This is a genomic window from Parapedomonas caeni (genome assembly GCF_041060555.1).
Classification (GTDB): Bacteria; Pseudomonadota; Alphaproteobacteria; order Sphingomonadales; family Sphingomonadaceae; genus CAUJIW01.
This window is the reverse complement of the sequence record NZ_JBEUDS010000001.1, coordinates 1-57,671: the sequence shown is the minus strand read 5'-3', so window position 1 is coordinate 57,671 and position 57,671 is coordinate 1. Positions and strand designations below refer to the sequence as shown.

Genomic DNA, 57,671 nt, shown 5'->3' with positions numbered 1-57,671 from the left:
GGAGTCGCCACGCGGTCCCGGCGCGCCCTCGTCGGTGCCACCAGCGGCCAGCGCGGCATCATAGACCGCCTTCACCCCGTCCGGCGAGCCGGCCATCAGCGAAACCATCACGCCATTGCCCACCGTCGCCGGCTGACCGTCATAGGGCTTGCACACCGCCATCATCGGCGTGTTGGGCGCGCTCGCCCAGGTGATCAGACGGTCCATCTCCCAGGCCCGCTTGGCGCCCAGCGCACCCAGCACCTTGTCGTAGAAGGCCGCTGCCTTGTCGATGTTGTTGGTACCCACCGTGACATAACCGATCATGCGATAACTCCCTCTTGTCTGGTTGCACTGCACCGATGCCGATACAGGCCCGAGGCGCGGACAGTCGCCGCACGCCCACCATCCCGTCAAGCACCCGCGACAGGGGGGACGGACTGTTTCCCGCACGAGACCGACGGCGGCGCGCTGCCAGCGCCTGTTCTTTTGGCCATGCGCGAAAATGGCCGCGCGTTGCTACAGTGGCATGAACCCCTGAGGGGACGGGAGGCTGACCGATGGCGCTGCACCGCTTCGACCATGTGAACATCGCCACGCCGGCGGTGGACGCCACCGCCGACTGGTATGTCGAGGCCCTGGGCCTGCGCGTCGGCCCGCGCCCGGCGGTGGGCGTGCATGGCCACTGGCTTTATCTCGGCGACACCCCGGTCATTCACCTGATGGCGACCGACGATCCGCGCCACGCCGGCCCTACCGGCCCGATCGACCATGTGGCGTTCATCGCCCATGACGTCGAGGCGATGCGATCGTGGCTGACATCGCTTGGCATTCCCCACCGGCACAACCGGATCGGCGACTTCCAGCAACTGTTTCTCACCGACCCCAACGGGGTGGTCATCGAGCTGAACTTCCCCGGCTGAACCAGTCGGCCAGAACGCCGGCTCTAGCCCCGCCGCTTGCGCACCTTGCCGTAGCGGCTGGTGCGGGTGCCGGGCTTGCCGCCGCCGGAGTGGCCCTTGACCGGCGCTGTGTGCATCGCTTCCGGCAGGCCGAGTTCGGCGTTCTCCAGCCGGCGGATTTCGTCGCGCAGGCGGGCGGCTTCCTCGAACTCCAGATCGGCGGCGGCGGTTTTCATCCGCTCCTCCAGCTCGGCGATGTAGGCCTTGAGATTGTGGCCGACCAGATGCTCGGTCTCCTCGCTGTCGAGGTCGACCGTCACATAGTCGCCCTGGCTGGCGTCCTTCAGCACATCGGCGATCTGCTTCTTCACCGTGGTCGGCGTGATGCCGTGCGCCTCGTTGTAGGCCATCTGCTTGACGCGGCGACGCTCCGTCTCCTTCAGCGCGCGGTCCATCGAGCCGGTCATCTTGTCGGCATACAGGATCACCCGCCCGTCGGCGTTGCGCGCGGCGCGCCCGATGGTCTGCACCAGCGATGTCTCGGAGCGCAGGAAGCCCTCCTTGTCGGCGTCGAGAATGGCGACAAGGCCGCACTCGGGAATGTCGAGGCCCTCGCGCAGCAGGTTGATGCCCACCAGCACGTCGAACACGCCTAATCTCAGGTCGCGGATGATCTCGATGCGTTCCAGCGTCTCGACGTCGGCGTGCATGTAGCGCACCTTCAGCCCGGCCTCGTGGAGATATTCCGTCAGGTCCTCGGCCATGCGCTTGGTCAGCACCGTCACCAGCACCCGATAGCCCTGGCCGACGGTCGCCCTGGCCTCGGCGATCAGATCGTCGACCTGATGCTCGACCGGGCGGATCTCGCACGGCGGGTCGATCAGGCCGGTGGGGCGGATCACCTGCTCGACGAACACGCCGCCGGTCTGTTCCATTTCCCACGGCCCCGGCGTCGCCGAGACGAACAGGGTCTGCGGCCGCATGGCGTCCCACTCCTCGAACTTGAGCGGCCGGTTGTCGATGCACGACGGCAGGCGGAAGCCATATTCCGCCAGCGTCACCTTGCGCCGCTTGTCGCCGCGCTCCATGCCGCCGATCTGCGGCACGGTGACGTGGCTTTCATCGACGAACAGCAGGGCGTTGTCGGGCAGATATTCAAACAGCGTCGGCGGCGGCTCGCCGGGCAGCCGGCCGGTGAGGAAGCGGGAATAATTCTCGATGCCGGCGCAGGCGCCGGTGGCGGCGATCATTTCCAGATCAAAGGTGGTGCGCTGCTCCAGCCGCTGCGCCTCCAGCAGCATGTTGGCGGCTTTCAGCTCCTTCAGCCGCTCGGCCAGCTCCAGCTTGATGGCCTGGATCGCCTGCTGCATCGTCGGCCCCGGCGTCACATAGTGCGAGTTCGCATAGACCTTGATGGCGTCCAGGCTGGCGTTCTTGCGCCCGGTCAGCGGATCGAACTCGACGATCTCCTCCACCTCGTCGCCGAAGAAGCTGATGCGCCAGGCGGCGTCCTCATAGTGGGCGGGGAAAATCTCGACAGTGTCGCCGCGCACGCGGAAGGTGCCGCGGGTGAACGCCTGGTCGTTGCGCTTGTACTGCTGGGCCACCAGCTTGCGGATCAGCTCGCGGCTGTCGATGGTCTCGCCCTTGCGCACGGTCAGCGTCATCGCCGAATAGGTCTCGACCGAGCCGATACCGTAGAGGCAGGACACCGAGGCGACGATGATGACGTCGTCGCGTTCCAAGAGCGCCCGGGTGGCGGCGTGGCGCATCCGGTCGATCTGCTCGTTCACCGAACTCTCCTTCTCGATGTAGAGGTCGGTGCGCGGCACATAGGCTTCCGGCTGGTAGTAGTCGTAGTAGCTGACGAAATACTCCACCGCGTTGTCGGGGAAGAAGCCCTTGAACTCGCCGTAGAGCTGGGCGGCCAGCGTCTTGTTGTGGGCGATGATGATGGCCGGGCGCTGCGTCGCCTCGATCACCTTGGCCATGGTGAAGGTCTTGCCCGAGCCGGTGACGCCCAGCAGCACCTGGTCGCGCTCGCCGTTGCGCACCTGTTTCACCAGTTCGGCGATCGCCTGCGGCTGGTCGCCCGCCGGCTCATAGTCGGCCTTCATCACGAAGGGCTTGCCGCCTTCCGACTTCGGCGGCCGCACCACCTTGTGCGGCGTGAAGGCCAGCGGCATAGCGATGTCGGCCAGGGTGGTGCGGATGACGGGGCTGCTCATGCCGGCCACTATGGCGCGCCGCGCCCGCCGCGCCAAGTTGCCATTTTGTTCGGCGACCCGCGCCGCCTTGCGTCCCGCACGCCGTGCCGTGGCCCGGTCGCGGCGGGCAGCGCCCCGCCACCTTTACAACCCCGCGCGGCAGCGTCACGGTGACGACCGTTCAACACGATTATCCATAACGATATTCAAACCGGGGGCAGGATCGACACCATGAGTGACCAGGACATTCTCTATGCCGTCGCCGACCATGTGGCGACCATCACGCTGAACCGGCCGGAGCGGATGAACACCATTTCCGGGGCCATGCTCGACGCGCTGTCGGCGGCGCTGCTGGCCGCCAACGCCGACGACTCGGTGCGGGTGATCCTGCTCACCGGCTCGGGGCGCGCCTTCTGCGCCGGGCTGGACCTGTCGCGCGACCCCAACCAGACACTGGGCGGTGGCGCGGCGCTGCCGCCCAAGCTCGATCTGCGCAACACCCCGCCCACCGTGCTGTTCAACCTCGACAAGCCGACCATCGCCGTCGTCAACGGCGCGGCCGCCGGCTATGGCCTCGATCTGGCGCTGGGCTGCGACATCCGCGTCGCCGCACGCGACGCCAAGCTCGCCGCCTCCTACGTCAAGCGCGGCGTGCTGCCTGAATCCGGCGGCACCTGGTATCTGCCACGCCTGCTCGGCTGGGACCGGGCGGCCCAGCTGATCTTCACCGGCCGCACCCTCAGCGCCGAAGAGGCACTCGACCTGCGGCTGGTAACCGAGGTCCATGCCGATGCGGAGGCGGCGCTGGCCGCCGGCCAGGCGATGGCCGCCGAGATCGCCGCCAACGCGCCGCTCGCGGTGCAGGCGGCGCGGCGGATGATGCGCGCCGGTCTGGCCGAGCCGTTCGTCGAGCATGTCGACCATGTCTTCCTGCAACTGCTGCCGCTGCTGGCCAGCGCGGACATGCGGGAAGGCATGCAGGCGTTCATGGAAAAGCGCCCGCCTGTCTTCAAAGGCCGCTGACCCCACCAGCTTCATACCGCAAAAGGAACCCCCATGCTCACCCCCGCCCAGCGCGACGCCTACCTCGCCCGCCTTGGCCTGACAACGGCACCGGCCACCACGCCTGACGGCCTGGCCGACCTGCACGCGGCGCACATGATGGCGGTACCGTTCGAGAACTTCGACATCCACCTCGGCCAGGGCATCAGCCTCGACCCCGAAGCGGTCTACGACAAGGTGGTGGCGCGCCGGCGCGGCGGCTACTGCTTCGAACTCAACGGCCTGTTCCTGCGACTGCTGGCGGCGCTGGAGGTCGAGGCCCGGCCGCTGCTGGCCCGCGTCTGGCTGGCGCCGGGCGGCCCGCATCCGCGCACCCACAAGCTCTGCCTGGTGGAGCTGGGCGGCCGGCCGTGGATCTTCGACATCGGCTTCGGCGGCCCCGGCTTCCGGTTGCCGATGCCGCTGGAGACCGGGCGCGTCGACGATCAGCCCGACGGCCGCTTCCGCCTGCGCGAGGACGCCGACCATGGCTTCATGCTGGAGACGGGGCGCGACGACGGTTGGCTGGGGCTCTACAGCTTCACGCTGGAACGCTGCTGGCCGGCCGACTTCGAGCTGGGCAACCATTATACCGCCACCGCGCCGGACTCGCTGTTCACCCAGCGCCGGCTCGCGGCCCGCTTCACCGCCGACGGCCGTCTGACCCTGCTCGACCATCAGCTCACCACCCGCGCCGGCGGTATCGACACCACCGAGACGCTGGCGGATGACGCGACCTATCTGGACGTGTTGCGCACCCGGTTCGGCATCGATCTCGATGTGCCCTATCACACCCTCAAGGCGCCCTGCCCGGTCAGCGCCTGAGGTCTTTACAACTTCGGGTGTCCCGGGTGACAGTGACGTGATCACAACATGTCGCACACCAGGGGTCGGGGGCTCATCCATGCGTTGTTTTCTCACCACCAGCGCGCTGGCGCTGGCCACTGTCCTGTCCACCGGCTTTGGCCCGCCCGCGCGGGCGGGCGATCCCGCGCTCGCCACGGCGATCAGCCGGCACTATGACAGCCATCTGGGCGCGCTGTTCGTCCACTTCCACCAGAACCCCGAACTCTCCTACCGCGAGGTCAGGACCGCCGCCCGCATCGCCAGGGAGCTGAAGGCGCTGGGTGTCCAGGTCACCGAGGGTGTCGGCGGCACCGGCGTCGTCGGCGTCATCCGCAACGGCAGCGGCCCCACCGTGCTGCTGCGCGCCGACATGGACGGCCTGCCGGTGGTCGAGCAGTCCGGCCTGCCCTATGCGTCCACCGCCCGCCAGGTCGACATCAACGGCCTCGACATGCCGGTGATGCATGCCTGCGGCCACGATGTGCACATCACCGCGCTGGTGGGCACCGCCAAGCAGCTGATGGACCGGCGCGACCAGTGGGCGGGTACCGTCGTGCTGGTGGCCCAGCCGGCCGAGGAACGCATTGGCGGCGCCCGCAAGATGCTCGACGACGGGCTCTACGCCCGCTTTCCCAAGCCCGATTACGCGCTGGCGTTCCATGTCACCGCCGGGCTGCCGGCCGGCCAGCTGCTGGTGGAACCGGGCCTGATCGCCTCGTCGTCGGACAGTGTCGACATCACCGTCCATGGCATTGGCGCCCATGGCGCCTCGCCGCACATGGGTCGCGACCCCGTGGTGCTGGGCTCGCAGATCGTGGTGGCGCTGCAAACGCTGGTCAGCCGCGAGATTTCGCCGCTGGAGCCGGGCGTCGTGACTGTCGGCGCCTTTCATAGCGGCCTGAAGCACAACATCATTTCCGACCGCGCCGACCTGCAGATCACCGTACGCGCCGACTCGGAGAAGGTGCGCCAGACCCTGCTCGCCGGCATCAGGCGCATCGCCGAGAACGCCGGCCGCATGGCCGGCCTGCCGGAAGACAAGCTGCCCACCGTCACGGTGTCGACCGAATCGACGCCGGCGACCATCAACGACGACTCGCTGGCCCGCCGCATGCACCAGCGCTTCAGCGATCATTTCGGCGCCACCCGCCTTGCCCGCCAGCCGCGCCAGGGCATGGGGGCGGAGGACTTCGCCTATTTCGGCGCCGACCCGGCGGTCAAGTCACTGTATTTCTCGGTGGGCGGCACGCCCGAGGCCGAGATCACCGCCGCCGGCAAGGGCGGCCCGCCGGTGCCCTCGCACCATTCTCCGCTGTTCCGGATCGCGCCCCAGCCCTCGGTGACCACCGGGGTCGAGGCCATGACCGTGGCGACGCTGGAACTGCTGGCCAGGCCGTAACCGACCCGGCCCAGCCACGGGAAAACGCGCGGGCGGCACAGAATGTCGCTTTTCGCCAATGGACTGTCATGATTGTCGTCTATGGTCCGCGCACCGTTCAAGCGAGAGGGGGATGATCCATGATGGTACGCAATTTCCTCATCGCGCTGGTGCTTGGCCTGGGTAGCGGGCTGGTTGCCCTGCAGGCATTGGCGCACACCATATCTTGATCCGGAGCCTTGGTGTCCGGGCGGAACGATTCGCGCCTCCGCCCGCGGCACTGCTGGTCCGGGCGCGCCTTCCCCTCCTGACTCAAGTTGTCGACTGACATCAAAATTTAGCATTAACCTGCTTGAATTTCTCAATAATTCCAGTGCGGGCACTGGCGAACGTCCAACCCGGACAAGCCGCGATGCCGCCCGTCGGGCAATTTTCTGTCAAGCGCAAAATCTGTCTTGCGCATTACCAAATCTTGCGTTTGAGTTAAGGCCAACCCCAAGTGCTAGGGGGTCGTGGCCGTGGGGGCTGTGGATAACGAGGATATCGGGGATGGCCTGATTCAGGCCGGGACCCCTCGTCCCAAATCCCCTAACATGGTTACCTCGACACCGGCACGGCACGGGGCAACACATCGGCGCATCAGGCGTCGGTGTATCAGGCGGACGCGGGCGTCAGGAGGCAGTATCCATGGATTTTTCGAGCGGCAGCAGCAGTCAGACCGACGTCAGCGACAACGGCTCGACCAGTGTGGCGCCGTGGCGCTTTTCGGTCCAGATCGACCGCAGCCGCGACGACCTGCTGACAGACTTCGGCAAGGAGACGCTGAAGGACCGCTACCTGCTGCCGGGCGAATCCTATCAGGACCTGTTTGCCCGCGTCGCCACCGCCTATGCCGACAACGCCGAGCACGCCCAGCGTCTCTATGACTATATCTCGAAGCTGTGGTTCATGCCGGCGACGCCGGTGCTGTCGAACGGCGGCACCGGCCGCGGCCTGCCGATTTCCTGCTACCTGAACTCGGTCGACGACAGCCTGGACGGCATCGTCGCGACCTGGAACGAGAATGTCTGGCTCGCCTCGCGCGGCGGCGGCATCGGCACCTACTGGGGCAATGTGCGCGGCATCGGCGAGCCGGTCGGCCTCAACGGCAAGACCAGCGGCATCATCCCGTTCGTGCGGGTGATGGACAGCCTGACGCTGGCCATCTCGCAGGGTTCGCTGCGGCGCGGCTCGGCGGCGGTCTATCTCGACGTCAGCCACCCGGAAATCGAGGAGTTCCTTGAGGTCCGCAAGCCGTCGGGCGACTTCAACCGCAAGGCGCTCAACCTGCACCATGGCGTGCTGATCACCGACAAGTTCATGGAAGCGGTGCGCGACGGCACCAGCTTCGACCTCGTCAGCCCGAAGAACGGCGAGAAGCGCGGCGAGGTGGATGCCCGCGCGCTGTTCCAGAAGATCGTCGAGACCCGGCTGGCCACCGGCGAGCCTTACATCATCTACATCGACACGGTGAACCGGACGATGGCCGCCCACCAGCGGGAACTCGGCCTGAAGGTGACGACCTCGAACCTGTGCTCCGAAATCACGCTGGCCACCGGCCGCGACCACCTCGACAACCCCCGCACCGCGGTATGCTGCCTGTCGTCGCTCAACTTCGAGACCTGGGACGAATGGTCGAAGGACGAGCGCTTCATCGAGGACGTGATGCGCTGCCTCGACAACGTGCTGCAGGACTTCATTGACCGCGCGCCGGACTCGATGGCGCGCGCCAAATACGCCGCCAGCCGCGAGCGGTCGGTGGGTCTGGGCGTCATGGGCCTGCACAGCTTCCTGCAGGCGCGCGGCATCCCGTTCGAGAGCGCCATGGCCAAGTCGTGGAACCTCAAGATGTTCCGCCACATCAAGGAGCGCGTCGACGCCGCCTCGATGATGCTGGCGATGGAACGCGGCCCCTGCCCCGACGCCGCCGAGACCGGCGCCATGGAGCGCTTCTCGCACAAGCTGGCCATCGCGCCGACGGCCTCGATCTCGATCATCACCGGCGGCACCTCGGCCTGCATCGAGCCGGTGCCGGCCAACATCTACACCCACAAGACGCTGTCCGGCTCCTTCGTGGTGAAGAACCCCTATCTGGAAAAACTGCTGATCGAGAAGGCGAAGAACTCGGACGCGGTGTGGAACTCGATCCTTGAGAACGAAGGCTCGATCCAGCACCTCGATTTCCTGACGCCGGACGAGAAGGCGGTGTTCCGTACCGCCTTCGAGATCGACCAGCGCTGGCTGCTCGAACTGGCGGCCGACCGCACGCCCTATATCTGCCAGGCCACCAGCCTCAACCTGTTCCTGCCTGCCGACATCGAGAAATGGGACCTGCTGATGCTGCACTACCGGGCGTGGGAGATGGGCGTGAAGTCGCTCTACTACTGCCGCTCCAAGTCGATCCAGCGCGCCGCCTTCGCCGGTGGCGTGGAAGCCGACAATACCCTCGACCGTCCGGCGCTTGAGGTGGAGGTGAAGAACTACGACGAGTGCCTGGCCTGCCAGTAGGCCGGGCGCCCGACGCGCCACGGGGACTCCCCGGACGTGGCGAAAACTGATACAAAGAGAGAACAGACGAGTCGCCGGATTCCGGCCCTCGCGACCAGAACCCCAAGATCATAACCCCAGACCACAAGGGTGGGTGCCATGCCGCTGCAGCAAGCCTCCAAGAGCTACAAGCCGTTCGAATATCCCTGGGCCTTCGACTTCTGGAAGCGCCAGCAGCAGGTCCACTGGATGCCGGAAGAGGTGCCGCTGGGCGAGGACTGCCGCGACTGGGCGCAGAAGCTCACCGACCATGAGCGCAACCTGCTGACGCAGATCTTCCGCTTCTTCACCCAGGCCGACGTCGAGGTGCAGGACTGCTACCACGAGAAATACGGCCGGGTGTTCAAGCCGACCGAAATCAAGATGATGCTGGCCTCCTTCTCCAACATGGAGACCATCCACATCGCCGCCTACAGCCACCTGCTCGACACCATCGGCATGCCCGAGACCGAGTATGCGGCGTTCCTCAAATATGAGGAGATGAAGGCCAAGCACGACTATATGGGCAAGTTCGGCGTCGACAACGATGCCGACATCGCCCGCACGCTGGCCATGTTCGGCGGCTTCACCGAGGGCCTGCAGCTGTTCGCCAGCTTCGCCATGCTGATGAACTTCCCGCGCTTCAACAAGATGAAGGGCATGGGGCAGATCGTCAGTTGGTCGGTACGCGACGAAAGCCTGCACTGCGACGGCATCATCAAGCTGTTCCACACCTTCTGCGCCGAGACCGGCTGTCTCACCCAGGCGGTGAAGGACGACATCGCCGACTGCTGCCACACCGTGGTGCGGCTGGAGGACGCCTTCATCGACCTCGCCTTCGAGATGGGGCCGGTGCCGGGGATGACCCCGCGCGACATCAAGCGCTATGTCCGCTACATCGCCGACTGGCGGCTGAAGCAGCTAGGCATGAAGCCGATCTACATGATCGACGAACACCCGCTGCCGTGGCTGCAGCCGCTGTTGAACGGCGTCGAGCACGCCAACTTCTTCGAGACCCGCGCCACCGAATATTCCAAGGCGGCGACGCGCGGCAACTGGAACGAGGTGTGGGACGCCTTCGACAAGCGCCAGACCGCCAAGGCCCAGGTCGCCGTCGCGGCGGAGTAACCAGCGTCTGCGCGCGATGGCGAGGGCGTGGCGGTAACGCCCCCCTCGGGTCGGCGCGCACCCGCCGTCATTCCGTCATCCAGCCATCCCCCCCCCATCGGCGGGGCTTGCGTCCGCGCCGGCGCTCCGGGACGCTGAGGGCTTTACTGCCCTCTATCCTCGACGGAGCATTGCGATGGCTTTTCCACCCTTCAACCTGACGGGCAAGGTCGCCCTCATCACCGGCGGCAACTCGGGCATCGGCCTCGGCATGGCGACGGGCCTGGCCCAGGCCGGCGCCGACATCTGCATCTGGGGCACCAACCCCGCCAAGAACGAGGCCGCACTGGCGGCCCTCGCCGTACATGGCACCCGCGTGCATGGCCTGTTGTGCGATGTTGGCGACGAGGCGGCGGTGGAGCGCGCCTTCGCCGAATCCCTGGACGTGATGGGCCGGGTCGACGGCTGTTTCGCCAACGCCGCCACCGGTCATCGCGGCGTGCCGTTCGAGACGATCGAGACCGCCGACTGGCAGCACATCCTCAACGTCAACCTCAACGGCGCCTTCTATACCTTTCGCGCCGCCGCCCGCCACATGAAGGCCCGCGCCGCGGCCGGAGACCCCGGCGGCCGGCTGATCGGCACCGCCAGTCTGGCCGCGGTGTCCGGTCAGGCGCGCGGCGAGCACTACGCGGCAACCAAGGGCGCCATGGTGTCGATGATCAAGGCACTGGCGGTGGAATATGCCCGCCACGGCATCACCGCGCACGCGCTGCTGCCGGGCTGGATCGAAACACCGTTGACCGACGCGGCGCTGACCAACGACAAGTTCATCGCCGGCGTCATGCCGCGTATTCCCATGCGCCGCTGGGGCACCGGCGCCGATTTCGCCGGCATCGCCATCTACCTGATGAGCGACGCCAGCGCCTATCACACCGCCGACACCTTCATCATCGACGGTGGCTATTACGCCTTCTAGGCCGGTCCGGTCCTGGCCAGCCCCCGGGGAGGCGCCCGCGTCCCCGGCCGGCCGACCTTCCCTGGTGCTACCGCCGGACCGGCATCGCGCCCATGAAGTCGAGCTTGCCGATGGGCACGCCCTTCATGCGCAGGATGTCGTAGGCGGTGGTGACGTGGAAGTAGAAGTTGGGCTGCGAGAAACCGAGCAGGAAGTTCTCGGCGGTGAAGTCGAGGCGGAATTCGCCGATCTCGAAGCGCATGTCGCGGCCGACATATCCGTCGAGTTCCGCCGGGTCGAGCGCCGCCAACGCATCGCGACCGTCCTGCACCCGCTGCCTGAGCGCCGCGAAGGTCGCCGGCGGCGGCGTCATGTCGGGCGCGAACAGCCCCTGGCGCACACCCTCGATGGCGCCCAGCGAATGCACCACGGCCGACTTCACCTGATAGGCGAACGGCAGCATGTCATCGATCAGCCGGGCCTGGATCAGCTCGTCGGCCGGCACGCCCTTGTCGGCGGCGAAGGCCTCCGCCTTGTCGAGCAGGCCGGACAGCGCGCCCAGCATCTGGATGAACGACGGAACAATGGCGGTATGCAGGGAAATGCCCATGACGACTCTCATGATTGATCGATGACACACACTGGATAGCGCGTTCCCCGCCCGCCTCAAACCCCGGCCGGCACCACGCCGGGCGCGGCGTCCCCCGCATTCGCCATCCGGCATCACAGGGTGAGACGCCGCACGGGGCAAGGCCGCCAGCGCGGCCCACCGGGTCCGCGGCGCCGCGCGCGAACATGACGCCTTGGCGACAGGTGGTCGCGTCAGCGTGCAACACTGAGTTGTCGGGAATGCCGCCTGCGCGGGGTGCCGCCTTGCCCTAGACTGGCGTTCGGGCCGCCGTTGGCCCGGCTGGGTGGCGTCAGTCGCGGGAGGCAGGCTGTGACAACGGGAGCGGATGTGACATGGGGAGCAGATGTGCCTTGGCGGGCGCAAGCGCAGGACGGCCGGAGGCGCGCGGGTCTGCTGGCGCTGGCGCTGCTCGTCGCGCTCACCACCGCGCCATGCCCCGCCGCGGCGAATGCGTTGTCCGGAGACGCCGCCGCCTATCCCGACTGGCAGGTGGCGCTGGTGGCCCACCGCGGCCTGTCCGCCGGGCGACCGGAGAACACACTGGCGGCCTACCGCCAGGCGATCGCGCTGGGCGTCGACGCCATCGAGCTCGACCTGCGCGGCACCGCCGACGGCGAGGTGGTCGTGCTGCATGACGCCACCGTCGACCGCACCACCAACGGCACCGGCAACGTCAGCACCCTGACGCTGGCCCAGGTCAGGCAACTGGATGCCGGCGGCACGTTCAGCCCGCGGTTCGCCGGCGAACGCATCCCCACCTATGGCGAGGTGCTGAAGCTGGTGGCCGGCACCGGCGTCAAGCTGCTGCTGGACATCAAGCGCGGCGACACGCTGGACAAGGCCCGCATCGTCCGGCTGACCGAGGCCCACGGCGCCGAGCTGGACGTCATCGCCGGCGTACGCAGCCTCGACGACCTGCGGGAGTTGCGTCGGCTCAATCCCAACATCCGCACCCTGGCCTTCGTCTCCTCGCCGGCGGAGATCGAGGCCTTCGCGGCCGCCGGCGCCGACATCATCCGGCTGTGGTCCACCACCGCCACCGTGGTGCCCGCTCCCGGCAGTGGCGCCACCGCCGCCGCGCCGGAGACCATGGCGCCGTCGGCCTGGATCTACGACGAGCTGCAAACCCCCGCCTGCCAGGACAATCTGGCCCAGCGCCGGCGCGCCGTGCTCGCCGGGCTGCGCCGCGATGCCGGCTCGCGGTCCTGCCTGGTGCAGCGGGTGCATGATCTTGGCCTGCCGGTGTGGGTCTCCGCCATCGCCGACCCTTACGAGGATCTCGACCAACTCGTCCAGCTCGGGGTCAACGGCGTGCTCACCGACCATCCCGAAGTGATGGCGCGCCTGCGTCATGACATCAACGCGCTGAAGGGCACTCATCCGGTCAAGGCCGGCAGGCCCGGCAAACCCGCCGCACGCGGCCGCTGAGCAGCCACAGTAGCCGCTGGCGGGCTTTGGCACGATCAGAATGCCGTTGAACCGCGGCGGTACCGGCCATCGACCCGTCCATCTGAGGACGGGCGAGGATCAGCCACCAAGGCAGCGATGTACATTAATCAGTATATTGTCCCTAGAATTTCTAGAATTTCCGGGAATTTCCGGGAATTTCCGGGGACAGTAGAATTTCAGGGAACAATATATATTGCCGCCCACCTCCCCTTCCGCCCCTCAGGGCAGCAGCGACAGGCGCAGGTCGCGCTTGAGGATCTTGCCGCTGGCGTTGCGCGGCAGGCTGTCCTGGAAAATCACCTTCTTGGGCACCTTGAAGCCCGACAGATGCACGCTGCAATGGGCGATGATCTCCTCGACGCTGGCGTCCTTGCCGTCCCGCAGCACGATCACCGCCGAGACCGCCTCGATCCAGCGCGGATCGGGCAGGCCAACCACCGCCACCTCGCTGACCGCCGGGTGGAGGTAGAGCGCCTCCTCCACCTCGCGCGAGGCGACGTTCTCGCCGCCGGTCTTGATCATGTCCTTCTTGCGGTCGATCACCGTCAGGTAGCCCTCGTCGTCGAGCACGCCGAGGTCGCCGCTGTGGAACCAGCCGCCGGCGAAAGCCTCCGCCGTCTTCTCGGGATCGTTCCAGTAGCCGGTGAGCAGCTGCGGCGAGCGATGGACGATCTCGCCGATCTCGCCCGGCGCCACGTCGGCCATCGCCTCGTCGACGACGCGGGTTTCCACGTGCAGGGTCGGCCGGCCGGCCGAGCCCAGCTTGGCGGCGTGTTCCTCGGGGAACAGGATCGTCGCCACCGGCGCGATTTCCGTCTGGCCGTAGAGGTTCCACAGCCGCAGCCCCGGCAGCCGCTCGCGCAGCTCGCGCAGCACTTCCACCGGCATGATCGAGGCGCCGTAATAGCCCTTGGCGAGCCGGCCGAGGTCGTGCTGGTCGAACGCCGGCGACCGCAGCAGCGAAATCCACACCGTCGGCGGCGCGAAGAACGACGTCACCCGGTGGCGGGCCAGCAGGTCGATGATGTTTTCCGCCACCGGCCGGCCGGTGACGATGTTGGTGGCGCCCACCTGCAGCGCCGGGCCGATCATGCAATCAAGCTGGGCGCAGTGGAACAGCGGCATCGCGTGCAGCGCCACGGTGTCGGCGGTCCACTCGCAGTCGACGATGCAGCTGAGATATTCCCACAGCACGCTGTCGTGCGAGAGCATGGCGCCCTTGGGGCGGGATTCCGTACCGCTGGTATAGACGATCTGCAGCAGATCCTCGCCACCGCGCGTCTCCGGCGGCGGCGCGGCGTCACGCGGCAGTTCCTCCCACGACGGCACGCCCGCCGGCGGCCCGTCGAGTTCGCCCGGGATGCCGAACAGCGCCTCGACGGTCGGCGGCGCCGCGGCGCGGGCGACCTCGATGGTCGTCACGTCGGCGAACAGCAACCGGGCGCCGGAGTGGGTGAGAATATAGCCGACATCCTCGGCATTGAGCATGAAATTGATCGGCACCAGCACGGCGTCGGCCCGGGCGACGGCGAAGCGCAGCGCGACGAAAGCGTGGCTGTTGCGCGCCAGCAGCGCGATCCGGTCGCCGGGCTGGATGCCAAGATCGACGAGACCAGCGGCGAGACGATCGACGATACCGTCAAGCTCGGCATAGCTCCAGCAGGTGTCGCCACACAGGATCGCCGTGCGCTCCCCGTGCCGCCGCGCCGAGCGCCGCAGCATGGTCGACAGTGACTGGCGCCGTGCCGCCCTGATCGCCTGTTCCGTTCGCATCCGTCTCCCCTCACCCCGTCTTGTTCCACAAGGCAATCATGATCGCGCGACCCGTCTGGCCACCCCGGCCGCCCTGTGCCGGCCCGCATCATGCGCGATGCGGGGGCGTGCCCCAAGACCCCGGCGCACCCCCCCCCTATCGACCCCTCTGTACCCCCCCCTAGTTCCAGCGGATCTTCAGGGCGACACCGTAGGTCGCCGGCTGGCCGACCGCCTGGGTGATGATGTCGTTGTAGGAAATCACGTTCTGGACGTGATATTTGTTGAAGATGTTGCGCCCCCACACCGAAACCGTGACCTTGTCACCGGGAAACTCATAGCCCAGCCGGGCATCGACCAGGGCATAGCCGTCGATCTTGAACGGGATGCGGGAACGCCAGCGATTGACGCCGTTGTCGGGGATCGCCAGCGTACTGCCGCCGACATAGGTATCGACGCTCGTGCGGTAATTGACCCCGGCGCCGACAAATAGCGTGCCGCCCGACTCCATCGGCAGGCGGTAGTCGATGTCACCCACCAGCGTCCATTTTGGTGCGAACGGCAGTCGGCTGCCGGCGAAGTCCACCGGATCGCCGAACACACTGATGCCCGAATAGCGGTCGACCTCGGTCTTGAGGTAGCTGGCCGAGCCGGTCAGCGTCAGCCCCTCGACCGGGCGCACGACGACGTCCGCCTCGACACCGAAGATGTGCGATTTCGGCAGGTTGTCGAGGCGCTGCAGCAAACCGAACAGGCCGGTGGCGACGGTGCCCTGCACCTGCTTGTCGCGGTAGTCCTGATAGAAAATCGCGCCGCTGAGCTGCACCATGTTGTCGGCCAGCCGGGTCTTGAATCCGGCCTCGTAGGCGGTCACCGATTCCTGTTTGGCCGGCAGCAGCTGGGACTGCAACGAGGCGGTGATCACCGGGAAGCTGCCCGCCTTGTAGCCGCGGGAAATATTGGCATAGAGCAGCGTGGTGGCCGAGGCCTTGAAGTCGACGCCGACCCGCCACGACACATTGTCTTCCTTCAGGTTGTTGCGGAAGACGTCGCCCGGCAGATTGTCGGCGTTGAGCGTGTAGCAGTCGCCGGGCAGCAGCGTCACGCTCTGCCCGCCAACCAGTTCGCCCAGCAGCATGAACAGCTCGGCGACATTCTGGTCCGCCACCGGATCGAGATTGCACATCGAGTTCTTGTTCGACGACTTGGTGTAGCGGGCGGCCGCCTTCAGCGTGATCTGCTCGGTGACGTCATATTCCCCATTGGCGAACGCCGCGTAGGAATTCATCCGGCCGCGGTTGTCGACGCCGCTGATGTGAATGTAGTTGGTGCCGGCGTTGCTCAGTGAATTGTGACCATAGGTGATGTCCTGATATTCCTCGACCTTGCTGTGGTTGTAATTTCCACCGACGGTCCAGCGGAACGTGGCGCCCGGCGTCGAGGCATTCGACAGTCGCAGCTCCTGGCTGAAATCGGAGATTTTGCCGTCGTCACGCGGGTTGTCGACAAGCTGATAGGCCGAGCCGTCGAGATCGAACGACATCTCCTGTTTCAGATGATTGTAGGTGGAGATCGAGGTCAGCGTGATCTCGTCCGATACATCATAATCAGCGCGCAGGAAGGCCTGGAAAAGCTTGCGATTGCCATCCGGCTCGGCCGCGTCGGTGGCCGACTGCAACTCGTTTTCCGACCGCCCGACAATGGACCAGTCAGCGGCGCGGATTTTCTTCGGCGACAGGGGGACGTTCAGCTCCTCGAACGTCGGCGCGGCCGGGGTCGAGGGCATCGAGGCGATGATCTGCAGCGCCTGAGGCTCGGAGCGGTCGACCGAGCCGTTGATATTGAGTTCGAAGCGGGTGCGCTCGTTGGGCGCCCACACGGTGACCAGGCGCGCGGCGACGTAGTTCTGCTCGCCATTCTTGTCATTGCGGCTGGTGCTGTATTGCCAGCCGTCGCGATGGGCGGCGTCCACGGCCAGGCGGACGCCCAGCGTATCGGTGACCGGACCGCTGAGATACGCAGTGCCACGAACCTCGTTGAAGCGGCCATATTCGAGGTTGAACCCCGCCTCCAGCGCCTCCGTCGGCTTGGCGGCGATATAGTTGATGGCGCCACCGGTGGAGTTCTGACCGAACAGGGTACCCTGCGGGCCTTTCAGCACCTCCACCCGCTCCAGATCGTACATGGAATGTCCCGCCAGCACCGGAAACGGCATCGGCGCCTGATCCATGGACACGCTGACCGCCGGATAGACGCCCAGCGCGTCGGCATTGTAGCCGATGCCGCGCAGGGTGAATACCGGCGTGCCGTGCGTCGACGGCGCCAGCGCCATGCCGGGGATCGTCTGGGCGAGTTCCTCCGCGTTGCCGATGTTGCGATTTTCGAGCATCTGGGTGTCGAACGCGCTGATGCTGGCGCCAACCTTGCTGATGCTCTCGCTGCGCTTGTTGGCAGTGACGATGATCTCGCCGATGACTGAATCCGCCGCGCCTTCGGCGTTCGCCCAGGCTGGCGCCGCAACGCCCGCCATCATCATGGCCGTCGATGTGGCCAGAGCGATCCTCGTAGTCGTGTTCATTTTTCTCTCCCCCAAGATCCGAAACATGATCGCGCGGACGGCCGTCAGCGCCCGCGAACTCCATTATCGCGGCCGGCATACGGGCACTTGCGATTTTTCAGGTGCAATATCCCCCCGTCCGCGACTCTGGTTATTTCCAGAGATTCAACGACGCCAAATATCTCCACGGCGCCTCCAGATGCTTTATTTTCCCGATACCGCCACAAACAACTTGAGCGATACCGGCATCTATGGCGCGAATGACTTGCCGTCTTCTATGAAAGATTCTCCCTTTTATTACATGACAATGCATGAAACAGCAGCGGCACGCCATGACGGAGCCCGCCAACTTCTTGACGCAAATTGCCATGGGGGGTTAAGCTGACGGCAACAAACGCATAAAATGCGCGAACGGGGGAGGCTATCAACACCATGCACTCCAATGCACTTTACGCGGCATTGCCTGACCTCAGCGCCCGCATCATGCGTCATGCGCTGGCGGCGGAACTCAACGTCAACTGGGATACTTTCTGCCGGGACAATCGCCTGAAGCCGGTGCGCCTCGACGACGGCGCCAGCGAACTGCTGGCCCAGGAGGAACTGCTGCTTCAACAGGGGTTCGCCGAGTCCACCACCAATCACCCCAATCTCTGGCTCGACGTCGGCCTGCGTTATCGCTCGATCAAATACGGCGCACTCGGACTGGCGATGATGACGGCGCGCACACTGGGCGAAGCCCTGGAAATCGCCTGTCGCTATCAGGAGCTGACATTTTCACTGATCAACTATCGCTACGCATCGGCGCCCAACGGCGCCTGCGCCCTGCTCAGCAACGACGACAAGCTGCCCAGTCATCTCGAAAAATTCACCCAGCATCGCGATCTCGGCGCCATCCGGACGCTGATCGCCGACCTGATGGCGGGCGAACAGGTGCTGGAGCGCATTACCGTGGCGGCGCCACCGCCGGCCAACTGGAACGAAATCCGCAAGAGTTTTCCCTGCCCGGTCGAATTCGATGCCGCCCGCACCCAGTGGATCTTCCTGCCTGGCATGGCGAGCAAGCCGCTGCCGCTGGCCGACGGCGAGCTGTCCGCGCTCTACAGCGCGCGCTGTGACGGTCTGCTCAGCCGCGCCCGCGCCGACACCCCGGTGACGCACCGGCTGACCGTGCTTCTCAATGCCGGGGGCGAACAGATGCCCGGCGCCGCCGAGGCCGCGCGCCAGTTGGCGCTGTCGGAGCGCACGCTGCATCGCCGCCTCGCCGAGGAAGGCACACGCTTTTCCACCATTGTCGACGAAGCGCGTTATCGCCGCACCCGCGCGCTGCTGGCGGACCGGCACATGAGCATCGAGGCCATCGCCTTTGCCGTCGGCTTCGCCGAGCCCTCCAGCTTCTCGCGCGCCTTCAAGCGCTGGGCCGGCATCGGCGCCTTCGAGTATCGCCGCCAGCTGCTGCAGTCGGGCAAGCTGCGCTAGACCGCGCGTACCGCCACAGACGACAACGACAAACCGCGCGCCGACCAGCACCGGCGCGCGGCTCCCGTTACTGCCCGTTGTGCTCAGGCGGCGTTGTAGCCAAGCACGGCCTTCACTTCCATGAACTCGTGGAAGGCATGCTCACCCCATTCCCGGCCATTGCCCGACTGCTTGTAGCCGCCAAACGGCGCCGCCAGATCGAGCGGCGCATAGTTGAGCGCCACCTGCCCGGCCCGGATGCGCGCGGCAACCGCGCGGCCGCGCTCCAGATCGCCGGACTGCACGTAACCCGCCAGACCGTAGGGCGTGTCGTTGGCGATCTCGATCGCCTGCTCCTCGTCATCATAGCCGATCATCACCAACACCGGGCCGAAAATCTCCTCCCGCGCGATGGTCATCTGGTTGTCGACATCGGCGAACACCGTCGGGCGCACATAATAGCCCTGGTTCAGCCCCTCCGGCTTGCCCGGGCCACCCGCCACCAGCGTCGCGCCCTCGGCGATGCCCTTCTCGATCAGCGCCTGAATGCGGTTCCACTGCACGTCGGACACCACCGGCCCCAGATGCACGTCCTCGGTCGGCGCGCCGACCTTCTGCGCCGCGATCGCCGCACGGGCAATGTCCCTGGCTTCCGCCATGCGGCGGGCCGGCAGCAACATGCGTGACGGCGCGTTGCAGCTCTGGCCGCTGTTGACCATCATCGCCTCGACGCCCTTGCGCACCGAAGCGGCGAAGTCGGCATCCTCAAGGATGATGTTGGCGGATTTGCCGCCCAGCTCCTGGTGCACCCGCTTCACCGTCGAGGCGGCGTTGCGCGCCACTTCCACCCCTGCCCGCGTCGAGCCGGTAAACGACACCATGTCGACATGGGGGTGCGACGACAGCGCCGCGCCGACGGTCGGTCCGTCGCCGTGCACCAGGTTGAACACACCCGCCGGCACGCCGGCCGCGTGCATCACCTCGGCGAAAATATGACCACTGAACGGCGCCACCTCGGAGGGCTTGAGCACCATGGTGCAGCCCACCGCCAGCGCCGGCGCCACCTTGCAGGCGATCTGGTTGAGCGGCCAGTTCCACGGCGTGATCATCGCCACGACGCCGATCGGCTCCTTGGTCAGCCGGGTGGTGCCCATCGCCACGTCAGGGTCGAAGTCGACCAGCAGCTGGCGCGCGGTCAGAAAGTGCGCCAGCGCGAACGGCACATGGGCGCCCACCGCCAGCGCGGTCGGCGCGCCCATTTCCTCCCGCACCGCGTCCGCCATGTCCTGCTGACGCGCCTGGAAGGCCGCGATCACCGCGTCCAGCAGGTCGAGCCGTTCCGCCTTGCTGCTGCGGCCGAAGCGGATGAAGGCCCGCCGCGCCGCCTCGACCGCCCGGTCGACATCGGCGGCCTGCCCGAGGCTGATCCGGCCGGCCACCTGTTCGGTCGCCGGATTGATGACGTCGAGCGGGCGCGGCTGAACCGGTGCCACCCAGGCGCCATTGATGTAGAAATCGAGATAGTTTCGCACGTTCAGGGCTCCTCTCACTTGTTCCTGTTGGCGCCGATCATGGCGGCGAAAATGCCCACCGCCTGGCGGATCACCGTGTCACCCGTCGGCAAGGCCTGACGCATCGTCGCCAGGCCATGAATCAGACCTTCCGCCTCCACGAAGTGCACCTCGCCGCCCCGCCCCACGATCCCGTCCGCCAGCGCGCGGCCCTGGTCGCGCAGCATGTCGAGGCCGGCGGTCAGGATCACCGCCGGCGGCACCCGTGCCGGCAGTGGATGCAGCACCGGCGACAGCGCCGGTCGCGCGCGCGACGCCGGGTCGGGCAGATAGTCGGCGATGAATCGGTCCATCAGCCGGCGGTCGAGCAGATAGCCTTCGGCGAACTGCCGGTAGGAGCCGGTCTCCGGGCTGGTGCAGTCCCCCACCGGGTAGATCAGCAGCTGGCCGAGCACGGGCGCGGTTGTCAGCTGCGTCGCCACATGGAAGGCGAGGTTGCCGCCGGCGCTGTCGCCGGCCACCGCGATGCCCGTCACCGGCGCCTCCAGCACCGCCGGGCCGGCGGCGACGAAGGTCGCGGCCGCCAGGCAATCCTCGTGGGCTGCCGGAAATGGATGCTCCGGCGCCAGCCGGTAGTCCACCGCCACCACGCGCAGGCCGGTGACACGCGCGATCAGGGCGCACAGGCCGTGGTGGGTTTCGAGATCGCCGATCACCCAGCCGCCGCCGTGCATGTAGACGATCACCGGTCCCGGTACCGGGGCGCCGGGGAAATAGGCGCGCAGGGCACAGCCGCCGCCGCTGAAATCGACGGTGCGGACGGCGGGGTCGGCGGGCGCGTCGAACAGCGTCCCCATCTGGCGGTAAGCCTCGCGGGCGACGTCCGCCGGCATGTCGGCCAGATGCGGCCCCGGCTGGGCCGCCAGCAAGGCCAGCAGGGCGGCGGTTTCAGGCAGAACCACGGGATCGCTCATCGGCCGGCCTTCTCTTGCTCTTGCAACAGCCGTGCCCGTTCGGCGACATAGGCGCGCAAATCCTCGGCCTCGGCGTTGGAGAGGTAGGGCGCGAAGCCGATCATGCCGCGGTCCTGCAGCGCGCCCTCCATGACGATGCCATGCCAGGCCTCGGCGCTGGTGAGCGCGGCCGAGCGGCGCAGGTCCGGCACCACGCCGCTGGAGATGGCGCCGGGGCCGTGACAGCTCCAGCATTCCCGTTCGAACACCGCCTGACCGCGCGCCACCTGGTCGGCCGGGAACCGTTCGGTGGGCGGGTTGGCCGGCCCCGCCTCGATCCGGTCGATGACCGGCAGCGGCGTCGCAGCGCCCAGGCGGAACACGAACAGCCGGCCATTGGGACGCGGGCCGGGATTGTCGTTGAACGGCGAGGTCAGCGCATAGGCGCCGCCATAGCCGCCGGCCACCGCGACATACTGGGCGCCGGCGACCTCGAACGTCACCGGGGCGGCCATGATCGGCATGCCGAGCTGGACCGTCCACAGCACCTTGCCGCTGTCGGCGGCGAAGGCACGTAGATGGCCCTTGGTGTCGCCCTGGAACACCAGATTGCCGGCGGTGGTGAGAATGCCGCCATTCCATGGCTCGGGGTAATCGAATCCCCATTTTTCCCGCTGGTTGACCGGGTCCCAGGCGATCAGGCGGCCGCTCAGCATGTCGCGCATCGCCTTCAGCGCCGCCGGATCGTCGGGCGGCGACGTGCCCTCGGTTTTCAGGCCGAGGTTCCAGCGCCCCGGCACCACCTTGAAACTGGCCGGGTCCTCATAGCCGAACACCGCGTGATTGGCGGGAATATAGGCCAGCCCGGTCTGCGGGCTGAACGCCATCGGCTGCCAGTTGTGCGCCCCCAGCGCGCCGGGCACGGCGGCGTAAGGGCCCTGGGTATAGCGGGCGGCGGGGTCCTCGACCGGGCGGCCGGTGGCGAGGTCATAGTGGCTGGCCCAGTTCACCTTGACGAAATTGCGCGCCGACAGCAGCTTGCCGCTGGTGCGGTCGATGACGAAGAAGAAACCGTTTTTCGGCGCCTGCATCAGCACCTTGCGCGGCTTGCCATCGAGGGTCAGCGTCGCCAGCGTGATGGTCTGGGTGTGGGTGTAATCCCAGCTGTCGCCCGGCGTGCCCTGATAGTGCCAGCGATAGGCGCCGCTGTCGGGGTCGAGCGCGACGATCGACGACAGGAACAGGTTGTCGCCCTTGCCGGCGCTGCGCACCTTGTGGTTCCACGGGCTGCCGTTGCCGACGCCGATATAGAGCTGGTCCAGCTCCTGGTCGTAGACGATGGAATCCCACACGGTGCCGCCGCCGCCGGTGCGCCAGTATTCGCCAAACCAGGTGCCGGCGGCCTTTTGTGCCAGCACCTTGTCGGAGGCCGCGTGGTCCGGCCCGTCGGCGGGATTGCCGGGCACGGTGTAGAAGCGCCACACCTGCCGGCCGGTCTGGGCGTCATAAGCGGTGACATAGCCGCGCGCGCCCAGTTCCGCGCCGCCGTTGCCGATCACCACCTTGCCCTTGACGATGCGCGGCGCGCCGGTGATCGTGTAGGTCCGGCGCTGGTCGACCGTCACCACCGACCACACCGGCTTGCCGGTCTTGATGTCCAGCGCGATCAGCCGGCCGTCGAAGGCGCCGAAATAGAGCTTGCCGTCGTAGAGCGCCGCGCCGCGATTGCCGACGTCGCAGCATCCCTTGGCGCCGTAGGCACCGGGGACTTCCGGGTCGTAGTGCCACAGCAGCTTGCCGCTCGCCGCCTCGAAGGCATAGACCTTCGACCAGGCGGTGGTGACATAGAGCACCCCGTCATGTTCCAGCGGCGTGCTTTCCTGGGCACGGTTGGTATCGAACTCGTAGGACCAGGCGAGCCCCAGCCCGCCGACGTTGCTGTCGTTGATCCGGGTCAGCCGGCTGAACCGCTGCTCGTCGAACGTGCCGCCGTAGGTCACCCAGTCGCCCGGGTTTTTCGTGGCGGCCAGCAGCTTGTCCCACGGCGATGGCCCGGTAGCGGATTCCGCGCCTCCCCGCGTCCACCCGGTGGCGCCAACGGCAATCACGACGGCGGCAAGCGCCGCCCAGCGCATGGTTCTGCTCACAGCTCTCTCCCCATGATGATTTTCCGGCACGGTCGCGCCACCAGGCCGGGCGCGCCTGTCCGGAGACACCCCGCCAGGGCATGGCGGCTACCGCTCAGCGATAGGTGAATTCCGGCCCGTCGAGATCGGCCGCCGGAATGTCCACGGCCTCCCGCCAATAGTCCTGGGTGTGGCGCCACTCGGGGCGATCACCCAGCCGCTTGGGCAGCTTGTCGATGTCGCGCATGAGATACCCGGGATTGAAATTGTCGTCCTCGATCCACGGCAGCAGCGCCTCGCCCGAGGCCCCCGCCGGCGGCGCCACCTCGACCTGATGGACGCCCTTTTCATCCATGTGGCGCAGCAGCCGGCAGACGAAATCGCCCAGCAGATCGACCCGCAACGTCCACGCCGCGCGAAAATAGCCGAACACCCAGACCAGATTGGGCACACCGGAGAACATCATGCCCCGATAGGTGGCGGTCTGCGACCAGTCGACCGGCCTGCCGTCCACCTTGAAGTCGATGCCGCCCATCACCAGCAGGTTGAACCCGGTGGCTGCCACCACCAGGTCGGCCTTGAGATCGGCGCCCGACTTGAGGTGGATGCCCTCCGGCGTGAACCGCTCGATCTGGTCGGTGACCGCCGAGACCTTGCCCTCCTTGATGCGCACGAACAGGTCGCCATCGGGGATGAACGCCAGTCGCTGCTGCCAGGGCCGGTATTTCGGCGTGAAATGCGGCTCGAACTGGAAATCCTCGCCGGCATACTGGCGCACCAGCTCCTTCAGTTCGGCGAACACCAGCTCCGGCTCCTCGCGCGAGCGGCGGTCGAGGGTCTTGAGGTTGTGCAGATAATCCAGCCGGGCGCAGCGGTGAATGGTTGCCTCGTCGACGCCGATCTCGCGTAGCCGGTCCGCCAGATCGCTGCGATTGGGGTAGCAGTAGAAATAGGTGGGCGAACGCTGCAGCATGGTCACATGCGCCGCCTTTTCCGCCATCGCCGGGATGACGGTGGCGGCGGTGGCGCCGGAGCCGATCACCACCACCTGCTTGCCGGCGTAATCGAGGTTTTCGTCCCATTTCTGGGCGTGGATCACCTGACCCCTGAAGTCGGCCATGCCCGGCCAGTCCGGCAGATAGGGATGGTCGTGATCATAATAGCCCTGGCACATCCACAGGAAGGTGCAGCGGTAGGTGGTGCCGGACGACCCGTCGGCCCGCGCGGTCTCGACGGTCCATTTGTGCTCCGTGCTGGACCACGAGCAGCCGGTGATGCGGGTACCGTAGCGGATGGCCCGGTCGAGGTCGTTCTCGTCGATCACGTCCTGGAGGTAGCGGCGGATTTCCTCGGCCGTCGCGATCGGCGGCCCGACCCACGGCTTGAAGCGGTAGCCGAAGGTGTAGAGGTCGGAGTCCGAGCGCACGCCCGGGTACTTGTGGGTGCGCCAGGTACCGCCGAAGCCCTCCTGCGCTTCCAGAATGACGAAGCTCTTGTCCGGGCACTGTTCCTTCAGATGGTAGGCACTGCCGATGCCGGAAATGCCCGCGCCGACGATGAGGACATCGAAGTCCGCGCAGGCGCCATCGGCGTCGCGGGTTCGTTCTGCAACGAGTTGGCTCACTTCCCCCTCCTCCAAGGTCGCGGCCTGTACGACGGGAATCACGGCCGCTGCTTTATGGTCCCGATCTTGGCCGGTCGCCGCGCGCGCCTCCACATCTTCACGCGCCAAGAATCTGGCCGTTCCGGCCAGCCCCCGACCCGTGGCCATGGCGGCCTTCGCCGGCGGAAACAGCGCGCGGCACATCGTGAACCTGAAGAAAAGCAAGGACCTGCGCGGCCATGAATGACGGGCGGCATGACGGGCGGCATGACGGGCGGCATGACCGCGCCAGCCGGCGCCTGCGGCCGCGTCACGCCGCCCCGAATTGGTGCTGGCGGCAGCGATGACGATGGATTACCGTACCACCGGCGCGTGTGACACGGTGAGTCTGCCGGCCGTAGCACAGGCAACCTTGTTGCCTGGAGCGCTATGTGGGGGGGTGGCAGTCCCCACCGCGCGCCACCTTTCCCGCCCCAGCCCCCGTGCCCTGGCGGTTACCGGGAGACGACGAGCACCGGCCAGCGCCGGACCGGCGTCTGTCGTCGCCTCAGTAATCCTCGCTGTGCAACAGCCGGAAGCGGCGGCAGGTGAAGGCCCAGACGCCGTCGCGCCGGGCATAGTCGTCCTCATAGCAACTGAAATAGCGCACGTTTCGGCCGTCAGCCGTCTGGCCGACCTCGAAGCAGTAGGAACGTCCGTGCGCGCTGCCGCCGTCAATGACGACCTGGCCCTGGCTCACCAGCATGAAGGCGCGCGGAAACATCGCCAGCGCGCCCTGCCAGGCCGCAACGATGGCCGCCCGCCCGACCGTCGGCGTGTCGTCGAACAGATACCACCGGGCATCCTCGTGCCAGGTGGACGCCCACAGCGTGGCGTCGCGCTGGTTGACGCCGTCGCCGAAGCGGGCCAGCACATCGTTGATGGCGACACGATCCGCCCATGCCTGCATGATCCGCCTCTCCCTTCGGGTCACGTTGAAAGCCGTCCGTCCGTCAACGACCGGCGCCAGGCGCGGCCGCTCCCCCAAGGGCCGCGCCTGGCGGGCGATCACGCGCTGATCGCCCCGGTGGTCGCTGGGGTTGGGTCGGCGCTCAGTAGCGCCAGGTCGCCTCCAGCATCACCTGCCGCCCGCGTGACGGCTGGCCGGCGATCTGGTTGGTCGCGCCCGTGCCCGGCTTCTCGAACAGATAGAGCGCATAAAGTTCGTTGGTCAGATTGCGCCCGATCAACGCCAGCTGCCAGCGGTCATCCTCGCTCTTCAGCCGCACCCCGGCATCGAGCTGCCAGAAGCTCTTCTGCCAGCCGTTGATGTTGCCGTTGTCGGTGGCATTGTACTTCGAGCTGTAACGGGCGTTGCCGTTGAAGCCGAGGCCCCAGTCGTCCGTCACCGGCACCGCATAGTCGAAGCCGAGGCTCACCGCCCACTCCGGCGCGCGCGGCTGGGCCTTGCCGCCGAGGTTCTGCCCCCTGGTGTCGTCGGCCGTGTTGGGCAGGCCGTCGGCGCCGTTGGCCAGAACGATGTTGCATCCTTGCGCCGCCGTCTGGGTGTTGAAGCAGCTGGTGACGAACTCGATGTAACGGGCACGGTTATAGGCGACCGAGGCGTAAAGGCTGAAATCGCGCATCGGGCTGAACCGCGCCTCCAGCTCCACGCCCTTGACCCGCGACGACGCCGCGTTCTCGATGGTGAAGGAACTGGTGGCCGGGTTGTAGGCGTTCACCTGCAGGTTGGAGTATTTGTAGGAATAGAGCGAGCTGGTCAGCACCAGCCGTCGGTCGAGCAGCTGGGCTTTGACGCCGCCCTCGAAGCCCTTCACCTTTTCCGAGTCGAAGCGGATGGCGTCCTCGCTGATCGTCGCTGGCAGCAGCACCGCGCTCAGGCCAAAACCGCCGGACTTGTAGCCGGTCTTGTAGGCGACATAGGTCGTCAGGTCGTCGGTCGGCCGCCAGGTCAGCGTCGCTTCCGGCGAGAAGTTGTCGTCCTTGAAATTGTCGACGAACAGCCGCGAGGTCGGGGCCAGCAGCGTGCCCGACAGCGGCGGATGGACATAGGTGTTGCGCAGGTCGGAGTCCTTGGTCTCGTGGGTGTAGCGCACGCCGCCGGCCAGCTCGATCTGATCCGTCACGTCCCAGATCATCTGGCTGAAGATCGAGTAGGTGTCGCCGTCGGTGTGACCGAGCTTTTCCCAGGTCTGGTATTTGCCGTTGGCGGGGTCCGCCCCCAGCGGCGCGATGCGCGAACTGTTGAAGAAATCGAGTTTCGTGCCCTGGTAATAGGCGCCCAGCATGAAATTCACCGGCGCGTCGAAGCTCGACAGCAGTCGCAGTTCCTGACTGAAGGCGCTGTATTTCTCGTTCTCCGCCGCCGCCAGCTGGAGGATCGACGTGGCGTCGTAATTATCGACGCTCCGCGACCGGGAGCGGAAATAGCCGGTCACGGAGGTCAACGTCAGATTGTCGAACGCATAGTTGGCGGTGAGCGCCGCCAGATACATGCGCGCCTTGCCATAGGGGTTGACCTTGGCGTAGGGCCAGTTCGCCACCGCCACCGCCGGGAAGGCACTGCGCGAGAAATTGCGATCGAACTTGCAGTCGCCATAGGGGTCGAGCACGCCCGAGGTGATGCCGCTGGTCAGACCGCCGCAGTTGAACGGCTGGGCGCCGGTCGAGGGACCATCGGTATCGTTGTCGCTGGCCGACAGCTTGAGGTTGGCGTCGAAATTGCTGCCGACCGGGCGATAGACGAAGGTCGCGCGGCCGATGATTTCCTTCTCGCCGGGGCGACGGCCGCCCGCCGTGGGTACGCCGGACTGGGCCGCGAACGGATAGGTCGCCTCGGTGAACCCCTGCGCCGTGTTGCGGAAATAGCCGTCGAGATTGCGGTAGCGCACCGCCAGACGCGCGCCGAAGGACTCCGACAGCGGGCCCGACACCGCCGCGTCGATGATCGCTTCATCACCGGCGAACTCGTAGCTGGACCGCACATAGCCCTCCAGTTCGTCGCCGGGATTGGCCGACTTCAGCGCCACCACGCCGGCCGGGCTGTTCTTGCCGAAGAACAGCGCCTGGGGACCTTTCAGCACCTCGATCTGCGCCATGTCGAACAGGCCCTGACGCAGGATGCGCGCCCGCCCGATCTGCACGCCGTCGACGCTGATCGACACCGCCTGGTCAAAGCCGGCCTGACCGTTGGAGGTGCCGACGCCGCGCAGGGTGATGATGCCGCCATTGCCGCTGCCGCCCTGGTCGACCGACAGCGAGGGCGCCAGCTTGCCGACATCGCGGATGTCGGTGGTGGCGAAGCGCTCCAGCTGCTCGGCGCTCATCGCCGACACCGCCACCGGCGCCGAGATCAGCGTCTCGTTGCGCTGGCGTGCCGTCACCACGATGTCGCCCAGCGTCGCCTCGGTGATGCCCGACGATGGACCGGCGGCCTGTTCTTCCGCCGCCATGGCCGTCGCCGCGGCTGTCGCCGTCAGGGCGATGATGGTCGTTGAGGTCAGCAGTCCGTGCTTGAGCGCACGGGCACGACTTGCCAGATTCATGATGATTCTCCCCCACAGAATGCGGTCTGTCCGCTGTTGTTTTGGGCCGGATACACGCAGGAACGATCACGCGCGGGTGACGACCGTCAACCGGCGAGCGTCCGACGATGCTGGCGACAGGAGCCAGTTGCCCTTCTCAGGCCTCGACAAAGGGCGAAAGCAGTTGGGTCACTCTGAGTTCGGGCGGGATACGCTCCACCCCGATACGGCGATCGAACTCCTCATGCATCCAGTAGATGCGCCGTTCCTGGTAACACAGCTTCATGCCGGTGAAGGCACCCGACTCCAGCGAGCGCTGGATGCCGGCGAGAAACTGGAAATCCTCGGTCTGGATCTTGTCGTAATTCTCGACGAAGGTCCGCCAGTATTCTGAGTTTTCCATGGTCTCCGTGTCATCACCGGCGCCGACGAAGATCAGCTCGCACGAACAGGCGTCGCGCCCTTCCGGCCAGAAAGTGATGAACGGAAAACCGGCGGAATCGAACGGACTGACGAAGTTGGGAAACACACCATAGGCGACGTTGTTGGCGCGGAACACCTCGGGTACCGTTGGAATATCGTAGGCATCGGCCTCGGTGCCCCAGGTGCCGCCCTCGCGGTTGAACCGCTTGGGCAGCGCCATGCGGGTATGGCCGCCGGCGAACAGGCCGATCGCGGTGCCCTTGGCGTCGAGCAGCATGGCGACGGTCTGCGGGTGGATCGCCTTGACGTGATAGGATTCCAGGAACGCGTCGAGCGCGGCCTTCCAGTTGCAGGCGATCTTGTAGCTCATCCGCCCCTTGACGCGCAGGCTGGCCATCGACAGCGTCGCCAGATCGTCGCGGATCGGCGCCAGTTCATCCGCCAGCGGCCGGGCGTCGGGGTCGAGGTTGACGAACACCCAGCCGTCCCACTGTTCGCAGCGCACCGGCAGCAGGCCGCGTGCGCTTTTGTCGAGGTCGCCGAAATCATGCTCCTCCGGCACCCGTACCAGCCGGCCCTGGAGATCGTAGCACCAGGCGTGATAGCGGCACACCAGCAGCTTCTGCCTGCCGTCGCCCTCCACGATCGGCGCGCCGCGATGCCGGCACGTGTTGTGGAAGGCGCGGATCTCGTTGTCGACACCGCGGGCGATGATGATCGAACAGCCCAGCCGCTCGAACAGTTTGTAGCTGCCCGGCGCCGGCACTTCCTCCGCGCGGATGGCGCACAGCCAGCTCTTCTTCCACAGATGCTCGATTTCCAGCTGATAGAAGGCCTCGCTGGTGTAGCGCCCGCCGGGAATTTCCGGCAACGCGGGAAAGCCCTCGGGATAATGGTCGCGCCGCAGTTCATTCTCGACCTGCGCGCTGATCCTGGCCGCCACTTGTGGTTTCATGGCCTTGTCTTCCCCTCCCCGTGAGCGGCTTGCCTGCATTTGGTTTTGCTTGGTGTTGGCAGCCGATAATTCGAACCATGCTGAGACCGTCACCGGCTGTCAAGACGTTGCATTGCCATGCAATTTGTAGGCACGCTTCAACTCATTGAAATATGGCCCCGATTTCGCCAGACCTGTGAATTTAGTCAGTATATACAGGGCATTAAAACACACGCCCGCAACAAGCCGACCTCCCGCCCCCGGCGTCGCGCACACTGTCAAAATAGTGATTTTTCGCCCAGACGCCCTTGCGCGCCCTTGCGCAAATCCTATTATTGCGCTCCAGCTGCTGAACCTGAATCGGGACCGCGAATAGTGCTGCGCGCCGGTTGATTTGCGGGGGCGCCAGTTTTCGACAGAAACGCTTTCAGCACGTGACGACAACAAAAAGAACTCGGGAGGCTTTTTCCTTGAAAATCACCTTCAAAGCCGCCGGCAGCGAGGACAGGACCATCGAGGTCCACGGCAGCCTGACACTGATGGAGGCCGCGGTGCGCCATGGCATCGACGAGATTCTCGCCGAATGCGGCGGCGCCTGCTCGTGCGCCACCTGCCATGTCTATGTGCCCGACGAATGGCTGGCCGTCACCGGCGAGGCCGGCGGCATGGAGCTGGAACTGCTGGAGTGCGTGGAAGCGCGCCGGCCCGGCTCGCGCCTGAGCTGCCAGATCAATCTCAGTCCGGCGATGGACGGCCTCACCGTTGAATTGCCGCCGGCCTGAACCGGCGATCACGCGCCCGCGCGACGTTCCCGCGCGACACCATGGCACAAAGGGGAGACACGCCATGACCGAAGCATTGCAACTGGAGCGGCCCGCCCATGTGCGGCCGGAACAATTCGTCGACTTCGACATCTACGCGCCGCCCGGCATCGAGCAGGACTTTCACGCCGGCTGGCAGAAACTGCATGAACCGGGCGTGCCCGACGTGGTGTGGACGCCGCGCAACGGCGGCCACTGGATCGTCACCCGCAATCATCTGCTGGATGAGGTGTTCGCCGACCACACGCGGTTTTCCAGCCGTGTCATTCTGCTGCCCAAGGCTTCAGGCGAGCAGCACAACCTGATTCCCACCACGCTCGATCCGCCGGTGCACCGGCCGTATCGCAACGTCCTCAACAGCAGCCTGGCACCGCGCGCCGTCAGCGCCATCGAGGAGGGCATCCGCGACATCGCCATCGATCTGATCGAGAAGGTGCGCCTGCAAGGCCACTGCAATTTCACCACCGCCTATTCGGAAGTGCTGCCGATCCGGGTGTTCATGACCATGTTCGGCCTGCCGCTGGAGGACTCGGCCAAGCTCAAGGCCTGGGCCGATGCCACCACCCGTGGCGACGGCTCCATCAGCATGGGTGACGCGCTGGAGCGCATCGGCGTCTACCTCAAGCCGTTCCTCGACGAGCGCAAGGGCAAGGACGGCACCGACATGCTCAGCCGCATCGTCAACGGCCGCATCGGCGACCGCCAGATGACCGACACCGAAGCGCTGCAGATGGCGGTACAGCTGCTGATCGCCGGTCTCGACACGGTGGTGAACTTCCTCGGTTTCACCTTCGTGTTCCTGGCGCAGAACCCCGAGCATCGCCGCATGCTGGTGGACAATCCGGCGCTGATTCCCGACGCGCTGGAGGAATTGCTGCGCCGTTACCCGCTGGTCACCATCGGCCGCGAGGTGGTGGAGGACATGGAGTATCACGGCGCCCAGCTGAAGAAGGGCGACATGGTGGCCACCGCCACGCCACTGGGCGGTCTCGACCCCAGCGTCAACCCGGACCCGATGCGCATCGACTTCAAGCGCGCCGGCGCCCAGCACGTCACCTTCGGCACCGGCCCGCACAAATGCCCCGGCGCCCATCTGGCGCGCACCGAGCTGCGGATCACGCTGGAGGAATGGCTGAAACGCATTCCCGAGTTCCGCCTCGCCGACGATACCCCGCTGCGCTATGCCGGCGGCATCGCCGCCAGCATCGTCGCCGTGCCGCTGGTGTGGGATCCCGCCAGCACCCGCGCCGCCTGAAACACATCGACCGCGATCCCCTTGGCGGCGCCAGGCCCGTCAAGGGGACGCACATCCACACCCCGCCCGACGGACGACCGCATGACCGAACAACGCAACGCCCCCAAACCGCGCGGCCGCCGCCTGGCCCTGGTGCGCGACGACACCCCGGGCGACGACGCGGCCTCGCCCTACAGCGGCCCCTATGCGCGGACCTTCGACCGTCGCCGGCAGGACATTCTCGCCACCGCCTGGGAGATGATCGCCGAGCGCGGCGACGACGACATCAATCTGGCGGAGCTGAGCAAACGCAGCGGTGTCGCGCTGCGCACCATCTACAATGCCTTCACCGACAAGGAAGGCGTCATCGCCCAGTGCCTGGCGACGCATTACCATACGCTGTTCGATGGTATCGAGATCGGCGTCAACGACAGCCGCAGCCTCCGGGAAGCGATCGAGATGATGGGCCGCGTGGCGGCGGACACCATCCGGGTGCGCGCCTTTTCCGGCTGCGCCGCCCGGCTGTATTTTTCCAGCCGCACCAGCCCGAAACTGACCGAGGGCCTGCGCCGGTTGCCGATCTCGACGCTGAAGGCCTGGATGCGCTCGGACGAGGCCGACCGGCGCACCATCCAGCATTTCGGCCGCGACGAGATCGAGCGCAGTTTCGCCAACGTCCAGTGGGGGCTGGTGAACGACTGGGCCACCGGCCAGATTGACGACCATGATTTCACCCGTGGCATGAAGAACCACATGGTGATGGTGGCGCTGGCCTTCGGCAACCGTGCCGGCCGGGCCGCCGCCAAGAGCTTCTGCGGCCTGCTGGACGACTAGACACAACCACAACACCGACAGGGGAGATCAACCATCATGTTCGACATGCAACGCGTGTTTCATACCGGCATCGTCGTCGACGACATCGCCCGCGCCCAGCGCGAGATCGGCGACTCGCTCAATCTGCAATGGACGCCGGTCAAGCGGTTCGCGCCGATGGCGTTCTGGACGCCCGACAAGGGCCTGCACGAGATCACCGTCGATGCGGTCTATTCCCGCCAGGGGCCGCATCATCTGGAAATCGTCCAGGGGCCGAAGGGCAGCTTCTACGACCCGGCGCTGGCGCCGGACGGCCGTCACATCGGCGTGTGGGTTGACGACCTGAAGGCCGAGACCGACCGGCTGCTCGGCCAGGGCTGGCGCATCTGCGCCGCCGGCGGCCGGCCGGAGGATGGCTACGGCATTCTCACCTATGTCGCGCCGCCGACCTCGGCCTTCGTCGTCGAGCTGGTCTGCCAGTCGCTGAAACCCACCATCGACGCCTGGCTGCAGGGGGCCTGAGGCCGCGCACGCCCGTGCCAGGGCCGGCCTGAACTTCAGTGGACAACCGGGCCGGCCGCCTGCACCAGCCAGTCGTGCAGCGCCCGCACCGACGGGCGCGCCATCGCCTTCTCGCTGCGCCGCAGATAGACGCCGCGCGGATAGCGGCAGGTGACGTCGAACAGCCGACGGATGCTGCCGCGCCGCAGGCTCTCGCCGGTCAGTTCCTCGCTGCCCAGCCCGACACCGAGCCCCTGGATCACCGCCTCGATGTAGGCGCCGGTATCCTCGATCATGATGGTGCCCTTGGAGGGAAAGCCGGTGAGGCCTGCGGCGCGAAACCACATCGGCCACGCATCGCGCGCCGCGCCGGATTCGATCAGCGGCACGCCATAGAGATCCGCCGGCGCGCGGATCGGCACCGCGTCCTGCAACTCGGCGCTGCAAATGGGGAAATAGGTCATCCCGAACAGACGCACCGCGCCGGCGCTGGCCTGGCCGTCGTTGATGGTGGCGATGGCGAGATCGGTCACCGTCATCGCGCTCAGTTGCAGCGGATCGAGGGCATAGACCTCGATGCTGACATCCGGCCAGCGCTCGCGGAAGCCGGCGAGCGTCGGGTTGAGCCACTGGCTGGTGATCATCGATGAACAGGCGACGCGGACGTAATTTTCCTGCGGGCCGTGCTGGATCGTCCGGGTGGCGTTGTGAATGGCCTCCAGCCCCGGCATCAGCAGCTGAAGATAGTCCTGCCCCGCCGCCGTCAGCCGCACCGAACGGGTATTGCGTTCGAACAGCACCACGCCGATCTGCTCCTCCAGCGACTGGATGCGCCGGCTGATCGCCGAGGTCGTCAGGTGCAGCTGCTCGGCGGCGTCACGGAAGCTTGATGCCCGCGCGGCTGAAATAAACGCTTCAATGCCCTTGAGCGACGGCAGCCTCTGCGATGCCATGGCGTGTCTCCCCCGGTGCGCCATCGGCTCTTGCCGGCCGATCGGTCCACCCCATCCTGCCACAGTCGGGGCGTGGCGCAATCCTTCTCGCGTGGGCGCGGTCACGCCCAAGAAAAGACCGGCACGCGGCGAACCACGTACCGGCCAAGGCTCCTTGGGAACTCGTAGTGCGTCAGCGCGGCAGATCAAGCCCGCGCTGGGCGATGACGGACCGCTGGATTTCATTGGTGCCGCCCCCCACCACCATCATGATCGACTTGCGCAGCAGCTGGTCGACCTGGCCATCCGCCGGCACATCCGCCGCGTCGTCCTCCAGCGTCGCCGCCAGGCCGAACAGGTCGATGGCGGTCTCGGTCAGCCTCTGCGCGAGCTCGCTGGCGAACACCTTGGCCATCGCCGATTCCACCAGCGGCGGCCGCGTCTCGCTGCTCAGCGCGATGGCGCGCGCCGACAGCAGGCGGGCGGCTTCCACCTCCGCCGCCAGGCCGCCGAGCCGATCCCGCGCCACCGCGTCGCCGGCCAGACCGTCACGCCGTGCCGCCGCCACCAGCCGCCGCAGCAGATCGCGCAGCTGGGTGGCGAAGGCGCCCATGATGATGCGCTCGGCCGCCAGCGCCGTCGCCAGCACCGCCCAGCCGCCATGCAGCGGCCCGAGCAACGCACTGGCCGGCAGCCGCACATCGTCGAGGAAAATCGAACAGAAGGGATGGCCATACATCGCCATCATCGGCTGCACGGTGATGCCCGGGGTATCCATCGGCAGGATGAACAGGCTGATGCCCTGATGCGGCGTCGCCGCCTGCGGGTCGGTGCGGGCGGCCAAAATCATGTGCGTGGCGCGGTGGCCGTCGGTGGTCCACAGTTTCTGGCCGTTGATGATGAAATCCGCGCCGTCCGCCACCGCCCGGGTGCGCAGGCTGGCGAGATCGGAGCCCGCCTCCGGCTCGCTGTAGCCCAGACACGCGCTCACCGTGCCGGCGCGGATGCCGGCCAGCAACGTGCCCTGCTGCATCGGGCTGCCATGGGCGATCAGCGCCGGGGCGAGCAGACGGCTCGATGCCACCACCGCGCCATCGGGCGCGCCCACCCGCGCCAGTTCCTCGGAGAACGCCAGCTGCTCCAGCGGTGAGGCCGCCTGCCCGCCGGCGGACGCCGGCCAGCCCAGCGCCGTCCAGCCCGCCGCGCCAAGCGTCGCCGCGAAGGCCGTATCCCAGTGCCGGTCGGCGAACGGCACGCCGCGGTTGCGGCGCCGGTCGGCCTCGGTCCAGTTGTCGTCCAGCCAGCGGCGCAGGCGTGCGCGCAGCTCGGCGGCGGTGTCGCCCGCCGCGTCGGCGGCCGCGAACGGATCGTCCGGGCCGTCCAGCAGCAGCGCCGCCAGATCGGCGCGCGCCGCCACCACGCCACCCAGAGAGGCGACGTCGGCATGGATGCGGCGGAACAGCCGGGCCGCCGGATGCTCCTCGGCAAAGCCGATGGCGCCGAAGCAGTGCTGGGTTTCCAGCGCCACCTGCCGCAGATGCTGGCCGCAGAAGGCGATTGCCGCGCGGGCGGTGAGCGCCCAGCGTGCCCCGCCGTCGGCCTGGATGGTCGCGTGCGCGTCCCCGGCGGCGGCCAGCAGCAGGGCCGCGCCGTCGAGCAGGATGTGGCTGGTGGCGAGCTTGTGCTGCACCGCCTGGAACCGCCCGATCGGCTGGCCGAACTGCCGGCGCAGGCGGACATGCTCCAGCACCAGATCGAGCCCGCGCCGGGCCGCCCCCAACGCGCGGGCCGCCTGGCACAGGCGGGCGATCCGCTGCAGCGCCTGCGCTTGCGCCCCCTCCAGCGGCCAGTGCGCCACCGGCGACGTGTCGAGGCTGACATCCGCCAGCACCGGCCGGCCGAGACCCGGCGTCGGCGTCACCACCACACCGGGCGCCGCGACGTTCACCGCGCACAGCCGGTCGTCCGGCGTCAGCACCAGCAGCGTGCGGGCGATGTCGAGATGCGCCACGAAGCGCAGGCGGCCACGCAGCACGCCGTCCGCCCACCGCACGGTGCCGGCGTTGCGGTCGCCATCGCCATTGCCGAAGCTGAACGCCAGCGGCGCGCCGGCAAGCGCCGGCGAGGCCGCGCCCAGCGCCAGGTTGGCCAGCACCGCCGGCAGCAGCGGCGCGGTGCAGCCGGCCGCCCCCAGTTCCTGCATCACCAGCAGGATCGCCGGCAGATCGGGCGCCGCCGGGTCGCTGCCCAGCGTGTCGGGGCCCAGCGTGTCGGGGCCCAGCGTGTTCAGCCCGTGCGCCACCAGCCGCTCCCACGTCGCCGCCTGCGCCGCCGGGTCGTCGCTGGCGGCAGCGGCCGCCGCATCGGGAGCCGCCAGCAGCCGGCGCACCGACTCCCGCAGCAGATCGTGCAGGTCGCCGGCGGCGTCGGTCGCGTCGCCCGCCACGGGGTTCAGCTGCGCCATTGCGGCGCCCGCTTCTCGACGAAGGCGGTCGCGCCCTCGATCATGTCCGGCCCGGCCAGCACGCGGGCGATCGCCGCGTCCTGGCGCTGGCGCAGCGCCGCTTCGTCGCCGTCGACGGCCGCGCGCGTCACCGCCAGCGACTCCCGCACCGACAGCGGCGAATTGGCGCTGATCAGCCCGGCCAGCCGCAGCGCCTCGTCGACCACCGCCTCGGTCGGCACCACGGCGTTGACCAGCCCGGCCTCATAGGCCCGCCGCGCACCGATCGGCGCGCCGGTGGTCACCAGCTCCAGCGCCAGTGCCCGCGGCAGCGCGCGCGCCACCCGGTAGACGCCGCCAGCGCCAGCGATCAGCCCCCGGCACACCTCCGGCAGGCCGAAACGGGCCGCCTCGCCCGCCACCACCATGTCGCAGGCCAGCGCGATCTCGAAGCCGCCGCCGAACGCCGCGCCCTGCACGGCGGCGATCCACGGCTTGGTCTTGCGCGCATAGACGAAGCCGGCGAAGCCGGTCTCCGGCCGGGCCAGCAGCTGCGCCCGACCGGCCGCCACCTCTTTCAGGTCGGCGCCGGCACAGAAGGTCGGCCCGGCGGCGGCGACGATGCCGACGCGCAGTTGCGGGTCCGCCTCGACCGTCGCCACATGCGCCTCGATCGCCGCCGCCATCGCGGCGTTGATGGCGTTGTGCGCCGCCGGCCGATTGAGCCGGATCAGCGCCACATGCGGCGCCGGCCGCTCCAGCGTCACCGGCGGCGCGTCATCGCTCTCAGTGTTCATCGGTTTCCTCCGCATCCTGCCAGACCACCAGGCCATCGAGCGCTTCCACCGTGGCGCCATCCACCCGCAGCGGGTTGATCTCCAGCGACGCCAGCCCCGGCCCGAGCCGGACCGCCGCCGCCGCGATGGCGACGATGACATCGGCCAGCCGGTCGAGATCCGCCGGCGGCGCACCGCGAAAGCCCCGCAGCAGGCGCGCGCCGCGCAGCCGCCCGAGCATGTCGGCAACGTCCGCGCGGGTCACCGGCAGCGGCGCCACCACCGCGTCGGCCAGGACCTCCACCAGCACGCCGCCCAGCCCGACGGTGAGCACCGGCCCCCAGGTGGCATCGGTGCTGACGCTGACCAGCAGCTCCAGCCCGCCCCGGCGCATCGGCGACAGGATGACGCCCTCGATGCGCGCCGCCGGCCGCGCCGTCCGCACCGCCCGCAGCAGCGCGTCGTAGGCCGCGCCCGCCTGGTCCGGCGGCACATCGAGCCGCACGCCGCCGACCTCGGTCTTGTGGGCGATGTCGGGCGACAGCACCTTGAGCACCAGCGGCGCGGTCTGGCCCGCCGCGAAGGCCTCCGCCGCCGCCCGGCTGGTCGCCACCGTCGCCGGGATCACCGGCACGCCGGCCGCCGCCAGATGGTCGAGCACCGCGCGCTCCGAGGCCAGCCGGTCGGTCGGGTGCGCCGGCGGCGCGGCCAGCAGCAGCGCCGGCGGCGCGGCACGGCTGCGCGCCGACCACCACATCGCCCGGCCGACGGCGTGCAGCATCGCCTCGATGCCGGTGATCACCGGCGGCAGACCGTTGTCGGCGATGGCCTCGCGCGAGAGATCGTTGAGCGCCTTCATGCAGGTCTGCACCAGCACCACCGGCGTTTCGGTGACCGCCACCGCCCGGCCGATCGCCGCCAGCGCGTCCGGCAGCCCCTGACCGGCACCGTTGGGCACCGTCATCCCCACCGCCACCAGCCCGACATCGGCCGCGCCCGCCACCAGCGGGATCACCCGCTCGAACAGGCCGGGGTCGCGCACGGCCGCCCCGGTGATGTCGAGCGGGTTGAGCCCGGCGGCAAAGCCCGGCAGCGCTTCGGCCAGCGCGGCGCGGGTCGGCCCGTCATAGGCCGGCAGCGTAACGCCGGCCGCCTCGGCGCCGTCGGCGACCAGCGTGCAGGCGCCGCCGGAGATCGACATGAACGCCAGCCCCGGCCGGGCCAGCGGGCCGGTCGCCGCCAGCAGCCCGGCGGTGGTGATCAACGCCTCGCCGGAAAACACCCGCACAATGCCCAGCCGTTCGCAGACGGCGGAAAACACCCGGTCATCGCCGATCAGCGAGCCGGTGTGCGCCATCGCCACCGCGCCGGCCAGTTCGCTGCGACCGATCTTCAGCATGACGATCGGCTTGGCGTGCGCCAGCGCGCGGGTGCAGGCGGCGACGAAGGCAGCCGGATCGCGGATGGTCTCGGCGAACACCGCGATCGCCCGCGTCCGTGGATCGTCGACGAGATAATCGATGACGTCCGACAGCGTGATGTCGCCCTGGTTGCCGGTGGCGGCAACGAAGCTGGTGGCGATATTCTGGCTGTGGGCGAACTCATAGAGTTCCGACGCCGTGGCGCCGCTCTGGCTGACAATGGCGATGGCCGGCAGCAGCGCCGGCGACAGCACCGGCAGCACGGCGGGGATCGCCGACACCGAGGCGCGCGCGGCGATGTTGTTGAAGCCCAGCGTGTTGGGCCCCCACAGCCGCATCCCCCGCGCGCGGGCGTGGGCCAGCAGCGCCGCCTGCGCGTCGATGCCCGCCCCGCCCACTTCGGCATAGCCCGACGACAGCACCACCGCGTTGCGGATGCCGGCGGCCGCCGCGTCGTCCAGCGCGGCCAGGACGCCGTCCTGCGGCACGCACAGGAAGGCGACATCCACCGGCCGGCCGATGGCCTGGCAGGAGGGGAAGCCCGGATAGCCGCCGACCGACGCCGCCGACCGGCTGACGCAATAGACCGCGCCCTCATAGCCATAGCCGTGCAGGCCGGAGAGCGTGAGTTGCGTCCACGGCGAGGTCGCCGAGGCGCCGACGATGGCGATGGCGCGCGGCGCGAACAGCCCGGCCAGCGGATGGTCGCCGCCGGCTGCGGCGCCAGTGTTTTCAGAAGCGGAAACCGTACCCATCGCCCCCGCCTACGCGCCCGCCAGATCGACCAGCCGGCCCACCGCGTCGGCGAAGTCCTGCTTGAACTCCTGCACCACCGTGGTCGCCGAGCGCACGCTGTCCACCAGCCCGACGCCCTGACCGACCCAGTAGCTCACCAGCTCGCGCGCCTTGGCGTTGCCGCTCTCGGCCGCCTTGTCGATGGCGCGGAAGGTCGGCAGGCTGATCATCGACATCATCGGCATCGGCAGCGCGCCGGGGCTGGCCGGCCCGTCCCACGCCTCGTGCCAGGCGGATTTCAGCTGCCGGCTCGGCTTGCCGGTGCGGCTGGGCGAGCGGATGGTATCGCGCGAGGTGGCGGCGATCATCTTGTCGCGGAAGGCCTCGCCGGTTTCCGCCTCCGAGGTCGCCAGCCACACCGATCCGGTCCATACCCCGGCCGCGCCCATGGCCATGCAGCCGGCCATCTGGCCGCCGGTCATGATGCCGCCGGCCGCCAGCACCGGCACCGGGCGGATCGGCGCGATGGCGCGGATCACCTCCGGCACCAGCACCAGGGTGGAGACCTCGCCGCAGTGGCCGCCGGCCTCGCCGCCCTGGGCGACGATGAGATCGACGCCGGCGTTGACCTGGCGGATGGCGTGTTCCCTGGCGCCCACCAGCGCACCCACCGGCACGCCGGCCTGGCGGGCCCGCGCGATCATCGACGATGGCGCGATGCCCAGCGCGTTGACGATCAGCCGGATCGGGTGACGAAACGCCACGTCCATCAACGCCTCGCCCACCTCCGGCAGGGTCGCCGGCAGATCGCGGGTCACCACGTCGTCGCGGCCGGCCTTGATCTGGTGGCGGGCCAGCAGGTCGACGGTGAAGTCGAGGTGGCCGGTGGGGATGCGCGCCAGCAGCGCGTCGATGCCGACATCGCTGCCCAGCGTCTGGTGCTCGGGGATCAGGATGTCGACGCCGTAGGGCTTGCCGTCGACATGCGCGTCGATCCACGCCAGTTCCTGTTCCAGCGTTTCCGGCGTGAAACTGCTGCCGCCCAGCACGCCGAAGCCGCCGGCGCGGCTGACCGCCGCCACCACGTCGCGGCAATGACTGAACGCGAACAGCGGAAACTCCGCCCCGACGAGACTCCTGATCGGCTCCATAACCCTCCCCTGTCGTTCCGTTCGGCCCGGCTTTTCGCCGATCCCGTTGTGATCCCGCGCGATGGGCGCGCACGCCCCGCGCTGCTCTTGTAAGACGCACGCCGCGCGCTGTTCTGATGCGCGCACATCCCGCGCGCTGTTTTGATGACCGCGCGCATCCCGCGCGCCCTGCGCGTTGGCGACCTGCGTTGTCGCCCTGCGTTGGCGACCGGGGAACAGCATGAGCGCGCCTGCCACGCCGGACAAACGGATTTTCCGCACGCGATTGTTGCCAAAACCGCAATCAACGGGCGGGGGGCGGAGGACTACTTATTGGAAAGCCGCTCCGGGCATTCGCCGGGAATGCGGCCTGAATGGTGCACTGTCCCCGGAAATCGCACTGGAAATCGAAATGAGCGTACTGTCCCCGAAAGTTTGGTTTCCTATCTCCACCATCGGCTTAATCCTCGATATGAGGGGTAGAAGCCGTTCTTAGGGCATATTCCCGGTAATTGAGGCACTTACCCTATCGACTTTGCGGTATGAATAATTCATACCGCATGATATGATGGACATTGGAGGTGCATCATGGCGACCATCGAGAAAAGAACCATCAGCCTGCCGAGCGATCAGGCGGCGTTTATCGACGCAAAGGTCGATGCGGGCGATTATGCCTCGGCGAGCGAAGTGGTCCGTGCCGGTATCCGCGCTCTGAAAGAACGAGATGAGGCGATCGGGCGCTGGCTCCAGCATCAGGTGGCTCCGAGTTTCGATGCCATGAAAGCCGATCCTTCGCGCGGCGTCAGCGTCGATGATGCGTTCGCCAGCGTGCGCGCCCGTCATGCGGAGCGGACGAAAGGCTAGACGTGAAGCGCCGCATTGTCATTCTATCGCCCGAAGCGCGGGCCGATCTTCTATCCCTGTATGAATGGATTGCCGACGCCGCATCACCCGACATCGCGCTTGGCTATATCGACCGGCTTGAGACCTATGTGCGCGGCTTCGATATCGCTTCCGAACGCGGGACGCTGCGTGACGATATTCGCCCCGGCCTTCGCACCGTGGGCTTTGAGCGGCGCGTGACCATCGCTTTCACGGTGACCGACGAGCAGGCGATCATTCTCGGCTTCTATTACGGCGGCCAGAACTGGCAGGGCCTTCTCTCGGAGCATTGATCCATGTTTGATCCCGAACCGTCGCCGCGCCCCGATCTTCGGGATTTCCGGGCGGGATTTCCGGGGACTGATTTCCGGGGACAGTGGGGGGATTTCCCGGGGACAGTATACCTGTTCTCTCGCGTTCCTCACGTCATGGCCGGGCGTGTCCCGGCCATCCACGCCGAGACTGCTCCGACCGGACAGGGCGACGCGGCCGGAAACCTGCTCCGCGGATCCCCGGGTCAAGCCCGGGGATGACGGCCAACACGCGATCCGGGGCTCATGGCGGACCGGGGGGATTTCCGCAATCAGGTCAGTATACCCGTGGCCGGTCAATGATCCGGCCGGTTGGCGCCCCAGTCGCCGCCGCGCCCGTCGATCAGCGGCGATGGCTTGGCCAGAACCCGCAGATCCCGGGGTTTGCTGAGGCGGACGGTGCGTCCGTCCACCTCGACTCCATAGGGCCCGAGGGTGGCGAAGGCGCGGGAGAGATTCTCCGGCGTCATCCCGAGCAATGACGCCAGCACGCGCTTTTCGTAGCGCAAGGTGACGTGTTCCCGCTCGCCCTGCGCCCGTTGCTGGGCCAGCAGATAATTGGCCAGGCGTTCGATGCTGCTGCGCAGCTTCAGGTTCTTGCTTTCCCGCACCAGGCCGCGGTAGCAGCCCGCCAGTTCATCGACAATGGCGCGGGAAAAGCCGCTGTCGGTGCGGAACAGCTTGCGCACGACCTCCGCCGGGATCAGCAGCAGGCGGGAAGCCTCCAGTGTGCGCCCCGACATCAGGTAGGGACTGTCACGGATAACCGCTGCCAGAATGAAGGTGTTCACCGGCACGACCACTGCCATGCTCGCCTCGCGGTCGTTCCAGCCGGCAAAAAGCTCGACGCTGCCATCAACCACGACGTGGAGGAAATCGGCGGGATCGCCCTCGGTGATCAGATCGACGCCCTGCGGAAAACGCTGCAGATAGGCAAGACCCGCCATCTCCTCGAACGAAGAGTCGTCCATCGACCGGAACAGCGGCAGATCGCGAATCAGCGGCATATCGTCGGAACGCATGGGCAGCCTCTCGTGTTATTCCATTTCCGCTGCCGCCAGTTTCCAGCACCACTTGATGAGAATCAAGTAGGCAAACCCTCATACGCAAGAACGTCACATACACTGGCGCGCCCTGCATGCCCCCGTCATCAACTGGCCGCTTGCATTTTTCCCGACAGCCAAATTCCTGATTCATCTCGATCTTCGCTGTCGTCAACATCGGTCATCTGCCGCTGACATGCAGGCCGGTGGAGGGCAACATGGATCATGTCGAGGGCGCCGGACCGGGCGAGCCATCCCGCATTCTCGGCGTTAGCACGCTCGCGTTCACGGTCTGCTTCGCCGTCTGGACGATCTTCGCCATCATCGGCATCGAACTGAAGGCTGAACTCGGCCTCAGCGACACGCAGTTCGGCCTGCTGGTCGGCACCCCGATCCTGACCGGCTCGCTGATCCGCGTCGTGCTGGGCATCTGGACCGACCAGTATGGCGGGCGACGCGTCTTCACCCTGGTGATGCTGGCCGCGGCGGCCGCCACCTGGGCGCTCACCCACGCCCAGAGCTATGGCCAGTTGCTGGTCGCGGCATTGGGCGTCGGCATCGCCGGCGGCTCGTTCGCGGTCGGCATCGCCTATGTCTCGCGCTGGTACCCCCCCCAGCAGCAGGGCACGGCGCTGGGCGTGTTCGGGGCCGGCAATGTCGGCGCCGCCGTCACCAAGTTCCTGGCGCCGTTCGTCATGGTGGCGTTCGGCTGGCAGCGGGTTGCGGAAATCTGGGCCGCGGCGCTGGTGGTGATGGCGATCATCTTCTGGCTGGCCACCCGCGACGACCCGCAGACGTTGCGGATGCGCGCGCAAGGTCGCAGGGCTCCGGGCACGCTGCTGCAGCTTGAACCGCTGAAGAACATCCAGGTCTGGCGGTTCGCGCTCTATTATTTCTTCGTCTTCGGCGCCTTCGTCGCGCTGGCCCTATGGCTGCCGCATTATCTGACCGACGTGTACAAGGTCGATATCCGCGCCGCCGGCATGCTGGGGGCGCTCTACTCGATTCCGGCCAGCCTGTTCAGGGCCTATGGCGGCCATCTGTCGGACCGCTACGGCGCCCGCTCGATCATGTACTTCACCTTCATCGTCTCCGGGCTCTGCCTGTTCCTGCTGGCCTATCCGCCGGCGACGTACAGCGTGCACACCCTCCGCGGTGATGTGCGCTTCTCGCTCGCCATGGGCCTGGTGCCGTTCCTGGTGCTGATGTTCACGCTCGGCTTCGCCATGTCGCTCGGCAAGGCGGCGGTGTACAAGCATATCCCGGTCTATTACCCCGACCATGTCGGCGCCGTCGGCGGTCTGGTCGGCATGATCGGCGGCCTGGGCGGCTTCCTGCTGCCGATCGCCTTCGGCGCCCTGCTGGACGCCACCGGCATCTGGACCAGCTGCTTCATGCTGCTGTTCCTGCTCGTCGCCACGGCGCTGGTCTGGATGCACGTGTCCATCCGCCAGATGGAACGGCGGGCGGCCGAACGCGGCATCGGCATCACCGCGCTGCCCGAGCTGCCGGAAATGCAGCCCGTGCACGGGCCGGCCCAGGCCGGCAGGCTGGGGCCGCGCGCGCTCGGCGACTGGCGGCCGGAAGATCCCGTCTTCTGGCGGACCGGCGGCCGCGCCATCGCCCGGCGCAACCTGATGATCTCGATCCCCGCGCTGCTGCTGGCCTTCGCGGTCTGGATGGTGTGGTCGGTGGTGGTCACCAAGCTGCCGCTGGTCGGCTTCGACTACACCACCGACCAGCTGTTCTGGCTGGCGGCTCTGCCCGGCCTGTCGGGGGCGACGCTGCGCATCTTCTATTCCTTCATGGTGCCGATCTTCGGCGGCCGGCTGTGGACCACCTTGTCGACGCTGTCCCTGCTGCTGCCCGCCGCCGGCATCGGCATGGCGGTGCAGAACCCGGACACGCCCTACATCGTCTTCCTCGGCCTCGCCCTGCTGTGCGGCTTCGGTGGCGGCAACTTCGCCTCGTCGATGGCCAACATCGGCTTTTTCTTCCCGCGCAGCGAAAAGGGCAACGCGCTGGCGCTCAACGCCGGCCTCGGCAATCTCGGCGTGTCGGTGGTCCAGTTCCTGGTGCCGCTGGTGATCACCGCCGGCGTGTTCGGCAGCCTGGGCGGCGAGCCGCTGACGGGCCTGGACAAGGGCGTTGAAACCCGGCTCTGGCTGCAGAACGCCGGCTTCGTCTGGATTCCCTTCATTATCGCGTCCAGCCTGCTGGCCTGGCTCGGCATGAACGACATCGCCTCGGCCAAGGCGTCGTTCGCGGAGCAGTCGGTGATCTTCACCCGACGCCACAACTGGCTGATGTGCTGGCTCTACACCGGCACCTTCGGTTCGTTCATCGGCTTTTCCGCCGCCCTGCCGCTGCTGATCAAGGCGACATTCCCCGAGGTCAACGCGCTGGCCTATGCCTGGGTGGGGCCGCTGGTCGGCGCCGCCAGCCGCGCCGCCACCGGCTGGATCGCCGACCGCTTCGGCGGCGCGCGCGTCACGCTGGTGGTATTCGCGGGCCTGATCGGCGGCGTGCTGGGTGTGCTCTATTTCCTGCATCTCGCCAACTTCGCCGGTTTCTTCGCCTGCTTCCTGGTGCTGTTCTTCCTCACCGGCGTCGGCAATGCCTCCACCTTCCAGATGATTCCCAACATCATGCGCAAGGAAATCGCGCGGCTGGAGCCGCACAAGGCGCCCGACGACCAGCGCCGGCAGGCGGAAAAGGAATCCGCCGCCATCACCGGCTTCACGTCCGCGATCGCCGCCTACGGCGCCTTCTTCATCCCCAAGAGCTACGGCACGGCGATCACGCTCACCGGCGCGCCGGACGCCGCCCTGTGGGGCTTCCTGATTTTCTACGCCAGCTGCGCGCTGTTGACCTGGGCGCTGTATGTGCGCCGCGGCAGCCTGCTGTGGGACATCGAAAGCAGGCCCGCCCGTCCCCCGTCGCCGCAACCGGCGCAGTAGCCGCGCCCCTCGCCCAGCGGACCATCCCCACGGAGCCCGAGCCATGAGCCACCTGCTTGACCGCCTCACCTTCTTCCGCCGGCTGCCGGAGACGTTCGCCGACGGCCACGGCGTCACCACGCGGGAGGACCGGCGCTGGGAAGACGGCTATCGCCAGCGCTGGCAGCACGACAAGGTGGTGCGCTCCACCCACGGCGCCAACTGCACCGGCTCGTGTTCGTGGAAGATCTACGTCAAGGGCGGCATCGTCACCTGGGAGACCCAGCAGACCGATTACCCGCGCACCCGCCCCGACCTGCCCAACCACGAACCGCGCGGCTGTTCGCGCGGCGCCAGCTACTCCTGGTATCTCTACAGCGGCAACCGGGTGAAATACCCGCTGATCCGGGGTCGCCTGCTCAAGGCCTGGCGCGCCGCCCGTGCCAATCTGACGCCCGTGGCGGCCTGGGCCTCGGTCGTCGAGACGCCGGCCGTGCGGGACTCCTATATTTCCATTCGCGGCCATGGCGGCTTCGTGCGCGCCGACTGGGACGAGATCACCGAGATCATCGCCGCCGCCAACGCCTATACCATCCGGCGCCACGGCCCCGACCGGGTGGTCGGCTTTTCGCCAATCCCCGCGATGTCGATGGTCTCCTACGCCGCCGGCTCCCGCTACCTGTCGCTGCTGGGCGGCGTCTGCATGAGCTTCTACGACTGGTACTGCGATCTGCCGCCGGCCAGCCCGCAGACCTGGGGCGAGCAGACCGACGTGCCGGAAAGCGCCGACTGGTACAACAGCGGCTTTCTGATCCTGTGGGGCTCCAACGTGCCGCAGACCCGCACCCCGGACGCACATTTCTACACCGAGGTCCGCTACAAGGGCGCGAAGTCGGTGGTCATCTGCCCCGACTATTCGGAAGCCTCGAAATTCGCCGACCTGTGGCTTCACCCCAAACAGGGCACCGACGCCGCCCTCGCCATGGCGTTTGGCCATGTGATCCTGCGGGAGTTCCATCTTGACCGGCAGCCCGATTATTTCCGCGACTATGTGCGCCAATACTCCGACATGCCGATGCTGGTCCGGCTGGCGCCCGACCGGAACGGGCGACTGGTGCCCGAACGCCTGCTGCGCGCCAGCGACTTCACCCACCAGCTGGGTGAAACCAACAACGCCGCCTGGAAGACCGTCGCCTATGACGAACGCAGCGGTGACCTCGTCGTGCCCAACGGGGCGATCGGCTTCCGCTGGGGGGAACAGGGCAAGTGGAATCTGGAGGAAAAATCCGGGCGCGGCGACGACACCGCGCTGCGCCTGTCGCTCATCGACATCCGCGACGATGTGGTGGAAGTAGGCTTCCCCTATTTCGGCAATCTGCAGCACGATCACTTCGCCGGCACCGACGACCCCGACGTGCTGATGCGCCGGGTGCCGGTGAAGCGGCTGGCGCTGGCGGACGGTGATGCGCTGGTGGCAAGCGTGTTCGATCTGCTGGTCGCCAACTACGGCCTTGATCGCGGCCTCGGCGGCGAGCACGTGGCCTGCGACTATGACGACATGGTGCCCTACACGCCGGCGTGGGCGGAACGGATCACCGGCGTCGCGCGGCAGCAGATCATCGCCACCGCCCGCGCCTTCGCCAGCAATGCCGAGCAGACCCGGGGCAAGTCCATGGTCATCCTGGGGGCCGGCCTCAATCACTGGTACCACATGGACATGAACTACCGCGGCATCATCAACATGTTGGTGATGTGCGGGTGCGTCGGCCAGTCCGGCGGCGGCTGGTCGCACTATGTCGGCCAGGAGAAACTGCGGCCACAGACCGGCTGGCTGCCGCTGGCGTTCGCGCTCGACTGGAGCCGGCCGCCGCGCCAGATGAATTCGACGTCGTTCTTCTACGCCCACACCGACCAGTGGCGGTACGAGACCCTGCGCATCGACGACATCCTGTCGCCCACCGCGCCCGCCGGCGACTGGGACGGCAGCCTGATCGACTATAATGTGCGTGCCGAGCGCATGGGCTGGCTGCCGTCGGCGCCGCAACTGCAGCGCAACCCGCTGGATGTCGGGCGCGAGGCCAGGGCCGCTGGCGGCGACCCGAAGGCCCATGTGGCGGCCCAGCTCGCCAACGGGGCGCTGCGCTTTGCCTGCACCGACCCCGACCATCCCGACAACTGGCCGCGCAACATGTTCGTCTGGCGCTCCAACCTGCTCGGCTCCAGCGGCAAGGGCCACGAATATTTCCTCAAGCACCTGCTTGGCACCGCCCACGGCGTGCAGGGCAAGGATCTGGGAGAAACCGGCCAGACGCGGCCGCGCGAGGTGGCCTGGCACGACGAGGCGCCACAGGGCAAGCTCGACCTGCTGGTGACGCTCGACTTCCGTATGTCGACCACCTGCGTCTATTCCGACATCGTGCTGCCCACCGCCACCTGGTACGAGAAGAACGACCTCAACACCTCCGACATGCACCCGTTCATCCACCCGCTGACGGCGGCGGTCGATCCGCTGTGGGAGTGCCGCAGCGACTGGGACATCTACAAGGCCATCGCCCGCAAATTCTCGCTGGTGGCACCCGAAGTGCTGGGCGTGGAAACCGACGTCGTGCTGTCGCCCATCCTTCACGACACGCCAGGCGAACTCGCCCAGCCGCTCGACGTGGCCGACTGGGCACGCGGCGACGCGCCTCCCGAACCGGGTCGCTCGATGCCGCAGATTGCCGTGGTCGAGCGCGACTACCCCAATGTCTACAAGCGGTTCACCGCGCTGGGGCCACTGATGACCAGCCTCGGCAACGGCGGCAAGGGTATCGGCTGGAACACCGAGCACGAGGTCGAGTTCCTGAAGCGGCTCAACGGCGCCGTCAGCGAGCCCGGTGCCACCGAGGGGCTGCCCCGTATCGACAGTGACGTCGATGCCACCGAGGTCATCCTGGCGCTGGCGCCGGAGACCAACGGCGAGGTCGCGGTCAAGGCATGGCAGGCGCTGTCGCAGACAACCGGGCGCGACCATCGCCATCTTGCGCTGCCCAAGGAGGACGAGAAGATCCGCTTCCGCGATATCGTCGCCCAGCCGCGCAAGATCATCTCCTCACCCACCTGGTCGGGTCTGGAGTCCGAACATGTCTGCTACAATGCCGGTTACACCAACGTGCACGAGCGCATCCCCTGGCGAACGCTGACCGGCCGTCAGCAGCTCTATCAGGATCACCTGTGGATGCGGGCCTTCGGCGAGGGCTTCTGCGTGTACCGTCCGCCCATCGACACCCGTTCCATCTCGCCGGAGATCAAGGCGCGCGGCGGCGACGGACCGCAGGTCATCCTCAATTTCATCACCCCGCACCAGAAATGGGGCATTCATTCCACCTACACCGACAATCTGCTGATGCTGACCCTCAATCGCGGCGGCCCGGTGGTCTGGCTGAGCGAGGTCGACGCGGCAAGGGCCGGCATCGCCGACAACGACTGGGTGGAGGCCTACAACAGCAACGGCGCGCTGGTCGCCCGCGCGGTGGTGTCGCAGCGGATGCGGGAAGGCACGCTGTTCATGTACCACGCGCAGGAAAAGATCATCAACACGCCGGGGTCGCCAGTGACCGGCCAGCGCGGCGGCATCCACAACTCCGTCACCAGAACGACGCTGAAGCCCACCCACATGATCGGCGGCTATGCCCAGCAATCCTACGGCTTCAACTATTACGGCACCGTGGGGTCGAACCGCGACGAGTTCGTCATCGTCCGGCGACTGCCGTTCGTCGACTGGCTTGAAGGCGCGCCGGCGGCCGGCAATCGCGCGGCACCGGTCCGCTGAGGAGAGACGACCATGAAAATTCGCGCCCAGATCGGCATGGTGCTCAATCTCGACAAGTGCATCGGCTGCCACACCTGCTCCGTGACCTGCAAGAATGTCTGGACCAACCGGGAAGGCGTCGAATACGCCTGGTTCAACAATGTCGAGACCAAGCCCGGCATCGGCTATCCGCGCGACTGGGAGAACCAGGACCGCTGGAACGGCGGCTGGCGCCGCACCCGCGGTGGCGGCCTGGAGCCGCGCATGGGGTCGAAATGGCGGATTCTCGCCAAGATTTTCGCCAATCCCGACCTGCCGGAAATCGACGACTATTACGAACCCTTCACCTTCGACTACGAACACCTCCAGGCGTCGGCGGAATCCCGTGCCGCGCCCACCGCCCGGCCGCGCTCGCTGGTCACCGGTGATCGCATGGAAAAGATCAACTGGGGGCCGAACTGGGAGGAGATACTGGGCGGCGAGTTCGCCAAGCGATCGGCCGACTACAATTTCGCCGGCGTCGAGAAAGACATCTACGGCGCGTTTGAAAACACCTTCATGATGTACCTGCCACGCCTTTGCGAGCACTGCCTCAACCCCACCTGCGTCGCCGCCTGCCCATCGGGTGCGATCTACAAGCGGGAGGAGGACGGCATCGTCCTCATCGACCAGGACAAGTGCCGTGGCTGGCGGATGTGCGTGTCCGGCTGCCCGTACAAGAAAATCTACTACAACTGGTCGAGCGGCAAATCGGAGAAGTGCATCTTCTGCTATCCGCGCATCGAGGCCGGACAGCCGACGGTGTGTTCCGAGACCTGCGTCGGGCGCATCCGCTATCTCGGCGTGCTGCTCTATGACGCCGACCGCATCGCCGGAGCCGCGGCGACGCCAGACCCCGCCGATCTCCACCAGGCCCAGCTCGATGTGTTTCTCGATCCCCATGACGAGGCGGTGCGGGCGCAGGCGCGCGCCGACGGCGTGCCGGACGCGTGGCTGGAGGCCGCCCGCCGCTCGCCGGTGTGGAAGATGGCGATGGAGTGGAAGGTGGCGTTTCCGCTGCATCCGGAATACCGCACGCTGCCGATGGTCTGGTATGTGCCACCGCTGTCGCCGATCCAGTCGGCGGCCGAGGCCGGCCAGATCGCGCTCGCCGACGAGCTGCCCGACGTTCGCAGCCTGCGCATCCCCGTGCGCTATCTCGCCAACCTGCTGACCGCCGGCAACGAGCCGCCGGTCGTGCGGGCGCTTGAGCGCATGCTGGCCATGCGCGCCTATATGCGCACACGGACGCTGGCCGGCCGGATCGACCTGCCGCTGTGCGATCGCGTCGGTCTGACCCCCGCCCAGATCGACGAGATGTACCGCATCATGGCGATCGCCAACTACGAGGACCGCTTTGTCATTCCCACCGCCCACCGCGAGACCGGCGAGGATGCCTATGCGCTGCGCGGCGACTGCGGATTCAGTTTCGGCAACGGCTGTTCCGGTGGCGAGACCGCGCCGACGCTGTTCGGCAAGCCGCGCCGGGCGCGCACGCCGATGGAGGTGCGGTGATGCCACGTCCGGTCTACAAGGCGCTTGCGGCGCTGCTGTTTTACCCCACCGACGAGCTTCAGGCGGCGCTGCCGGCGATTGCCGCTTGCGTGCGCGAGGAGGCCGGCCTCGGCCGTCGCACCCGGCGGGCCCTGGACGCCCTTGTCGTGCGGCTGGCCGGCGACGATCTCTACACGTTGCAGGAAAATTACGTCCTGCTGTTCGATCGCAGCCGGTCGCTGTCCCTGCACCTGTTCGAGCATATTCACGGCGAGAGCCGCGATCGCGGCCAGGCAATGACCGACCTGCTGGCACTGTACGAACGCCACGGCCTGGCGATGACCGAACGCGAACTGCCCGACTATCTGCCGCTGTTCCTGGAGTTCCTGTCGTTGCTGCCCGGCGACGCCGCCGCCGAGCTGCTGGGGCAGACGGCCCATATCCTCGACGCGCTCGCCACCCGGCTGGCGCGACGAGACAGTCCCTACGCGGCGGTTTTCGAGGCGCTGTGCGCGCTGGCGGAGTCGCCGCCGGCCGGGGTCGAGCCGCTGGTGACGCCGCACGAGGACGACCCCGCCGATCTTGCCGCGCTCGATCGCGCCTGGGAGGACGCCGCCGTCACCTTCATGGGCGGCGCCGGCGCCCCCGGCCCGGCATGCCCGGCATCCGCCGATGTTCCACCCTTCCTGCCCCCACACCCGGTGACACGCGCCTGAGGAGGTCAACATGCTCGACACGCTGCTGTTCGGTGTCTACCCGTACATCGCGCTGAGCGTCATGGCGCTGGGTTGCATCATCCGCTTCGAGCGGGAGCAATATTCCTGGCGCAGCGGCTCCAGCCAGCTGTTGCGGCGACGCCAGCTGATCTGGGGCTCCAACCTCTTTCATGTCGGCATCCTGGTTATCTTCGTCGGCCATTTCTTCGGCCTGCTGACGCCGATCCAGGTGTTCGACGCGCTGGGCATCAGCCATGGCGCCAAGCAGCTGCTCGCCATCGTCGCCGGCGGGATCGCCGGTGTCGCCTGCTTCATCGGGATTTCGCTGCTCGCCCACCGGCGGCTGTTCGATCCGCGCATCCGGCGCACGTCGAGCGTCTCCGACATCGCCATCCTGCTGCTGCTGTGGGCGCAGCTGACCCTCGGGCTGGCGACGATCCCGATCTCGGCGACCCACCTCGACGGCCACGAGATGGTCCGTTTCATGACCTGGGCGCAGCACATCCTCACCCTGCGGCCCGACGCGGCGGTGCTGGTGGCCGATGCCCACCCCATCTTCAAGGCGCACCTGCTGCTGGGCCTGACCATCTTCCTGGTGTTTCCGTTCACGCGGCTGGTGCACATGCTGAGCGCGCCGGTGTGGTATCTGGGCCGTCGCGGCTATCAGGTGGTCCGCACCCGCAAGCCCGCCGGCACGATCGGGCGGCCCCATGCGACCCGTTAGCGTCAACGGCCGGGAGATCCCGCGCGCGGCCATCGCGCAGGAGGCCCAGTTTCACCCCGCCGCGTCGCTGATCGAGGCCCGGCGCCAGGCGGCGATGGCGCTGGTGATCCGGCAGCTGCTGCTCGATGAGGCGGCGCGGCTGGGCGTTGAGGCGGCGCCGGCGCGCGACGACGACGGCCGCGAGGAGACCCCGGAGGAGGCCCTGATCCGGCGGCTGATCGAGCAGCAGGTCGCGGTGCCCAGCGCCACCCCTGACGAATGCCGCCGCTACTACGAGGCCAACCAGGCGCGTTTCCGGTCGCCCGATCTGCATCTGGCGGCGCATATCCTGCTCGCCTGCGATCCGCGCGACGGCGCCGCCCGGGCGGTTGCCCGCACCGAGGCGGCGCGGTTGATCGGGCTGCTGCGAACGCAGCCGGAGCGCTTCGCCGACCTCGCCCGCGCCCACTCCGACTGCCCGTCGGCCGGGGTCGGCGGCGCGCTGGGGCAGATCGGCCCCGGCCAGACCGTGCCCGAGTTCGAGCGGGCGCTGGCAACACTGCCGGTGGGCGTGATCGCGCCATCGCCGGTGGAAACCCGCTATGGCGTCCACGTGGTCCGGCTCGACAGGCGGGTCGAGGGCGCCGTGCTGCCCTTCGATCTGGTGGCGGCGCCGATCGCCGCCTTCCTCGACGAGCGGGTGCGGCAGGTCGCCAGCCGGCATTATGTCCAGCGGCTGGCGGCGGCGGCCGTGATCGAGGGTGTTGCCCTGGCCGGGCCCGACTCGCCTCTTGTGCAGTAGGTCCGGTCATGCTCGGCGAGATTCTCGCGCATCTGGATCAACAGCCGGACCTGCTGCACGCGCTGTTGCGCGACGATACGCCGCTGATGACCCGACTGCACGCGGCCGGCGCCCGGCAAAACCATGACCCGATGGCGCTTGCCGCGCGCTATTGCGTCGGCTTCACCCAGGACGCGCCGCCGGACGACTGGCTCAAACTGATGGGCGTTCTCCAGCAAAGCAGCGATCCGACGCGCGACGCCCTGCGGTTCATGATCACGCGCGGCCTCGACCGGACTGACATGGACCGGACTGACTTGGACCAGGCGGCAATGTCGCCGGCCTGACCCCGTTCCCGCCCGCCGACGCAACAGGACTTTCGCCATGACCGCTTCCCTGTCTCCCGCCCGCCGTCCCGTCCAACATCGCCCCCGCCGCGCCGCCCGCGGGCAATCGCCCTTTCTCAGCGGCGGCTTCCGCCCGTTTTTCCTGGGCGCCGGCGTGTGGGCTTGTCTGGCCGTGCCGCTGTGGATCGCCGTCCTGTCGGGCGTGCTGGCGCTGCCGGAGACCATCGATCCGCTGGCCTGGCACCGTCATGAACTGGTGTTCGGCTACGGCGGCGCCGTCGTCGCCGGCTTCGTGTTCACGGCGGTTCCCAACTGGACCGGCCGCCTGCCGCTGGCCGGCGCGCCGCTGGCGGCGTTCGCGCTGTTGTGGCTGGCCGGCCGCGTCCTGCTGCTCACCGGCACGCCGCCGCAGCCCTGGATCGCGGCGGGCGTTGATGCCGCCTTCCTGATCCTGCTCGATCTGTTCGTCATCCGCGAGGTGGTGCCGGCGCGCAACTGGCGAAACCTGCCGATCTGCGTCCTGATCGGCGTCCTCGCGCTTGCCAATGGGCTCAGCCATCTCGAAATGTCGGGCATCGTCGCCGACCAGGGGCTGGGCTGGCGCGGCGGCGTCGCCGTGCTGGTGGGCCTCATCAGCCTGATCGGCGGGCGCATCGTGCCCAGCTTCACCACCAACTGGCTGCTGAAACAGGGCGACAGCCGGCCGGCCCGGCCTTTCGATCGCTATGACCGGCTGGTGCTGGCGGCGACGATGGCGGCGCTGGCCTGCTGGGCGTTCGACATCGCGGGCGCCGCCTCCGGCGGCCTCGCCGGCGCGGCCCTGACCGGCCCGACCCTCGCCAGCATGATGGTCGCCGGCCTGTTCGTGGCGGTCGGGCTCGCCCATCTGGCCCGGCTGGCGCGATGGCGCGGCTGGCGCACCGGCGGCGAGGCGCTGGTGCTCATCCTGCACCTGGGATACGCCTGGATACCGGCGGGCTTCATCCTGCTGGGCATCGCCAGCCTCGGCCACGGCGACCTGACCACCGCCGCCCTCCATGCCTGGACCGCCGGCGCCATCGGCACCATGACGCTGGCGGTGATGACCCGCGCCTCGCTGGGGCACAGCGGCCGGGCGCTGACCGCCGGACGGGCGGTGCGCGCCAGTTATGCCCTGGTGCTGGTCGCGGCGGCGCTGCGGGTGGCGGCGCCGTTGCTGCCGCTGCCCTACCTGACGGCGCTGCAGATCAGCGCCGCCGCCTGGTCGCTGGGCTTCGGCCTGTTCGTCGTCACCTACGCGCCGATTTTCCTGCGCCCGCGCGCCGGCGCCTGAGCCCCGCCGGGCAGCGGGCGGCGGTTCAGCCCAAGGGCTGCGACGGGAACTCGATATACCGTCTCTGGAATACCCTTACTGACATCCAAGACCCCGACAAAACATTAATCAGTATACTGTCTCCTGATATCGCGAAGGTGCACTATTCGGTGTCGACGGCGGAGGCCTCGACGCTGGACAGCAACACCGTGGACGCCGTGCTGGTGGCCCAGGCGCTGCACTGGTTCGATGTGCCGCGCTTCTACGACGAGGTGGCGCGCGTCTGCCGGCCGGGCAGCCTGTTCGTCGCGGTGATGTATGAGCTGGCCAGCATCGACGCCGCCATCGACGATGCCGTGCTGGCCTTCTACCAGGGCGACATCGGCCCCTACTGGCCAGGCGACCGCCGGCATATCGAGACCGGCTATGCCACCATCCCCCGCCGCTTCCCCGAAGTGCCCTTCCCCGCCCTCACCATGACCGCCGCCTGGACGCTGGACCAGTTCATGGGCTACCTCGCCACCTGGTCGGCGGTGCAGCGCTACCGCAACGCCACCGGCCGCGACCCGCTGCCGGCGCTGGCCGGGACGCTGGCGCCGCTGTGGGGCGCTGCGGCCGACACCGTCCGCACCGTCAGCTGGCCGTTGCGCACCATCACCGGCCGGGTGGGGTGAGCGCGGAGGGGGGCCTCAGCCGACCGCCCAGTCGCCAAATTCGTCGTCGGGCAGTGGCTCGTTGAAGCGCGCGTCCATGGCGATCCTGCCCCGCAGCGCCCCGAAGCAGCGACGGCCGCGCGGCACCACCGGCACCAGCCGCACCACCGGCACGTTTCCGCGAGCGATGACCACCTCGTCGCCGGCCAGCGCGTCAGCGATCAGCCCGGACAGGTTGGTCTTGGCGTCCGATACGGAGAACCGGGCCATGGGCAGCTTCTTAGCTCACCATATTGCGAGATACGAGGGCCGACGAGGGATGCCCTGAGGGCGGCTTGGCACCCGGCGATGGCGCGCCGATGGCAACCGGGGGTGGGCAAGAATCAATATACTATCCTCGGAAAACCCGTCCCCGGAAATTCCACTCAGGGCTGGATGAAAGTTCCATGGCAGGCCATCGCCGGAGAATTCTGAGTTCGCCGCCACCAATAATTCCGTCCTCAATATATCTACTCGCCATTAACATTTGCCGCTTCTGGTAGCGCATTCATTGTCCGATAAAGATGTGGATTTTGCGTACACTCCTCCCTAACTCGGTTCATCCAGTTATCATACCAGCACCAAGTCTGCCCGACCGCTACAGCACCATAGCCTTTATTATGATTCTTGGCATCCAGATTCTTCCAAAGCTTGGTGTGACTATGCATATTAAATAGATCCCAACCCTCGGCGTTCATCTGATGCACGATCTCGCCGGGCAGATATTTCTTCTTCTCGACCTCTTTAAGAGCGATGTTAAATTTCTGTTCCACTTCCGATCCGGGAGGCACGATTTCGACAGCCAAGTCAGCGCCCGAGGAGCGGTTGGCCGTGCGGCCGACCATGAAGACACGAAAAGCATAGCGCGGATCGGCCTGCTGTTCAGGCGTCAGATGGCTCTCGAACCCACTCAGCATGGCCTCGACATTACGTGGCAGGCCACCGCCCTTCTTCAATATCGCGCGCTGATCTGGACTGAGGGCTACGAATTGCAAAGCTATCGGCAGGCGGCGTTCAAGAGCGTACTGCAAACCGAATAGGCGTTTAATCGCGTCGTTGAAGTTGATACAGCAGGCTTGGAGCTTAGCACTGATAGTATCGTCAATTCGATTGGTCGATCGATGTTCGATCTCGTGCCTTAATTGGAGAAGAAAATTTAAATTATCCTTTTCGCCGTGCTCGATCGGGCACCGTCCACACTTCAAACACTGACTCAAGTCCCAGAATTTATCCGCACCATTGTGCGTAGTGATGACCACCCTTTGACCATTCTGATTTTTCGTGTGGCGATAGTCGATTCCCTCACGTTTGAACCAAGCATGTAGCAGATAGGTCCAGGCAATAACGGCCGTGACGATGAACAATTCGGCCCGGAAGGTCAGTCCGGCGCTGTTGAAAATATGAACCGCCGCGATCATGGCCTCGCGCGCTTTTATCAATAATTCGTCACCACATAGGGACAAACCGGTTTCAGCGTCGACTTCTGGCCACCATGATAAAAAGGCGTTAAGGTCATCCGCTGTAGCGGAACGAACGCCGGCGTGTTTTGCAGATGTGCGAATTTCGGCGATGGCACGGTGATTGATCGACCGGGTGGGACGCGTGAAATAGGCTAGAATATCTTGGTCATTCGGCCAGCGACCATCGGCGATCATCGCCTTTATCAGGGATATCTCCCAACGCTCTAGCCTGTTACCTCGTCTACGGACCGGCACTAGATATCTCCCAACAGACTGACAACATTTCGAAATGCCCTTGGGGCCCGCCTTCCCGCTGCACGATCACCGCTAATGCCATAACGGCCTCGCCGTTAGCGTCCGCGCTCGTGGTGTAATTTCCGGTGTAGGCGATGGTGTATTCCGGGGTGGGGCATGCCCCACCCCGGAATGCGGCGTCGCTGGTGGCCACCGGGTTCATCGTTATGGTGGAGTTTGCA

At 67.3% G+C, this 57,671-nt stretch carries 46 protein-coding genes (1 of these 46 running past the window's edge); 25 read left to right on the top strand and 21 right to left on the bottom strand.

Annotation, left to right across the window (positions count from 1 at the left end):
• Nucleotides 1-306, bottom strand: partial view of a VOC family protein gene (locus tag ABU113_RS00230; protein ID WP_454557454.1) — the 5' portion only. 72 nt of this gene lie to the left of the window's left edge; 306 of the gene's 378 nt are visible here — the first part of the coding sequence; the start codon lies at nucleotides 304-306; its stop codon lies off the left edge, out of view.
• A 233-nt stretch (nucleotides 307-539) separates the two neighbouring features.
• Here ABU113_RS00230 and ABU113_RS00225 point away from each other — a divergent pair, with 233 nt between their 5' ends.
• A complete protein-coding gene (locus ABU113_RS00225; protein WP_454557453.1) occupies nucleotides 540-902 on the top strand; it encodes a VOC family protein in 363 nt (120 codons plus the stop codon).
• Between the two features lie 23 nt (nucleotides 903-925).
• Here the strand turns inward: ABU113_RS00225 and uvrB are convergent, their stop codons facing one another.
• On the bottom strand, nucleotides 926-3,109 hold the full coding sequence (uvrB, locus tag ABU113_RS00220) for an excinuclease ABC subunit UvrB (protein ID WP_454557452.1): 2,184 nt from the start codon (nucleotides 3,107-3,109) through the stop codon (nucleotides 926-928).
• Between the two features lie 210 nt (nucleotides 3,110-3,319).
• Here uvrB and ABU113_RS00215 point away from each other — a divergent pair, with 210 nt between their 5' ends.
• The 6 genes from ABU113_RS00215 (at nucleotide 3,320) to ABU113_RS00190 (ending at nucleotide 11,004) form a co-directional block, all read left to right on the top strand.
• Nucleotides 3,320-4,111: an enoyl-CoA hydratase/isomerase family protein gene (locus tag ABU113_RS00215; protein WP_454557451.1), complete on the top strand. Its 792-nt coding sequence runs from the start codon at nucleotides 3,320-3,322 to the stop codon at nucleotides 4,109-4,111.
• Between the two features lie 33 nt (nucleotides 4,112-4,144).
• A complete protein-coding gene (locus tag ABU113_RS00210; RefSeq protein WP_454557450.1) occupies nucleotides 4,145-4,954 on the top strand; it encodes an arylamine N-acetyltransferase family protein in 810 nt (269 codons plus the stop codon).
• Between the two features lie 79 nt (nucleotides 4,955-5,033).
• The gene (locus ABU113_RS00205; protein WP_454557449.1) at nucleotides 5,034-6,374 is read left to right on the top strand and encodes an amidohydrolase; all 1,341 of its coding nucleotides are present in this window, start codon (nucleotides 5,034-5,036) and stop codon (nucleotides 6,372-6,374) included.
• 666 nt (nucleotides 6,375-7,040) lie between these two features.
• The gene (locus tag ABU113_RS00200; protein WP_454557448.1) at nucleotides 7,041-8,900 is read left to right on the top strand and encodes a ribonucleoside-diphosphate reductase subunit alpha; all 1,860 of its coding nucleotides are present in this window, start codon (nucleotides 7,041-7,043) and stop codon (nucleotides 8,898-8,900) included.
• 138 nt (nucleotides 8,901-9,038) lie between these two features.
• The gene (locus ABU113_RS00195; RefSeq protein WP_454557447.1) at nucleotides 9,039-10,046 is read left to right on the top strand and encodes a ribonucleotide-diphosphate reductase subunit beta; all 1,008 of its coding nucleotides are present in this window, start codon (nucleotides 9,039-9,041) and stop codon (nucleotides 10,044-10,046) included.
• A gap of 175 nt (nucleotides 10,047-10,221) precedes the next feature.
• Nucleotides 10,222-11,004 (top strand): SDR family NAD(P)-dependent oxidoreductase, encoded by a 783-nt coding sequence (locus ABU113_RS00190; RefSeq protein WP_454557446.1) that lies wholly within the window; start codon nucleotides 10,222-10,224, stop codon nucleotides 11,002-11,004.
• Between the two features lie 67 nt (nucleotides 11,005-11,071).
• On the opposite strand, the gene ABU113_RS00185 is transcribed toward ABU113_RS00190, so the two are convergent.
• Nucleotides 11,072-11,593: a DUF1993 domain-containing protein gene (locus ABU113_RS00185; RefSeq protein ID WP_454557445.1), complete on the bottom strand. Its 522-nt coding sequence runs from the start codon at nucleotides 11,591-11,593 to the stop codon at nucleotides 11,072-11,074.
• 348 nt (nucleotides 11,594-11,941) lie between these two features.
• Here ABU113_RS00185 and ABU113_RS00180 point away from each other — a divergent pair, with 348 nt between their 5' ends.
• Complete coding sequence (locus tag ABU113_RS00180) at nucleotides 11,942-13,042, top strand: glycerophosphodiester phosphodiesterase (RefSeq protein WP_454557444.1); 1,101 nt, start codon at nucleotides 11,942-11,944, stop codon at nucleotides 13,040-13,042.
• A 240-nt stretch (nucleotides 13,043-13,282) separates the two neighbouring features.
• Here ABU113_RS00180 and ABU113_RS00175 read toward each other — a convergent pair whose 3' ends face one another.
• A complete protein-coding gene (locus tag ABU113_RS00175; protein WP_454557443.1) occupies nucleotides 13,283-14,836 on the bottom strand; it encodes an acyl-CoA synthetase in 1,554 nt (517 codons plus the stop codon).
• A gap of 160 nt (nucleotides 14,837-14,996) precedes the next feature.
• The gene (locus ABU113_RS00170; RefSeq protein ID WP_454557442.1) at nucleotides 14,997-17,345 is read right to left on the bottom strand and encodes a TonB-dependent receptor; all 2,349 of its coding nucleotides are present in this window, start codon (nucleotides 17,343-17,345) and stop codon (nucleotides 14,997-14,999) included.
• A gap of 4 nt (nucleotides 17,346-17,349) precedes the next feature.
• Here ABU113_RS00170 and ABU113_RS00165 point away from each other — a divergent pair, with 4 nt between their 5' ends.
• Entirely contained in the window at nucleotides 17,350-17,757 is a 408-nt protein-coding gene (locus ABU113_RS00165; RefSeq protein WP_454557441.1) for a hypothetical protein, read from the top strand.
• A 47-nt stretch (nucleotides 17,758-17,804) separates the two neighbouring features.
• Nucleotides 17,805-18,848, top strand: coding sequence for an AraC family transcriptional regulator ligand-binding domain-containing protein (locus tag ABU113_RS00160; protein WP_454557440.1), 1,044 nt, complete (start codon nucleotides 17,805-17,807; stop codon nucleotides 18,846-18,848).
• Nucleotides 18,849-18,931: 83 nt separating this feature from the next.
• Here the strand turns inward: ABU113_RS00160 and ABU113_RS00155 are convergent, their stop codons facing one another.
• The 7 genes from ABU113_RS00155 to ABU113_RS00125 form a co-directional block, all read right to left on the bottom strand.
• The gene (locus ABU113_RS00155) at nucleotides 18,932-20,359 is read right to left on the bottom strand and encodes an aldehyde dehydrogenase family protein (RefSeq protein ID WP_454557439.1); all 1,428 of its coding nucleotides are present in this window, start codon (nucleotides 20,357-20,359) and stop codon (nucleotides 18,932-18,934) included.
• Nucleotides 20,360-20,373: 14 nt separating this feature from the next.
• A complete protein-coding gene (locus ABU113_RS00150) occupies nucleotides 20,374-21,312 on the bottom strand; it encodes an alpha/beta hydrolase (protein WP_454557438.1) in 939 nt (312 codons plus the stop codon).
• Entirely contained in the window at nucleotides 21,309-23,438 is a 2,130-nt protein-coding gene (locus ABU113_RS00145) for a PQQ-dependent dehydrogenase, methanol/ethanol family (RefSeq protein WP_454557437.1), read from the bottom strand. The genes ABU113_RS00150 and ABU113_RS00145 overlap by 4 nt, the downstream gene beginning before the upstream one ends.
• 94 nt (nucleotides 23,439-23,532) lie before the next feature.
• Complete coding sequence (locus ABU113_RS00140) at nucleotides 23,533-25,041, bottom strand: flavin-containing monooxygenase (protein WP_454557436.1); 1,509 nt, start codon at nucleotides 25,039-25,041, stop codon at nucleotides 23,533-23,535.
• Between the two features lie 526 nt (nucleotides 25,042-25,567).
• Nucleotides 25,568-25,969, bottom strand: coding sequence for a nuclear transport factor 2 family protein (locus tag ABU113_RS00135; RefSeq protein ID WP_454557435.1), 402 nt, complete (start codon nucleotides 25,967-25,969; stop codon nucleotides 25,568-25,570).
• 142 nt (nucleotides 25,970-26,111) lie between these two features.
• Nucleotides 26,112-28,565, bottom strand: a complete 2,454-nt coding sequence (locus ABU113_RS00130) for a TonB-dependent receptor (protein WP_454557434.1) — start codon at nucleotides 28,563-28,565, stop codon at nucleotides 26,112-26,114.
• 136 nt (nucleotides 28,566-28,701) lie between these two features.
• A complete protein-coding gene (locus tag ABU113_RS00125) occupies nucleotides 28,702-29,922 on the bottom strand; it encodes an aromatic ring-hydroxylating oxygenase subunit alpha (protein ID WP_454557433.1) in 1,221 nt (406 codons plus the stop codon).
• A gap of 449 nt (nucleotides 29,923-30,371) precedes the next feature.
• Between ABU113_RS00125 and ABU113_RS00120 the strand changes: the two genes are divergently transcribed.
• The 4 genes from ABU113_RS00120 (at nucleotide 30,372) to ABU113_RS00105 (ending at nucleotide 33,291) form a co-directional block, all read left to right on the top strand.
• Nucleotides 30,372-30,683 carry a 2Fe-2S iron-sulfur cluster-binding protein gene (locus ABU113_RS00120; protein ID WP_454557432.1) on the top strand — a complete coding sequence of 104 codons (312 nt, stop codon included), beginning with the start codon at nucleotides 30,372-30,374 and terminating at the stop codon, nucleotides 30,681-30,683.
• A gap of 64 nt (nucleotides 30,684-30,747) precedes the next feature.
• Complete coding sequence (locus ABU113_RS00115; protein ID WP_454557431.1) at nucleotides 30,748-31,977, top strand: cytochrome P450; 1,230 nt, start codon at nucleotides 30,748-30,750, stop codon at nucleotides 31,975-31,977.
• 81 nt (nucleotides 31,978-32,058) lie between these two features.
• Nucleotides 32,059-32,790 carry a TetR/AcrR family transcriptional regulator gene (locus ABU113_RS00110; RefSeq protein WP_454557430.1) on the top strand — a complete coding sequence of 244 codons (732 nt, stop codon included), beginning with the start codon at nucleotides 32,059-32,061 and terminating at the stop codon, nucleotides 32,788-32,790.
• A gap of 36 nt (nucleotides 32,791-32,826) precedes the next feature.
• Nucleotides 32,827-33,291 carry a VOC family protein gene (locus ABU113_RS00105; RefSeq protein WP_454557429.1) on the top strand — a complete coding sequence of 155 codons (465 nt, stop codon included), beginning with the start codon at nucleotides 32,827-32,829 and terminating at the stop codon, nucleotides 33,289-33,291.
• Between the two features lie 35 nt (nucleotides 33,292-33,326).
• Here the strand turns inward: ABU113_RS00105 and ABU113_RS00100 are convergent, their stop codons facing one another.
• The 5 genes from ABU113_RS00100 to ABU113_RS00080 all read right to left on the bottom strand — a co-directional run bounded on the left by ABU113_RS00100 (nucleotide 33,327) and on the right by ABU113_RS00080 (nucleotide 40,728).
• Nucleotides 33,327-34,223 carry a LysR substrate-binding domain-containing protein gene (locus ABU113_RS00100; protein ID WP_454557428.1) on the bottom strand — a complete coding sequence of 299 codons (897 nt, stop codon included), beginning with the start codon at nucleotides 34,221-34,223 and terminating at the stop codon, nucleotides 33,327-33,329.
• A 172-nt stretch (nucleotides 34,224-34,395) separates the two neighbouring features.
• Nucleotides 34,396-36,666: an acyl-CoA dehydrogenase family protein gene (locus tag ABU113_RS00095; RefSeq protein WP_454557427.1), complete on the bottom strand. Its 2,271-nt coding sequence runs from the start codon at nucleotides 36,664-36,666 to the stop codon at nucleotides 34,396-34,398.
• Entirely contained in the window at nucleotides 36,654-37,442 is a 789-nt protein-coding gene (locus tag ABU113_RS00090) for an enoyl-CoA hydratase-related protein (RefSeq protein WP_454557426.1), read from the bottom strand. Before ABU113_RS00090 ends, ABU113_RS00095 begins: the two co-directional genes overlap by 13 nt.
• On the bottom strand, nucleotides 37,432-39,597 hold the full coding sequence (locus tag ABU113_RS00085; protein ID WP_454557425.1) for an acetate--CoA ligase family protein: 2,166 nt from the start codon (nucleotides 39,595-39,597) through the stop codon (nucleotides 37,432-37,434). Before ABU113_RS00085 ends, ABU113_RS00090 begins: the two co-directional genes overlap by 11 nt.
• A gap of 9 nt (nucleotides 39,598-39,606) precedes the next feature.
• Nucleotides 39,607-40,728 carry an NAD(P)H-dependent flavin oxidoreductase gene (locus ABU113_RS00080; protein ID WP_454557424.1) on the bottom strand — a complete coding sequence of 374 codons (1,122 nt, stop codon included), beginning with the start codon at nucleotides 40,726-40,728 and terminating at the stop codon, nucleotides 39,607-39,609.
• Between the two features lie 567 nt (nucleotides 40,729-41,295).
• Between ABU113_RS00080 and ABU113_RS00075 the strand changes: the two genes are divergently transcribed.
• Both ABU113_RS00075 and ABU113_RS00070 read left to right on the top strand, forming a co-directional pair.
• On the top strand, nucleotides 41,296-41,571 hold the full coding sequence (locus ABU113_RS00075; RefSeq protein WP_454557423.1) for a type II toxin-antitoxin system ParD family antitoxin: 276 nt from the start codon (nucleotides 41,296-41,298) through the stop codon (nucleotides 41,569-41,571).
• A 2-nt stretch (nucleotides 41,572-41,573) separates the two neighbouring features.
• Complete coding sequence (locus tag ABU113_RS00070) at nucleotides 41,574-41,882, top strand: type II toxin-antitoxin system RelE/ParE family toxin (RefSeq protein WP_454557422.1); 309 nt, start codon at nucleotides 41,574-41,576, stop codon at nucleotides 41,880-41,882.
• A 314-nt stretch (nucleotides 41,883-42,196) separates the two neighbouring features.
• Here the strand turns inward: ABU113_RS00070 and ABU113_RS00065 are convergent, their stop codons facing one another.
• Nucleotides 42,197-42,922, bottom strand: a complete 726-nt coding sequence (locus ABU113_RS00065) for a cyclic nucleotide-binding domain-containing protein (protein ID WP_454557421.1) — start codon at nucleotides 42,920-42,922, stop codon at nucleotides 42,197-42,199.
• A gap of 239 nt (nucleotides 42,923-43,161) precedes the next feature.
• Between ABU113_RS00065 and ABU113_RS00060 the strand changes: the two genes are divergently transcribed.
• The 9 genes from ABU113_RS00060 (at nucleotide 43,162) to ABU113_RS00020 (ending at nucleotide 55,717) form a co-directional block, all read left to right on the top strand.
• On the top strand, nucleotides 43,162-45,903 hold the full coding sequence (locus tag ABU113_RS00060) for a nitrate/nitrite transporter (protein ID WP_454557420.1): 2,742 nt from the start codon (nucleotides 43,162-43,164) through the stop codon (nucleotides 45,901-45,903).
• Between the two features lie 43 nt (nucleotides 45,904-45,946).
• The gene (locus ABU113_RS00055; protein WP_454557419.1) at nucleotides 45,947-49,693 is read left to right on the top strand and encodes a nitrate reductase subunit alpha; all 3,747 of its coding nucleotides are present in this window, start codon (nucleotides 45,947-45,949) and stop codon (nucleotides 49,691-49,693) included.
• A 12-nt stretch (nucleotides 49,694-49,705) separates the two neighbouring features.
• On the top strand, nucleotides 49,706-51,226 hold the full coding sequence (gene narH, locus ABU113_RS00050; protein WP_454557418.1) for a nitrate reductase subunit beta: 1,521 nt from the start codon (nucleotides 49,706-49,708) through the stop codon (nucleotides 51,224-51,226).
• Complete coding sequence (narJ, locus tag ABU113_RS00045) at nucleotides 51,226-51,921, top strand: nitrate reductase molybdenum cofactor assembly chaperone (protein WP_454557417.1); 696 nt, start codon at nucleotides 51,226-51,228, stop codon at nucleotides 51,919-51,921. The genes narH and narJ overlap by 1 nt, the downstream gene beginning before the upstream one ends.
• 10 nt (nucleotides 51,922-51,931) lie before the next feature.
• Nucleotides 51,932-52,645, top strand: a complete 714-nt coding sequence (gene narI, locus ABU113_RS00040) for a respiratory nitrate reductase subunit gamma (RefSeq protein ID WP_454557416.1) — start codon at nucleotides 51,932-51,934, stop codon at nucleotides 52,643-52,645.
• A complete protein-coding gene (locus ABU113_RS00035; RefSeq protein WP_454557415.1) occupies nucleotides 52,632-53,426 on the top strand; it encodes a peptidylprolyl isomerase in 795 nt (264 codons plus the stop codon). The genes narI and ABU113_RS00035 overlap by 14 nt, the downstream gene beginning before the upstream one ends.
• A gap of 8 nt (nucleotides 53,427-53,434) precedes the next feature.
• Nucleotides 53,435-53,752, top strand: a complete 318-nt coding sequence (locus ABU113_RS00030) for a hypothetical protein (RefSeq protein ID WP_454557414.1) — start codon at nucleotides 53,435-53,437, stop codon at nucleotides 53,750-53,752.
• A gap of 37 nt (nucleotides 53,753-53,789) precedes the next feature.
• Nucleotides 53,790-55,064, top strand: a complete 1,275-nt coding sequence (locus tag ABU113_RS00025; RefSeq protein ID WP_454557413.1) for an NnrS family protein — start codon at nucleotides 53,790-53,792, stop codon at nucleotides 55,062-55,064.
• Between the two features lie 137 nt (nucleotides 55,065-55,201).
• Complete coding sequence (locus ABU113_RS00020; protein WP_454557412.1) at nucleotides 55,202-55,717, top strand: methyltransferase domain-containing protein; 516 nt, start codon at nucleotides 55,202-55,204, stop codon at nucleotides 55,715-55,717.
• Between the two features lie 15 nt (nucleotides 55,718-55,732).
• Here the strand turns inward: ABU113_RS00020 and ABU113_RS00015 are convergent, their stop codons facing one another.
• From ABU113_RS00015 to ABU113_RS00005, 3 genes are all read right to left on the bottom strand, one after another.
• Nucleotides 55,733-55,966 (bottom strand): type II toxin-antitoxin system Phd/YefM family antitoxin, encoded by a 234-nt coding sequence (locus ABU113_RS00015; protein WP_454557411.1) that lies wholly within the window; start codon nucleotides 55,964-55,966, stop codon nucleotides 55,733-55,735.
• 239 nt (nucleotides 55,967-56,205) lie between these two features.
• Nucleotides 56,206-57,390: a DUF3644 domain-containing protein gene (locus ABU113_RS00010; RefSeq protein ID WP_454557410.1), complete on the bottom strand. Its 1,185-nt coding sequence runs from the start codon at nucleotides 57,388-57,390 to the stop codon at nucleotides 56,206-56,208.
• A gap of 46 nt (nucleotides 57,391-57,436) precedes the next feature.
• The coding region (locus ABU113_RS00005) for a hypothetical protein (RefSeq protein ID WP_454557409.1) at nucleotides 57,437-57,671 on the bottom strand (235 nt) is incomplete at its 5' end.

Excerpts from the sequence above, each read along its gene's own strand:
- ABU113_RS00225 (WP_454557453.1), top strand. The coding sequence starts at position 540 with ATGGCGCTGCACCGCTTCGACCATGTGAACATCGCCACGCCGGCGGTG.
- uvrB (WP_454557452.1), bottom strand. The coding sequence starts at position 3,109 with ATGAGCAGCCCCGTCATCCGCACCACCCTGGCCGACATCGCTATGCCG.
- ABU113_RS00215 (WP_454557451.1), top strand. The coding sequence starts at position 3,320 with ATGAGTGACCAGGACATTCTCTATGCCGTCGCCGACCATGTGGCGACC.
- ABU113_RS00210 (WP_454557450.1), top strand. The coding sequence starts at position 4,145 with ATGCTCACCCCCGCCCAGCGCGACGCCTACCTCGCCCGCCTTGGCCTG.
- ABU113_RS00205 (WP_454557449.1), top strand. The coding sequence starts at position 5,034 with ATGCGTTGTTTTCTCACCACCAGCGCGCTGGCGCTGGCCACTGTCCTG.
- ABU113_RS00200 (WP_454557448.1), top strand. The coding sequence starts at position 7,041 with ATGGATTTTTCGAGCGGCAGCAGCAGTCAGACCGACGTCAGCGACAAC.
- ABU113_RS00195 (WP_454557447.1), top strand. The coding sequence starts at position 9,039 with ATGCCGCTGCAGCAAGCCTCCAAGAGCTACAAGCCGTTCGAATATCCC.
- ABU113_RS00190 (WP_454557446.1), top strand. The coding sequence starts at position 10,222 with ATGGCTTTTCCACCCTTCAACCTGACGGGCAAGGTCGCCCTCATCACC.
- ABU113_RS00185 (WP_454557445.1), bottom strand. The coding sequence starts at position 11,593 with ATGGGCATTTCCCTGCATACCGCCATTGTTCCGTCGTTCATCCAGATG.
- ABU113_RS00175 (WP_454557443.1), bottom strand. The coding sequence starts at position 14,836 with ATGCGAACGGAACAGGCGATCAGGGCGGCACGGCGCCAGTCACTGTCG.
- ABU113_RS00170 (WP_454557442.1), bottom strand. The coding sequence starts at position 17,345 with ATGGCGGGCGTTGCGGCGCCAGCCTGGGCGAACGCCGAAGGCGCGGCG.
- ABU113_RS00165 (WP_454557441.1), top strand. The coding sequence starts at position 17,350 with ATGGCCGTCGATGTGGCCAGAGCGATCCTCGTAGTCGTGTTCATTTTT.
- ABU113_RS00160 (WP_454557440.1), top strand. The coding sequence starts at position 17,805 with ATGCACTCCAATGCACTTTACGCGGCATTGCCTGACCTCAGCGCCCGC.
- ABU113_RS00150 (WP_454557438.1), bottom strand. The coding sequence starts at position 21,312 with ATGAGCGATCCCGTGGTTCTGCCTGAAACCGCCGCCCTGCTGGCCTTG.
- ABU113_RS00135 (WP_454557435.1), bottom strand. The coding sequence starts at position 25,969 with ATGCAGGCATGGGCGGATCGTGTCGCCATCAACGATGTGCTGGCCCGC.
- ABU113_RS00130 (WP_454557434.1), bottom strand. The coding sequence starts at position 28,565 with ATGAATCTGGCAAGTCGTGCCCGTGCGCTCAAGCACGGACTGCTGACC.
- ABU113_RS00125 (WP_454557433.1), bottom strand. The coding sequence starts at position 29,922 with ATGAAACCACAAGTGGCGGCCAGGATCAGCGCGCAGGTCGAGAATGAA.
- ABU113_RS00115 (WP_454557431.1), top strand. The coding sequence starts at position 30,748 with ATGACCGAAGCATTGCAACTGGAGCGGCCCGCCCATGTGCGGCCGGAA.
- ABU113_RS00110 (WP_454557430.1), top strand. The coding sequence starts at position 32,059 with ATGACCGAACAACGCAACGCCCCCAAACCGCGCGGCCGCCGCCTGGCC.
- ABU113_RS00105 (WP_454557429.1), top strand. The coding sequence starts at position 32,827 with ATGTTCGACATGCAACGCGTGTTTCATACCGGCATCGTCGTCGACGAC.
- ABU113_RS00100 (WP_454557428.1), bottom strand. The coding sequence starts at position 34,223 with ATGGCATCGCAGAGGCTGCCGTCGCTCAAGGGCATTGAAGCGTTTATT.
- ABU113_RS00095 (WP_454557427.1), bottom strand. The coding sequence starts at position 36,666 with ATGGCGCAGCTGAACCCCGTGGCGGGCGACGCGACCGACGCCGCCGGC.
- ABU113_RS00090 (WP_454557426.1), bottom strand. The coding sequence starts at position 37,442 with ATGAACACTGAGAGCGATGACGCGCCGCCGGTGACGCTGGAGCGGCCG.
- ABU113_RS00085 (WP_454557425.1), bottom strand. The coding sequence starts at position 39,597 with ATGGGTACGGTTTCCGCTTCTGAAAACACTGGCGCCGCAGCCGGCGGC.
- ABU113_RS00080 (WP_454557424.1), bottom strand. The coding sequence starts at position 40,728 with ATGGAGCCGATCAGGAGTCTCGTCGGGGCGGAGTTTCCGCTGTTCGCG.
- ABU113_RS00075 (WP_454557423.1), top strand. The coding sequence starts at position 41,296 with ATGGCGACCATCGAGAAAAGAACCATCAGCCTGCCGAGCGATCAGGCG.
- ABU113_RS00065 (WP_454557421.1), bottom strand. The coding sequence starts at position 42,922 with ATGCGTTCCGACGATATGCCGCTGATTCGCGATCTGCCGCTGTTCCGG.
- ABU113_RS00060 (WP_454557420.1), top strand. The coding sequence starts at position 43,162 with ATGGATCATGTCGAGGGCGCCGGACCGGGCGAGCCATCCCGCATTCTC.
- ABU113_RS00055 (WP_454557419.1), top strand. The coding sequence starts at position 45,947 with ATGAGCCACCTGCTTGACCGCCTCACCTTCTTCCGCCGGCTGCCGGAG.
- narH (WP_454557418.1), top strand. The coding sequence starts at position 49,706 with ATGAAAATTCGCGCCCAGATCGGCATGGTGCTCAATCTCGACAAGTGC.
- narJ (WP_454557417.1), top strand. The coding sequence starts at position 51,226 with ATGCCACGTCCGGTCTACAAGGCGCTTGCGGCGCTGCTGTTTTACCCC.
- narI (WP_454557416.1), top strand. The coding sequence starts at position 51,932 with ATGCTCGACACGCTGCTGTTCGGTGTCTACCCGTACATCGCGCTGAGC.
- ABU113_RS00035 (WP_454557415.1), top strand. The coding sequence starts at position 52,632 with ATGCGACCCGTTAGCGTCAACGGCCGGGAGATCCCGCGCGCGGCCATC.
- ABU113_RS00030 (WP_454557414.1), top strand. The coding sequence starts at position 53,435 with ATGCTCGGCGAGATTCTCGCGCATCTGGATCAACAGCCGGACCTGCTG.
- ABU113_RS00025 (WP_454557413.1), top strand. The coding sequence starts at position 53,790 with ATGACCGCTTCCCTGTCTCCCGCCCGCCGTCCCGTCCAACATCGCCCC.
- ABU113_RS00015 (WP_454557411.1), bottom strand. The coding sequence starts at position 55,966 with ATGGCCCGGTTCTCCGTATCGGACGCCAAGACCAACCTGTCCGGGCTG.
- ABU113_RS00010 (WP_454557410.1), bottom strand. The coding sequence starts at position 57,390 with ATGATCGCCGATGGTCGCTGGCCGAATGACCAAGATATTCTAGCCTAT.